The sequence below is a fragment of the Nitrincola salilacus genome (assembly GCF_046271865.1).
Taxonomy (GTDB): domain Bacteria; phylum Pseudomonadota; class Gammaproteobacteria; order Pseudomonadales; family Balneatricaceae; genus Nitrincola; species Nitrincola salilacus.
In genome coordinates this window covers 3,109,113-3,166,783 of record NZ_CP176580.1, presented here as the reverse complement: position 1 = coordinate 3,166,783, position 57,671 = coordinate 3,109,113, and the positions used below count along the sequence as shown (strand labels likewise).

Sequence of the window (57,671 nt, the reverse complement as noted above, 5' to 3'; positions counted from 1 at the left end):
GTAGCTTGATCTTGTCGCAGATCTGCTGCACGGTTTCATCGCGCAGGGTGCGTGCAGACACATGTGGGGTCAGAGTAATGGAAGGGTGTCTCCAGAAGGGGTGCTCTATCGGGAGGGGTTCCTGGCGGAACACATCCAGTACCGAATGGCGTATCAGACCTTCATCTATGGCGCGGATCATATCGTGATCAACCAGATGCTCGCCCCGGCCAACATTGATCACCACCGCATCCGGCAACAGGCTGCTAAAGGTATCGTAGTTGAGCAGGTCTCTGGTTTCGGGTGTCAGTGGCAGGGTGTTGATGAGTACGCGAGTCCGCGCAAGAAAGGATTTGAACTGTTCTTGGCCGGCAAATGATTCGACACCCTCTATCGGCTGGCCGGATCGGCTCCAGCCAGCAACGGGGTAGTCGAGTCCTGCCAGTGTGGTGGCCACCCGCTTGCCGATCTGACCCAGCCCGAGCACGCCTATCGGCCAGTCCTGACGCCTTATCGGGCGCAGCATTTTCCATACACCATCAGCCTGCTGCTCGCGATACAGGGCCATATCACGGCTTGCTTCGATAACATAATAGGCCACATATTCGGCCATCTGGGCCGACATGCCAGCATCTTCAAGGCGGTAGATCGGCAGATTGTCTGGCAGCCCTGTCAGTTTGAGCAGGGCATCAACACCGGCTCCCAGATTGAATATGGCCTTCAGCGAGTGCGTCTGTGCGAACACCTCTGCGGGTGGTTGCCAGACAATCGCATAGTCGGCATCGGTCGCTGGGTTTGCTGCATCCCAGATATGGATATCGGCCTGGGGTAACTGCTCCAATAGTGGGGCTTTCCAGCGTTCGGCTTTCGGGTCTTCGGTGGCAAAGAGAATCTTCATCAACGTGTCCATTCCATGTGCTTGCTTGGTGACCCTATGCTAACGCTCTGCACCTGAAAAATGAAAGGGCATCCGCGCAGAATACCCCCTGGTGTATATATCACTCCTTCCCGTACCTCCCTAGACTTGGATCATTACCAGAGTCTGAGAGGTACGACTGTGAAAACATTACAAGAATGGAAAACCTTGAGTGAGTCCCTGACGCTGCGGGGCGAGGCCTATATCAATGGCTGTTTTCAGCCATCGCTGAGCGGTGAAACCTTCCCCTGTGTCAATCCGTCAACCGAGCAGTTGCTGATTAATGTGGCCAGCTGCGATCAGGGCGATGTCGATCTGGCGGTGGCCAATGCGCGCGAGGTGTTCCGCTCGGGTATCTGGTCCGAAATGGCACCCAAGGCACGCAAGAGGGTGCTGTTGAGGCTGGCCGATCTGCTGGAAAAGCATCAGGATGAGTTTGCGCTGCTGGATACGCTGGATATGGGTAAATCCATCTCCGAGATGGTGAATATCGATGTGCCGGATACGATCGATTGCTTCCGCTGGACGGCCGAGAGTGTCGATAAGGTGTATGGAGAGATCGCTCCTACCGGTCATGACACGCTGGCATTGATCAGCCGTGAGCCGGTGGGCGTGGTGGCAGCGATCACTCCTTGGAACTACCCGCTGATGATGGCGACCTGGAAGCTGGCACCGGCGCTGGCAGCCGGGAACAGTGTGATACTCAAACCCTCTGAAAAATCACCTTTGAGTGCATTGCGGCTCGCTGAGCTGGCTACCGAGGCGGGCTTGCCTGATGGCGTACTGAATGTGCTGCCTGGCTTTGGTCATACTGCCGGTAAAGCACTGGCGCTGCATCGTGATGTGAATGTCCTGGCGTTTACCGGTTCCAGTCGTGTGGCGGGGATGCTGATGGAGTATGCCGGCCAGTCCAATATGAAGCGTGTCTGGCTTGAGGCGGGCGGCAAATCACCCAGCCTGATCTTTGATGATTGTGAAGATATTAAAAAGGCTGCGGCCACGGCGGCTGCGGCGATCTTTTCCAATCAGGGTGAGGTGTGTATCGCCTGTTCACGCGTCTATGTACAAAAAAGCATTAAAGAGCGCTTCCTGGCTGAGTTGATCGAGGCGGCCAGCCAGTATCAGCCTGCTGATCCGCTTGACCCGGAAACCCGCATGGGGCCAGTGGTGGATGCCGTGCAACTGGCAACGGTGGAGCGCTATATCAGCTCGGCGCTTGAAGAGGGAGGACTGTGCGTGCTGGGTGGCCTGCCGAAGCATGTACCAGGGCAGGGATATTTCGTGCAGCCGACTATCATTGATCAGGCACATAATGGCATGACCTTCGTGAAAGAGGAGATCTTTGGCCCTGTGCTCGCGGTGTGTGAGTTTGAAACTGAGGAGGAGGCCATTGCACTCGCCAATGACTCGGTTTATGGCTTGGGCGCTTCCGTATGGACCGCAAACCTGTCGCGTGCCCACCGCGTCAGCCGCAAGCTGGAAGCCGGTATGGTCTGGGTGAATACCTGGGGTGAGGGAGACAGCACGGTACCCTTTGGTGGCGTGAAGGCATCGGGTAACGGACGCGACAAGTCGCTGCATTCACTGGAGAAGTACACCGAGCTGAAAACCGTCTGGATACGCCTGTGATCGTAGGGGGCTATCTAGCCCCTTTATCCAGTCCCCTTATCCAGCCCCGTGATCGATGTCAGTGATGCTGTACCGCCACTCTGGCGGATGAGGCGGGTTCCAGCTCATTCAGATGGCTGAGGAACAGGGTGAAAAGCTCCGACTGGGTGGAGGTGTGAAAGCGGGAGTGTATATTCTTGCGATGCACCTTTACTGTTCCCAGGCTGATATGCAACCGATCCGCAATCGCCTGGGAGGAGTGTCCCCGCAGGATCAGGCCGGTGATCTCTTGCTCTCGGCGTGTCAGAATGCCACTGCCAAAGGTATTCAACGCCTGCCGTATTGCCCCTTCCGCTTTTTCATACTGCACATACTCCTGATGCTGAGATAGCCAGAACTGACGCATCAGGGAGTTGATGATCGGGTAGATATCCTGAAGTCGCTGCATTTCAGCGCGGGTAATGCTGCCGAGCAGTGCACGCCGACCGAGTGACAGGCTACAGGTGATATCGTTTTCCAGTTGAATCACCAGGTTGATTTCATCCACCAGGCCGAAGTTCTGATAGCACTTTTGATAGTACTCGGTCATCTCGAAGGAGTCCGGGGCGATGTCGCTCAGGCGGCTGACGTCGGAGATGCTGCCCGACATGATCGTGTTGTAGAGCGGGTCCAGCACGTAGGTCTGCTTTATATAGCAGTGCAGAGTCTGGCTCTGTTCGGCGGGATCGGTCGGGTGCAGAATAATCGGTTTGCAGTCCTGCTTGTAGGTCACGATCAGCAGGGTGTCGAAGTTGCATTGGGTGGCCAGAAAGGCCTCAAGGGCTTTGGGAAAGGTGCGCAGACGGGTTTGATCGATCAGTGAGGCAAGACTTTTTTGCCAGCCGCTATCTTTTTCTGATATGCGCTTCATGATGTCTCTCTGGAGGCTTACGGTTTGTCGTGATGTGTTTCATTGATGTCAGTGCAGCGAGCCGGACATTGCTGCCCGACCGTTGCACCAGGTATCGGTCAACTGACCGACTTGAGGGTCAGGTCCAGACACAGGCGTGCCTTGTCGCAGATCTCGTCCACTTCGCTGCGGCTGATCACCAGTGGCGGCGACAGCACCATGCGGCTGCCGACAGCACGCATGATCAGACCGTTGTTAAAGCAGTGGTCACGACAGATCAGACCGATATCCATATCCGACGGGAAGAGGGTCTTGCTCGCCTTGTCCTTGACCAGCGCCATGCCAGCCACCAGGCCCACCCCTTCGATATGACCGACAAGAGGGTGGTCTGCCAGTGTTTCTCTCAACTTGGCCTGGAAATAGGGGCCGATATCATCTGCCACATACTCCACCAGCTTGCGCGACTTCATCAGGCGGATGGTTGCCAGCGCTGTGGCTGCGGCAACCGGGTGGCCTGAATAGGTGAAGCCGTGGTTGAAGTCTTCATTATGTTCGATAAACGCATGTGCAATGCGGTTGCCGACGGCGACTGCTGCAATCGGCAGATAGCCGGATGACAGCCCTTTTGCCATGGAGATGATGTCCGGCTGGATGCCGAAGGTCTGGCTGCCGAACCAGTTACCGGTTCGGCCAAAGCCGCAGATCACTTCATCGGCCGCAATCAGCACATCATACTTGTTACAGATCTTCTGAATCTCCTGCCAGTAGTTGGCAGGTGGCACGATCACTCCACCGGCACCCTGCAGTGGCTCCCCGATAAAGGCTGCCACGTTTTCGGGTCCTACGGCCAGGATCTTATCTTCCAGCGCCTTGGCGCAGGCGATGCCGAACTCTTCTTCACTCATATCACCGGCTTCACCATACCAGTAAGGCTGGCGAATACGTTCAATACCGGGCAGCAGTGGCGCGCCCTGCTTGTGCATACCACTCATGCCGCCGAGGCTGGCACCACCAACAGTGCTGCCATGGTAGGCGTTTTCACGGCTGATCAGGATGTTCTTGTAGGGCTTGCCCTTGATGCACCAGTACTGACGCACCATGCGGATAATGGTGTCGACCGCCTCAGAGCCTGAGTTGGCAAAGAATATATGGTCCAGATCACCCGGTGTCACGCTGGCGATCTCTTTGGCCAGTTCGGCTGCCGGTGCGTGAGTGGTCTGAAAGAAGGTGTTATAGAAGGGCAACTGCTGCATCTGCTGATGCGCGGCATCTATCAGCTCCTGACAGTTATAGCCCAGGTTCACACACCACAAGCCTGCCATGCCGTCGATGATCTTGTTGCCTTCGCTGTCCCAAAGATAGACGCCTTCACCATGTGTGATGACACGGGCACCTTTTTTGTTCAGTGCACCGGTGTTGGTAAAGGGGTGCATATGGTGCTCGGCATCCATGCACTGAACGGCGAGGGTTTTGGCGGAGGAGGACTGGGTTTTGTTGAACATGATGTTTCTCCCGGCAGCACTGGTAATGCAGGGCTGGTATTGTCTTGTTATGTGATCATTAATGTTGAATACAGATATGGTTGATCTGATATTGACTCTATTTTGTGATCACAAAATCACAAAGTCAACACAAAAAAACATCCAGCCAAGACTCTGGATGAGTCGGCTGGGGGCTGAAAAGGAGTTAAGTGATTGAGGCGAATCCCGAAAAGACAGGAAGGAAGTTCAGGCCTGGTTGGATTGCTCGATGAAGCTCTGCAGTAGCTCAGGGGTATCGGCGAAGGCAAATCCCTCACGAATATCGGCAGCTATGGCGCGCTGCAGGGCGAAGGCGTCCCGGTCGCGGATGGCGGCCAGAGCTTCGTTGTGGCGGTCGATCACATAGTGCTCCTGCAGCTTGCTGGAGGCCAGACGCATGAAGGGGCCAAGTTGCAGCCAGAGGCTTTCGATCAGAGGGAGTGTGATCTGATGTGGGTTGGCCTTATAGAGGGCGCGATGAAAACGCTGGTTGAGAATGCTGATCTGCTCCAGATTGCCCTCTGTCTGCGCGTTATCTATCTGTCGGTCCAGTTGTTGCAGGTGCTGCAGCTGCTCTCCATCGATGTAGGGCAGGGCGCGGGCGGCTGCATGGCACTCTATTGCTATGCGGGCTTCGCAGAGTTCGGTGAACTTCATGGCCGTCATTTTTGGCACCATCACCCGGCGATTGCCCTGTATCTCCAGTGCACCCTCGGCCGAGAGCTGGCGTAGCGCCTCGCGCACCGGCATCGGACTGACATCCAGAATGCCGGCCAGCTCGCGGATGGTCAGTGCGCGACCGGGCAGTATCTGCCCCTGCATCACAGCGTCTCTGAGGGAGGTGTATACCCATTGTGTCACGGTGCCGTTGTCATCGCGCTCGGGTGGGGTGATCTGTATCGGAGATTTCTTATCCATTGTCTCGGCTGGCCAGATAGTTTCGGCTGCATTGTAGCCTGCTCGCTTATCAGCGTGAAGCGATCAGGGCAGATTGACCTTGTTTAAATTTTGTGATCAAATTGATTTGTATTTTTGTGATCACAATTTATATCAATTTTCCAAGTAAAAACCCACAAAAGCTGATCAAAAAGCTTTCGTCTCAGCTGAAAAAAGTACATCCGTACTTAAGAGAGTCTCTGTATGTCGTCTAATAACAATACTGAATTTGATCTGTTCATCACGGATCTTAATGGCAACCTGCGTGGAAAACGGATGCCCTGGAAAGCGCTCGGCAAGGTGATGGAGGAGGGTGTGAAACTGCCTCGCTCCGTGCTGGGGTTCGATTTCTGGGGCGATGACGTGCTTGAAAACGGTCTGGTCTTTGAGACAGGCGATATTGATGGTACCTGTCTGCCGGTACAGCAACCTGTGCCGGTTACCTGGTCGGAATCGCCGCGGTATCAGATTCTGGCTACCATGTTCAACCCGGATGGCACTCCTTTTGGCGCCGACCCGCGTCAGGTGTTGTCACGGATTGTGGATCGGTTCAAATCACATGGGCTGACCCCGGTGGTTGCGACTGAGCTTGAATTTTACCTGCTGGATGGCGATTCCGAGGTGAGTCAGCGTCCTCAGCCACCGATTCTGTCCGAAGGTCATGGACGTCGTCTGACCGAAACCGACTGCTACTCCATTGATGAGATGGATGGCCTGTCCTCTTTCTTTTCCGATGTGCGTGAAGCCTGTGAGCTGCAGGGTGTACCAGCAGATACGATTGTATCTGAGCTGGGGCCAGGGCAGTTCGAGATCAATCTGGTGCATGTCGCTGACCCGATGCTGGCCGGTGATCAGGCGACCATGTTCAAGCGTCTGGTCAAAGGGATTGCACGCAAGCATGGTTACGCCGCGACTTTCATGGCCAAGCCTTACACCAAAAAGAGCGGTAACGGTCTGCATGTTCATTTCAGCCTGCTGAATGAAGACGGTATTAACGTATTTGATGATGGTGGAGAAGAGGGGACCGATCTGCTGCGCTATGCTGTGGGCGGCCTGATGCGCACCATGTCAGACAGTATGCTGACCTTTGCACCGCATATGAACTCCTATCGCCGTTTCAAGGTCGGGGCGCATGCACCAACCTTTGCCAGTTGGGGCTATGAGAACCGAACCGTGGCGATCCGTATTCCAGAGAGTCCACCTGTGGCGCGTCGTATCGAGCATCGTGTAGCGGGGGCGGATGCCAACCCCTATCTGGTGCTGGCTACGGTGCTTGCAGGCGCGCTCTACGGTATCGAGAATAAACTGATGCCAATGGCAGCGATCGAGGGAGATGCTTACAACGAGGCTGAGGCTAACCACGAACTGTTGCTGCCGAACAAGTGGGATGTTGCCACCGAGGTGTTCAGCCGCAGTCAGGTGTTGAAGGAGTATCTGGGCGAAGAGTTCGTCCGTGTCTATTCGGCAGCCAAGCGCCAGGAATTGCGCAAGCTGCATGAGCGCATTTCGGATGTGGAGTACGAGTCCTATCTGGGCCTGCTCTGATCTGAAATCGGGATAAACAGAAACCTCCGGTTGTGATGATCGGAGGTTTTTTTATACCTGAATCCGCTGCTTCAACGCATATCCCGGAGACCTTAGGTGAGACGCCGTGAATACATCCCTGTAGGCTTAAATGCCGCATCCCTGCGGCATACACTCACCCAAGGTCTCCGGGATATGCCTGTACATACAAGCAGTTGTCAGTTTTTGAGGGCGGAGGAACGCGTGCCTGACAGTGGGATCAGGCACGCGAGGGATCAGCTGAACAGGTAACCCATGCCAAGCAGCAGGAAGAAGGTCAGCACCGCGCCAATCAGCGCATAGGGAATCTGGGTCAGTGCATGTTGCATCGGCGTGCAGCCGGAGCCTTGTGATGAAAGTACGGTAGAGTCGCTGAAGAAGCAGGCGTGGCTGCCAAAGGCAGAGGCAGACATAAGAGCACCGACGGTCAGCGGCATGGACATCTCCAGTGTCAGGGCCATCGGGATCACAATCGGCAGTGACACGACAAAGACACCCCAGCTCGAGCCTGTCGCAAACACCACGGCAGCCATGGACAGGAATACCAGTGCCGGCAGCATCTCTTTGGAAAGATAGGGTGACAGTGCGTCAATGATGTAGGGTGTCATGCCCAGTTGGTCGTTCACCTCTTTCAGCATGAAACCGGCGCAGACAACAGCAATGGGGTAGAGCATCACCTTGAAGCCATCCAGCATCGCATCCACCAGTTGGCTGAAATTCAGCAGTCGCTGCCAGAAATAGAGCACCATGGTGAACATGGAGGCGACCAGAGCCCCGAACAGCAGATCTATTTCATAGTAAACACTGGCGGCAACCAGCACTAACATCGGCAGCACAAAGTTCATCAGCCCCACCCAGGGGGAGGTGTGTTTGAGGTGCGAAGTGTCGAAATCAGTCACCGGGGCGTCGTCCGGAATCGGCTGGCCCGCCTGAGCACGCTTCTCTGCCTGCTTCATCGGGCCAATATCGCCGAGTATGCCCATGGCGACCAGAAACACCACCAGCAGTGCTACCCAGCCATAGATCATGTAAGGGATCGACTGAATATAGAGCAACATCCCTTGGCCCTTATCGACGGCTCCATTATCTTCCAGCAGTGCCGCAAAATAGACTGCCCAAGTGGAGATAGGGACCAGGATACAGACCGGAGCAGCGGTTGAGTCAACCAGGAAAGCCAGCTTCTCGCGCGAGATACCAAAGCGATCCGTGAGATTCTTCATTGAGGCTGACACGGCAAGAGAGTTCAGATAGTCGTCAATAAACACCATCACACCGAGGCCGCAGGTGGTCAACATGGTGCCTCGCCGTGTCTTGATCCGTCTGGCCATCAGCTTGCCAAAGCTGAGGACGCTGCCGCCACGCTCCAGCATATTGATCAGGCCCCCCATCATGCCGCACACCAGTACGATCCAGACAATGGTGTCATCCTGCACCACCTCCATGGAGAGATCTCCCAGTCCTGAAATGAGATTGGCTGGATCAAGCAGCAGCAATCCGGCAATGACGCCGGCAAAAATAGACTCCAGTGGTTTTTTGGTGATGATCGCCACGAACAGAATCAGGAGCGCAGGCAGCAGGCTGTAGAAGCCATAGTCTTCGCCTTCGGATACCTGGGTCGACAGGTAGGCAAAAGCTGCCATGATCAAGCCGTAGAAGATAAGCCAGTGGGTAGGAGGATGACTTTTTTCGGCAGCCTTGTTGACTACCAGTGAAGTGTTAAGGGAAGAGTCTAGCGAAGAGTTTAATGGAGTGGTATTGGTACTCATTAAAACACCCTGATTGGATTTATTGTAAGTGTTGGATCGGTATGGCGGGCTGGATGTGGCTTCCCGCGTGAGAAAAACCGATCCAGCTTCGATGATTAACGATACTGTCAGGGTGAACAGGAGCGATATACCTACCCGGGTATATTTTGGACTGATCCGCTATTTCAGCAGATGCTCATAGCGTTGGTCGGTGAGCGTTTTGAGAAAGGCGACCAGCGCCTGCATCCGTCTCTCATCCAATGCCGGACCTGTCTGTAACGCTTCGAGTGACAGGTTTTCGGCTATTTCCGGTGGCTCCCAGGTCAGACCTGTTTCAGGATTGACCTGTGCGCTGGCGCTGCGGCTGTTGTACTTGTTGTAGAAGCGGATAACGGTCAGCAGATCGGTGAAAACACCATTGTGCATGTAGGGTCCGGTAACGGCGATATTGCGCAGACTGGGCGTTTTGAATTTGCCTTTTTGAGTCGTGTCGTTGATATCCGGGTGTGCAAACAATCCTTCGTCTCGTGCCGTGACGCCTGTGATGGCTCGTAGTGCCCGGTTCTCGGGTACGCCTATGTTGTGAAATTCAAAATTAGTGAAAAGTTCTTCAGTGCTGCCGGGCAGGGGTTTGAGTTGATGGCATAGATTGCAGTTGGTGAACTGTTGTGAAAAAAACAGCGTCATCCCCAGTTCTTCTTCGGTGGTCAGTTCGTATTCGCCACGCAGATGGCGGTCGTACTTCGAATCGAAGGGGGCGAAGAGCATGGTCATTTCAAATTGCGCGATCGCGTCGGCCATGGCGTTGTAGGCCTGTGTCGCATCATCGAACACCGTATCACCATACAGAACAGGAAACCGGGACAGATACTCGGGATTTTCCAGCAGACGATCAAGAATAGCCTGTTCGCTGGGCATGTTCATTTCTATCGGATTGAGGGGTGGCCCCTTTGCCTGATCCAGCAGCGTATTGGCGCGTCCATCCCAGAAAAACCCTCCTGCAAAAATTCCCTTTTTATTCAGATGAAAGGGTGGTGTAAAGGCTGCGTAGGCTGCAGTCGGGGTGTTCCGGTCACCCAGAGATACGCTATCGTCTCCCAAGGAGACAGCAGCTTTTGTTCCTGTGCCACGTGAATCGATAAATCCATTGGCAGGTGAGTGACAGGTGGCACAGGACTGGGTTCTTTCCCTGGACAGATTTGTGTCAAAAAAGAGCATCTGCCCTAGAAGCGCTTTCTCGGGCTGCAACTCTTCCATCGTTTCGGCGTTGCTTGTTACTGGATGGAGCAGTGTGATCAACAGTATCAGGAGTGTCTTTTTTGGGGATCTGAATAGGAGGTGCATGGCGCTGTGTCCGTTCTTTGAATCAGGCGTTTTATGCATGATGGCTGGATTGGCGATGATGAATGTTGATCTAGATCATGTAAATAGTATTGAATGTAGTAATTGAGATGCTAATCGTTATCAATTATATTAAGTTGCTTTACACAATACTATTGGAGAATCTCTATGAGAAGGACATTATCTGCTCTGGCGCTGGGTGTTGCACTGGCATCCGGTACCTGCAATGCGTTTGCGGCTGCTCCTGCTGAGGTGCTGAAAACCTATGCCGATATTGCCGAAGCAGCCTATGCTGATTCCGCGATCGCCGCCAGAACGCTGAAGGCGAAGATAGAGGATCTCCTGGCATCACCTTCTGAGGAGACTCTGAAAGCAGCTCGCCAGTCCTGGATTGATGCACGTGTACCCTACATGCAAACCGAGGTATATCGCTTTGGCAACGGAATAGTTGATGACTGGGAGGGTAAGGTTAATGCCTGGCCGCTGGATGAGGGGCTGATCGACTATGTAGACTCTGGCAGTTACGGTGAAGAGTCGGATGAGAACCCTTTCTATGCGGCGAATATTATTGCTAATAAAACTTTGACTCTGGGTAGTCAGACGATTGATGCAACAGAGATTACCGCGCAGTTGCTGGGCGAAACGCTGCATGAGATTGATGGTGTGGAGGCGAACGTTGCCACTGGCTACCATGCCATTGAGTTTCTGCTCTGGGGGCAGGATCTGTATGGTACCGAGCCGGGAGCCGGTGAGCGTCCTGCTACCGATTTCAGCCTCGACAACTGCACCGGTGGAAACTGTGATCGTCGCAGACAGTACCTGATGGTCGTCACCGATCTTCTGATCAGTGATCTGGATGAAATGGCTGGAAACTGGATCACTGATGGTCAGGCGCGCCAGGAACTGATGGATAAAGGTGAAAAAGGAGGGCTGGCAGCGCTTCTGACTGGAATGGGCAGCTTGTCCTATGGTGAGCTGGCCGGTGAACGGACCAAGCTGGGTCTTATGTTGCATGATCCTGAAGAGGAGCATGATTGCTTTTCGGATAACACTCACTATTCACATTTCTATGACGTGAAAGGGATCCACAATGTGTATGAAGGAAAATACACGCGTATTGATGGTACCGAGGTTGCAGGCCCGTCGCTTTCTGATCTGCTGCAGCAGCATGCACCTGAAGTGAATGTTCAGCTTGGTAATGAACTCCAACAGACGCTGGCAGCAGCGCAGGCGATTGTGGATCAGGCGAAGCAGGGCAACACCTTTGATGTGCTGATCGGTGCTGGTAATACCGAAGGTAATGCACTGGTTCAGCAACTGGTGGACACACTGACCACACAGACCCGATCTATCGAGCAAGCTATCAGTGAGCTGGAGCTTGAAGGGATCGATATTGAAGGCTCCGACAGTCTGGATGATCCTGATTCAGTCGCAGTGAGCCAGTCGTAATGAGTCAGTCATAAAGCGAGGATGATTGATTCATGTTCAAAGCTTCTCTTGTCATAACAGGGGGGCTGGGCGTGGTTTTGATGGCAGCAGCTGTCAAAGCCACCTCTATTCCACCGATACAGGAATCAGAAAACTGGCCAGGTGGTGCTGCAACGCAGAAGCATTTACTTGATCTACGTGCTTTTTCTCAACGCTCAGAACTCTTACCGGATGCTGAGCGCATGAACTTTGTACTGGGCGAAAGTATTTTCGGCAAGCTATGGGTCTCATCACCTTCATCAACCACAGCCAGTGATGGATTGGGTCCTCTGTTCAATGCGCGTTCCTGCCTGAGCTGCCATGTTCGAAATGGCAGGGGAGTGGTTGATCCTGATGATCCGAATCAGGTGTCACTGCTGCTGAAACTGAGCATTCCTCCCGGCACACCCGAGCAGGTCAAGCAATTGGCGTCTGAGTCAGTAGGGTTTATTCCCGAGCCGATTTATGGCGCTCAGTTGCAGACCTTGTCAGTACAGGGATTGCCGGCAGAGGGGCGGCTGCAGGTCAGCTACGAGTCCAGAGTGGTTGAGTTTCCGGATGGCGAACGTGTGGAATTGCGGGCTCAGTCCTACTCAGTGGAAGCGCTGAGTTATGGCCCGATGCATCCTGACGCACTCTTCTCCCCGCGTATAGCACCGGCAATGATTGGTCTGGGTCTGCTGGAGGCTGTCAGCGACGAGGATATTCTGTCGCTTGAAGATCCTGACGATAGTAATGGTGATGGTATCCGAGGGCGTGCCAACCGAGTATGGGATATTGCGCGGGGTGAAACGCGTATTGGCCGGTTCGGTTGGAAAGCATCGCATCCGAATGTAAGTCAGCAGAACCTGGCAGCCTTTCATGAGGATATTGGTATCTCCACCTGGATGTTTCCCGATGGGTTTGGTGCCTGCACCGAACAACAGGTCGATTGCCGCCAGATGCCGGATGGTAACAGTGAGCATATGGATGGTGTGGAGGCATCCAATGAAATGATCAGAGTACTTGAAACCTACACACGTCATCTGGCTGTGCCGGCTAGAAGGAACGCGGCTCAACAGGAGGTGATTGATGGGCGTCGACTGTTTTACGAGGCGGGATGCCATTCATGTCATCGTCCCTCTTTCATAACCTCCATTGATGCACCAGAAGGCTTGGCTGCTGTTGAGATATGGCCCTATACGGATCTGTTACTCCACGACATGGGGGAAGGGCTGGCTGATCATCGACCGGAGTTTGAGGCAAATGGGCGTGACTGGCGAACACCGCCATTGTGGGGGATAGGTCTGACTCAGGAGGTGAGTGGGCAGACTGGATTCTTGCACGATGGCCGGGCAAGAAATCTGACTGAAGCGATCTTATGGCATGGTGGAGAGGCAGAGGCTTCACGCCAGCATTTCATGCAGATGGATAAGTCGCAACGGGCACAGCTACTGATGTTTATTGAATCACTTTGAGAGCCTGAGCTTTTGGGATATTTATGACCAGCAATCTTTTTTTACACGTAACAGCCAGAATGACCACTTGTGGGGTGTTGCTGCTTTTGCCATCACTGCAAGTCGTGGCCGCGCCTGCTGAATCCGACTGGCAGGCGCTGAACACCTTGATCGTGGAGCAGCATGTAAAACCGCGCTATCAGGCGTTTACCGAAGCATCAGAGCTGTTGGCTGTTACGACATCTCAGCTGTGCGAACAGCCAGATGAGGCTCACCTGTCTGCTGCTCATTCTGCTTACCGTGAGGCGATGAACCAATGGCAGGGGGTGCAGCATATCGGTTTTGGACCAGCCAATACGCTGATGCGCAGTTTTGAAATTCAATACTGGCCGGACAGGCGCAATACAACCTCATCGCATCTCAGGGCTGCCCTGTCAGAAACTGGTGTTGTGTACGATACCGACTTTTTTAACAGTGTAGGTGTCAGCGTCAAGGGATTCCCGGCACTCGAGCGGCTACTGTTTCATGAGAAAAGCGTATCACTTTATGAAAATATGAGTGCTCAGTGTCGCCTTGCTGCGGCCATAGCCGGTCGTATCAGAGACAATGCGGTAGCGATTCAAAATGAATGGGATGATACGGCAACGGATATTAGCTCCAGCGAAGATGGCTACGGTTCGTCTGCAGAAGTAGCCACCCTGTTCATGAAGTCGCTTGTCGAACCCCTGGCAGTAGTGAGAGAAAATAAAATCATCTCGCCACTGGGCGACGTTTATGACAAAGCGAGATGGCAGCGCAGTGAATCCTGGCGAAGCGAGCAGTCCATCCAGAATATACGCACCAATATTCAGGCACTGCATTATCTGTTCAGTGGTACTCATCCGCTCAATGTCCGAGATCTGTTGGTGAAGTCTGGAGAGGAAGGTCTGGCTGAGAAGGCTGAGCAGCTGTTCACTACCCTGCAGCAACAGTTGGATGATCTTCCAGAGGTGCAGGGCACGCAGATAAGCGAACAGCAATTCCAACAGCTCACTCAAGTGGCAGTTGAGTTGCACGCATTGCATGATGTTCTGAGCAAGGGAATGATGGCCATGAATATTCATCTGGGGTTCAACAGCCGTGATGGGGACTAGTCGCCGCCGCTTTTTAACCTGGTTGGCTGCAGGGCCATGGTTAGCGTCTGGTATGAGCGTTCATCTGCACGCCGAGCAACAGGTCATGGGTCTGAGCCGGTATGCGTCTGCGGCCAGAGGAGCAGATGGGCGCTTTTATCTTTCCTGGATCAACATGGTGGATAAACAGTTGAGCAGCTATCCGTTGCCCGGGCGTGCGCACCATGTTGTAGCACATCCTGACAAGCCTTGGCTGTTTGTTGTTGCCAGACGTCCGCAGCAGTGGATTGAGGTGATTGATACTCACACTGGAAAGTCGATTACTCAAATTCGTTGTGATGCTGATCATCAGATGTGTGGCCATGCGCAGATCACGCAGAATGGACGTTGGCTCCTGAGCACCGAGCAGGCAACAAATGCTGACGAAGGGCTTGTGGTTGTGCGTGATATCCATAATGGCTTCAAGGTGGAACAGCAATGGCCGACAGGTGGTATCGGGCCTCATGAATTGCGCCTGAGTCCGGATCAGCGCTTTCTCGCCGTGGCCAACGGCGGTATTCTCACGGAAGGGCGGGAAAAACTGAATCTCGATAGTATGTCGCCCTCTCTGGCCTATCTGGATATGATCAACGGTCAGCTTCTGGATAAGGTCGAGTTGGGGCATGCATACCATCAATCCGGCATTCGGCACCTGGATGTCGCTGCAGATGGACGGGTGATCATGGCGATGCAGTATGAAGGGGAAGCGGTGGATATCGTGCCCCTGGTCGCGACACATCGTATGGGAGAAGCTATTAACAGCCTTGCCATACCGCTGGAGATCTATGGTCAGCTGAAACAGTATTGCGGCAGCGCCTGCTTTGATATTTCGGGGCGCTATGCGGCTGTTTCTGCCCCGCGTGGTGGATTGGTCATGTTGTGGGATCTGTCGTTGGATCGGTTACAGGGGGTGGTCAACATCAACGATGGTTGTGGCTTGGCACCCACTGAATCAGCAGGAGAATTCCTGGTCAGCAGTGGTAATGGTGGCCTGTATCGTATCAATAGCGATGAGCTGGTGCGCCAGCAGATTCCGTATGAATTTGAGCAGCCCATCAACTGGGATAACCACCTGTCGATTATTTAGCATTGTTGGTGCGCGTTTACAGACAGTCTGGCGTTTTCGGCAGATTTTCTTTCAACAGCTTGATCAGTTGAGTATCAGACCAGCTACGCTTATAGATCAAACCGAAGCTGTAATGAAAGGCGGGTCGAAAGGGCTTGATGACAATGCCGCGCTGCACTGCGACCGTATCGTAGGCAGTGATCGGGTTGATCAGGCTGATGCCAACCCCATTGGCAACAAGACTGCAGATCGCTGCGATATTCGCTTCAGTTTTGCCGGAGATGCGGATCTTATTCTGTGAGATCAGTTTCAGTACCTGATCGGCGGCCAGGTTGGGCTGGTTGGGAATGACCAGATGTTGATTCTTCAGGTCAGAAATCTCGATATGATCGGCTGCCGCCAGCGGATGGTTGACTGGAATCATGCAAACGGCTTCTACCGTAAACAGCTCTTCAACAATCAGCCTTTCGCTGGTAACCGGGAGCGTGACAAACCCGGCATCGAAATGCCCTGATTCAACGGCACGCACCACATCCGGGCTGGGCATGATGTCAAAGTAGATGCTGTATTTGGGGTTGATCCTCAGGATTGAAGCGATCACCTGGGGGATATAGGCAAAGCCCAGCGCAGGGGCGGAAACCAGTCTCATTCTGGAGGCTCCGAATTCGCGCAATGCCACGATGGTGTGCTTCATCTCATCCAGATTGCCCATCAGTTCCATGATCTCCTGATAGAGCTCTTCTGCCTCCGGTAGCGCAATCAGTCGATTCTTATGACGCATAAACAGCGCCATGCCGATATTTTCCTCCAGCTGAGCCAGCGAGCGACTGACACCCGACTGGGTTATGCCAAGCTCTCTGGCAGCCCTTGTCGCAGTGCCTGATTCGAAAAGTGTCTTAAAAACTATCAGTGATTTCAGTGAGTTGAGGTGTAATTCACTCATACAAATTATCCACTTCAAAAGATGTTCAGGGTCAACAGGGTGTTGGTTTTCGACTCATATCATGACTAAAAATCATAGTATCATGAAAAAACATTATGCATTGATATTATGTGATTTTCTCATACACTCAATAGAAGTCGGATATTAAGAGACTCTGTTTAAGAGTCATGGGCTTATAAGAATGCAGATTAAACCTTTCATCAGGTTATATTGATCTGATCAAGGGGGTCTGAATACTTTGGCAGTCATCCGTTCTGCCTGGGTGGATAATTACAACATAGGATAAAATGATGAATAAAATAAAACAGCAGTTGGCTAAATCTTTGACCGCAGCTGCCTTTGTTCTGGGTGCAGCATCCATGGTATCTACACCCGCATATTCCCGTGACCTGTCTGAAATCAAAAATGATGTTTTCCAAGTCGCCAACTCGGGTGCTTATCCTCCTTTCAGTTTTGTTGATACCAGCGGTAATCTGGTTGGCTTTGATGTCGATATTGCAGAAGCCGTAGCAGAAAAAATGGGTGTTGAGGTCAATATTCAGACCTCTCCCTGGAACGGAATTATCGCTGCATTGGCCGGTGGTCGTTTTGATGCCTGTATCTGCAGCATGAGTGTGACGGAAGAGCGCCAGAAGGCGGTGGATTTTACTGATTCTTACTACAGCGCAGGTTTGTCTGTCTGGGTACAGGGTAGTACTGACGATATCAGTAGCCTGGATGATCTGGCCGGTAAACGTGTCGGCTCAACACTGGGCGAAACCGGTAACCAGTGGGCCGTTGAAAATGGTGAAGGCAAATGGCGCAACCAGACCTTCCAGGGCTTGCCGGATATGCTGTCGGGTCTGACAACAGGACGAGTCGATGCGATGATCGCGGATGATGTGCCGGTGTATGTGGCGCTGAGAGAAAACAATCCGGATATCAAAATCGTCGATGTTGGTGAGCTGCCAAGGTGGCCTGCGGCGATTTCGATTCAGAAAAACAAACCTGAACTTCTGGCGGCTCTGAATATTGCATTGCAGGAGATCAAGGACGACGGTACCTATCAGCAGATCGTTGATAAGTGGATTGGTGAAGGCGCTAATATCGAGTAAAGAGTCATTTTCATGGAAGATAATAATTGATAAGCAGGTGCTATGAGTAGGTTTGGCTTTATCTGGGCTTACTCATATCACCAATGCACTGCCCCTTGAAATATCTATAAAAACAGAAAAGGGTTAGCTCATGGATTTTAATTTAATGGCAGATGTGACGCCATTATTGATAAAAGCGGCCTGGGTGACGATCGATATTTCGGCGCGCGCCATCGTCATCGGCTTTATGGTTGCCAGTACACTTGTTTTTCTCCGCTCCCTCAAATTCAAACCCCTGCAATGGTTTGTTCGCGCCTATGTCAGTCTTGTGCGCGGCACACCATATTTTGTGCAGTTACTGCTGGTATTTTATGGCGGCCCCACGATCGGTCTGAAAATGGACCCACTCACCTGTGGTGTTGTGGTCGGGGCGTTCAATATCGGGGCCTATATGAGCGAAGCGATCCGTGGCGCACTGGAATCGGTCGATTCCGGCCAGAACGAAGCGTCACGCTCACTCGGTTTCGGTCGCTTGCAGACCCTGATCAGTATCGAACTGCCGCAGGCGGCTGGGTTGATGATTCGATCCGTCGGTGTGCTGGCGATAGTACTGGTCAAGAACTCATCGCTCGTATCCATCATCTCCGTTGTTGAGCTGACCTATCAAGCGCAGCGTTTGATCGGTTCCACCTACAAACCTCTGGAGATCTTCACACTCAGTGCATTGATGTACATCGTCATTGTTTATGCGGTGATGGGGATTGTCGAGCTGGCTTACCGACGGGCTACCCGTTATACGACCCAATAGGAGAATGCAGAGATGGAATTGGATTTCACACCGGTTTTGACCTACCTGCCGACTCTTATATCGGGTATTGGTGTCACGCTAGCGATTGCGGTGGTGGTCGGGCTTTTTTCGGTGGTCGGTGGTTTGCTGGTTGCAGTTATCTCCATCTACACCAATAAGGTGATCAGTTGGCCCCTGCGTTTTTTCATCTGGCTGTTCATGACAACCCCCTTGCTGTTGCAGTTGTACTTCCTCTACTTCGGGTTGGGGGAGTGGATATTGATCCCTGCATTGGTGGTTGGTGTGCTCGGGCTCGGGTTTCACTATATGGCCTACAACGCGGATATCTTCATTGCCACGATCAAGTCAGTCACCAATGGGCAGTATGAGGCGTCACGCTCGCTGGGCTTTGGTCATCTGAGAACGCTCTACTACATCATCGTACCTCAGGCGTTTATTCGCTCGGTGCCTCAGATTGGTAATAATCTGATTCTGATGGTCAAGGATACCTCGGTGTTGTCGGCGATCGGTGTGGCGGAGCTGGTGTATGCCTCGCAATATGCGATCAGTGTCACCTTCAGGCCGTTTGAGTTCTTCATCGTGATAGCGATCATCTACTACATCATCAATATCTTCATGGAGTTTGGCCAGTCGCGCCTTGAGCGTCTGACGGCCTATCGTCGATAAGGAGTGTCGTAATGACAGCAATCGATCTCAATACAGCGTTCGGAAAAAATCACATGGAGCAACCATGAGTACTCAGAATACGACTGAAACACCGATGGTAGAGATAAAAAATGTCCATAAGAGCTTTGGCGAACTCAAGGTGCTCAAGGGTATAGACCTGACGGTTGATAGAGGCAAAATAGTGTCCATTATCGGGTCGTCCGGGTCAGGCAAAAGCACGCTGCTGCGCTCGGTCAATCATCTGGAAGTGATCGATGAGGGCACGATTCTGCTGGATGGTGTGCAGGTCAATCGCCCGGATATGAAGGGGTTGGCGTTCGAGCGCCATATCAATCATATCCGCCAGAACATGGGGATGGTGTTTCAGCACTTTAATCTGTTTCCGCATCTGTCGACCCTCGACAACGTGACCCTCGCTCCTCGCAAACTCAAGGGAATGGACAAGAAAACCGCCCGTGAGCTGGGCATGGAGTACCTGGAGCGTGTGGGGCTGGCTGCTAAAGCGGAAGTCTTTCCATCACATCTGTCGGGTGGTCAGAAGCAGCGGGTAGCGATTGCCAGGGCCCTGGCGATGCAGCCCAAGGTGATGCTGTTTGATGAGGCGACCTCAGCGCTCGACCCGGAGTTGGTTGAGGAGGTGAACCTGGTAATGCGAAGTCTTGCCCAGGAGCATATGACCATGCTGATCGTGACCCATGAGATGGCATTTGCGCGTGATGTGTCCGACTGGGCGATGTTTATGGATGGTGGTGTTGTGGTGGAGGAGGGACCACCGGATAAATTCTTTACCAACCCGGACCATGAGCGGACACGCAGTTTTCTTAAAAAGCATCTGGACTCGAATCATTAAAGGTCGCAACAAAGTCTGCAAGTCGTGCAGTGGTTATTCGAGTGGTTATTCGAGGTGCCCTGAAGCTCTTCGGGGTCGTCTTTCACTACGTCTCATGTGAGACATGAATTCAAGTAGGTTGTATGTCCAAGAGTGCACTGTTTTATCAATCCGGTGTGGATCTGCCGCTGGTCAGTCATGGTGAAGGGATCTATCTCTGGGATACCGAGGGCAAGCGCTATATCGATGCTTGTTCGGGGGCTATCACCTGCAATATGGGGCACCAGCACCCGGCCATCACGGCTGCGATGAAGGCACAGCTGGATCAGGTGGCGTTCAGTTACCGGACGCAGTTTGAGAGTCAGGTGGCGGTAGATCTTGGGGATGAGTTGGTGGCACTGAGTTGTGGCCATCTGCAGAAGGTATTCTTTGTCGGTGGTGGCTCCGAAGCGGTCGAAAGCGCAATGAAGCTGGCAAGGCAGTATTTTTTTGAGCGGGGTGAGCCACAGCGCAAACGCTTCGTGTCACTGAGCCCCTCCTATCATGGCAGCACACTGGGTGCGCTGGGCCTGACCGGTTATGAGCCGCTGGAAAAACCGTTCAAGGATCTGGTGATGCCATCGATCAAGGTGCCATCGCCTGATTTCTATCGCTACCGAGAGGGTGATGTCGAGTCACATATCGCGGCAGTGCTGGAACAGACCGAAGCGGCGATGGCGGCAGAACCGGCTGACAGCATCATCGCCTTCGTACTGGAGCCGGTTGGCGGGGCCAGTACGGGTGGGCGGATGCTCAATCAGCAGTATCTGGAAGGGGTGCAGCGCCTGTGTCATCGTTTCGGCTGCCTACTGATCATGGATGAGGTGCTCAGTGGTATGGGGCGTACCGGCGAGTGGTTTGCCTGGCAGCACTGGGATATCCGCCCGGACATTCTGGCGCTGGCCAAGGGGATGGGGGCGGGTTATTACCCCATCGCTGCCATCATGGCACGGGATGAGCTGGTGGATACCATCCAGAGCAAGAGTGGCTTCATGCATGGGCATACCTATGCCGGTAATCCACTTGCCTGTGCCACTGGCCTGGCGGTGATCCGTGCGATGAAGGATGAGGCGGTGCTGGAGAATGTACGTAAAGAGGGTGTGTACTTGCGTGAGCAACTGGACTGGCTCAAATCCAGACATGCGTGCATCGGCGATGTGCGAGGTATCGGGTTTTTACAGGGTGTGGAGTTGGTGCAGTCGCAAAGCAGTAAAGAGCCGTTTCCGGCTGAGTTCAACGCCTTCAACAAGATCACGCAGATCGCCAAGGATAACGGACTGCTGATCTACCCCCGCCGCTGCCTGAATGGGGTGTTGGGCGATCATTTTCTGGTGACACCACCGCTGAATACGACCCATCAGCAGATTGACGAGATCATCGCGTTGCTGGATCAGTCGTTGACAGAGTTTGCACAGACACTACCGGATAAAGCGATATGAACAAAGTAACACACATAGAAGAGGCTATCGCCACGATACCTTCCGGTGCCGTGGTGATGGTGGGTGGGTTCGGCAGCCCCGGAACTCCCTTCAGCCTGATCAATGAGTTATTGCGCCAGGGGCAGAAGCATCTGACGCTGATCAAGAACGATGCCAACGAAGCGGGCATCGGTATCAGCAAGCTGATAGAGGCCGGGCGAGTGGATCGTCTGATCACCACCCATATCGGCCTGAACAAGACAGCGATTGAGTGGATGAACACGCAGCGGCTGGAGGTGGAGTTTCATCCACAGGGAATGCTGGCAGAGAAGATCCGCACCGCCGGTGCCGGCAGTTTTGGCTTCCTGACCGATATCGGGCTGGGGTGCGAAATCACCCGTGAGGATCAGTTACTTGATTGGGAGGGGGAGCGCTACAAGGTGGAGATGGCGCTGAAAGCGGATTTTGCGCTGATCCATGCGGCGCGGTCCGATCGACTGGGTAATCTGGTGTATGAAGGCAGTGCGATGAACTTCAGCCCACTGATGGCGATGGCGGCTGATCAAGTGATCGTCGAAACGCCTGAGTGCTGTGAGCCGGGAGAGATCGCCCCGAACCAGATCCATACCCCCTGTGCGTTTGTTAATTCACTGGTCCTGCTGTCCTTGCTGACGCAGGAATATGCGGTAATGGAGCATCATGTCAGACATTGAAATCATACTGAAACGCGCCGTGCATGAGGTGCATCCTGGCAGCATTCTGAATCTGGGCATCGGCCTGCCGACACAGTTGCTGGATTATCTGCCGGATGATCTGGATGTAATGATCCATTCTGAGAATGGCGTGCTGGGTGCCTGGAAGCAGGCACCACGCGAGGAGATGAGTGCGTCGCTGATCGATGCGGCCGGTGCCTATATCTCAACGGTGAAGGGCTGCAGCTTTTTCGACAGCGCCGTTTCCTTTGCGATGATCCGACGCAGCAAGATCGACCTGACCATGATCGGCGCCTTCGAGGTGGATCAGGAGGGTAATCTGGCCAACTGGAAGATTCCCGGCAAGTTTTCACCCGGCATTGGAGGCGCGATGGAGCTGGCGCAGAAAACACCGCGCATCGTGGTGCTGAGCACCCACTGCGACAAGCATGGCAAGCCGAAAATTCTGACAAAATGCCGCCTGCCGGTGACCGCATATCACTGTGTGTCGCGCATTATTACCGACAAGGCGGTGCTGGATGTGACGCCGGATGGGTTGCTGGTGACTGAAATGGCCGCCGGTATGACACCGGAATCGTTGCAGGCGATCACCGAAGCGCCGTTGATCTTCGCTGCAGATACGTTGGATCTGACGGAGGAGGTCAAGCTGTCATGAACAGTGTGGAACAGGCGATCGTCAAGAGTTGTGATGAGGTGTTCAGCGATCTGCTCTCGTTCACTCAGGATATGGTCAAGCAGTACAGCGTACTGAATCAGGAGCAGGGTGTGCTGGATGTAGTAGAGCGTCAACTGGCGGATCTGCAACTACCGGTACAGCGTGTGGCGATGAAGCATGAAGCCCTCTGCAGCCATCCACTCTATGCGCCGGTGCCCTGGAACCACGAAGAAAAATATAACCTGGTGTCGCAGATTAACCCCGGTGCCGAGGGTAAAACACTGGTATTCAACGGCCATCTGGATGTGGTCAGTGCGGCACCGGCTGATATGTGGACGCGTGCCCCGCATGATCCCTGGATCCAGGATGGCTGGCTCTACGGTCGTGGTGCCGGTGATATGCAATCCGGTGTGGCGGCGATGATCTATGCTGTGCATGCTGTCAGGCGCGCAGGTTGCAAGATCGCTTCACCGCTGACGCTTCAGACGGTGGTGGAGGAGGAGTGCTCGGGTAATGGTGCGCTGTCCTGTCTGCAGCAGGGGTTTGGTGGGGATTTCGTATTGATTCCTGAGCCCTTTGGTCCGCAGATCTATACCGGTCAGGTTGGCGTGCTCTGGTTCAAGCTGACGGTTCAGGGCAAGCCGGTGCATGTGCAGGATACGGCAGCCGGTGAGAATGCGATTGAAAAGCTGCAACGTTTTATTCCGTCACTGAAACAGCTTGAAGAGCGGCTGAACAGCGATTATCGCCAGCCCCCTTACGATACGATTGCCAGCCCGTTCAACCTCAATATTGGCACCATTCAGGGCGGTAACTGGCCCTCCAGTGTGCCGGCCTACGCCGAGATGGAGGGTCGCATCGGCTTTCCGGTGGGGATGTCTGCCAATGAGATTATGCAGAAGGTCAGTGATGTGATTGAGCAGGCCAGTCAAGCGATGAGCCTGTCGGGTGCTGGTAAACCGATCCTGCGCTTCCATGGTTTCCGCTCAGAGGGGCATCTGGTGGATCTCGGGCATGCGGGCATTGGATTGCTGGCTGGCTGTCATCGCAGCCTGGTGGGTGCGGAGCCGGAGCAGTATCTATCTACCTGTACCACAGATCTGCGCGCCTTCCACTTCTACAGCCGCACGGCTGGCACCTGTTACGGCCCGGTTGCACGCAATATTCATGGGGTGGATGAGTGTGTGGATATTGAATCGGTGCGACATACCCTTAAAACCTATGCCTTGTTCATCAGCCGCTGGTGCAAACTGGAACCCTTATGAAACCTGTCTATCTGACCCATTATCGCCGCACGGCGTTCAGTCGCGCGCATCCGGTTAAAACCGAAACCGATACCTTTTCCGATATCTCTAGCCCTGAGCTGCTGACGCGTCTGATTGATGCGATGCTCGACGAGATGGGACTCGATCCTGAGCTGGTTGATGATCTGACGCTCGGCTGTGCGCTGCCGGTAAAAGAGCAGTGGAGTTTTGGTGGGCGTTATCCGGTCATGCAAAGCCGGCTCGGGGATCAGTGTGCCTCGCGTATGATCGATCAACAGTGTGGTTCCGGTCTGGCGGCGATGAGGACAGCCGCCATGATTCTCCAGTCAGGCGCGGCTGAGATTGCGCTTGCGGGTGGGTTTGAGCATATGACCCGTGTGCCGATGGGGCCCTCCCTGTTTCAGGATGGAGTGCTGACAGTGCCAGAGGTGCAGTCACACTATGATATGCAGCGTGCAATGAATATGGGGCTGACCGCCGAGTCTCTGGCGGCACAGGCCGGCATCGGGCGCGAAGCGATGGACCGATTTGCCTGCCGCTCGCATGAGCTGGCAGCAGATGCCAGGGATCGCGGTTTTCATGCAGGTGAGATCCTGTCGATCAAGACCCCGTCAGCGGATGCCTATGCGCTTGATGCCTGTATCCGGGATACGACGACTCTGGAGACCCTGGCGGGCTTGAAGTCGGTGTTTCAGGAGGATGGCCTGATCACGGCGGGCAACAGCTCGCCGCTGACAACGGGTGCGGCGCTGTCGCTGCTGATGTCCGAATCGGCCTTGCAGCACAGCTCACTTGAACCACTGGCCAGAGTGATCGCCTGTGTGGATCGCGGTACTCGCCCCGAACTGATGGGGCAGGGGGTGGTGCCAGCGGTGGAGAAGTTGCTGCAGGTAACGGGTTTGGCAGTGGCTGATATTGATCTGTGGGAGATCAACGAAGCCTTCAGCATCGTGCCGCTCTATGCGATGCAACAACTGGGTATTGATGCTGAATGTGTGAATATCAACGGCGGTGCGCTTGCGCTGGGGCACCCGCTGGGAGCAACAGGCATTCGTCTGGCAGGAACGCTGGCCAGAGCCTTGCAGGCGCAGAAAGGTCGCTATGGGATTGCTGCGGCGTGTATCGGTGGTGGGCAGGGGATTGCTATGTTAATTGAGAGGTGTTGATTGAGCGGTGTTGTTTACCCTGCTACTGAGCTGTTCTTAAATGCGAATAATTATGAAGAAATAAAATTACCAATAGCCTCACGGCTTGTACCAAAAACTGGTACTGGAATACTGAGGGGGAGAAAATGGGCAATGCGATCACGGTGAGTGGTAGACTAGTTGGATGAATAGCCATTATTTGATATCTGGATCCGTGATTTCATAGACAACTATTTGTATGTGCAGGATATTCTGAAGGCCTTGGGTGAGACGCCGTAAATACGTCCCTGTAGGCTTGAGTGCCGCATCCCTGCGGCACACACTCACCCAAGACCTCCAGAATATACCTCGAAGTCACGGATTCAGGTGATAGTGATGTCGATGTCTGAACTATAAAGGATCAATAGCTGGATGTACGATGCTCAGCAACATTAAAGATCAGGTACTGGTGTTGATGATTGAAGCTTGCCTGATGGGCACGAGAAGAGAAGCTGCTGAGGTACTAAAGCAGCAGAACTTTGCAGGTGGTCGCCATGCCTTATAACCCTCCATACAGCATTACACCGACCATCCTTAAGCAAGTCGCTGATATCAGTGAGGCTATTGGCCGTTTAAGCGCACAGGTTGATATGAGTAATGCTTTGCGTTTGCGCCGTGCTAATCGTATTCGCACCGTACAAGGCTCATTAGCCATTGAGGGTAATACCCTCAACGAAGCTCAGATAACGGCTATTTTGGAGGGCAAGCGCGTTATAGCACCGCCCAAAGAGGTGCTGGAAGTGCAGAATGCGCTCAAGGCCTATGATAAATTAACCCATTGGCAGCCAGCAAATGAGCAACACTTGCTGCACGCACATCAGGTGTTGATGGCAGGCTTACTAGAAGACGCTGGGCATTATCGACGAGGTGGTGTGGGGGTGATGTCGGGTGATCAGGTGGTGCATATGGCACCGGGGGCTAACCAGGTGCCCAGGCTAATGACCGATCTGCTCCGCTGGCTACAGCACAGTGATGCGCCTGCGTTAGTCACTAGTTGCGTGTTTCATTACGAGTTTGAATTTATTCACCCCTTTGCTGATGGCAATGGTCGAATAGGGCGGTTGTGGCAAACCTTGATTTTAAGTCAGTGGCAACCGGTGTTTACCGACATCTCTGTTGAAAGCCTGATTCACCAGCACCAGCCTGCATACTATCAAGCGCTGCGAGACAGTACAGCTCGTTCTGATTGCTCACCCTTTATTGAATTTATGCTGGGTGTTATTACCGCAACGCTGCACGAGACGCTGGCCAATGTGTCGGAAGCCAGTGCAAAAACGCGGGTAAAAACGCAGGTGGAAACGCGGGTAAAAACCCCCGAACAGATTTTAGCCTTACTGGCGCAACACCCGGAAATGTCGTTGGTCGATGTGGCAGTACATTTGGGGCGTTCCCCCAGTACTATTGAACGTGCGGTGGCCAAGCTTAAAGAACAGCAACGCCTTGCTTTTCATGGCCCGAAGAAAGGTGGTTATTGGCAAGTGTTAGGGAACAAGTAAAGGACGGGTTATAGACAGCACCTTGCTGTGCACTTCCTTCTTCGAGGCTGATCTGTTGCTAGCTGTTGATTGAGCGGTGTTGATTGAAGGGAGGATAAATAAAGATGGTCGGAGTGGAGGGATTCGAACCCCCGACCCTCTGGTCCCAAACCAGATGCGCTACCAAACTGCGCTACACTCCGACGTTTTGCGATGATCATTTTGCATGAGCATCGCTGAACTGGCTCCTCGAGCTGGACTCGAACCAGCGACCAATAGATTAACAGTCTACTGCTCTACCAACTGAGCTATCGAGGAACTGCTCAATTCAGGCCGCGTATATTAATGATGAGTGCGGGCAGGGTCAATAGAAGAATGAGGAGATTTGAAAATTCTTTTCAAATCAAAAGGCTGGGCAGCTTCGAATTGCACAAAATTCAAGCAATGATATCGGTTGGTGATAGATCAAGATACGAGAGTTTATCTGTGTTGATTGGTGTTTGGATGATGCAGGATTTTAACAAAAAAGAGGGGAATTAATGGTCGGAGTGGAGGGATTCGAACCCCCGACCCTCTGGTCCCAAACCAGATGCGCTACCAAACTGCGCTACACTCCGACGTTTCGCGATGATCATCTTGCATGAACATCGCTGAATTGGCTCCTCGAGCTGGACTCGAACCAGCGACCAATAGATTAACAGTCTACTGCTCTACCAACTGAGCTATCGAGGAACTGCTCAACTCAGGCCGCGTATATTAATGGTCCTGATGGTGGCCGTCAACTGATTGGCAAAAATAATTTATAAACTGTCTGTCATCACACTTTTAAGTATAATCTTTGAGCAATCAATAAGATGTGGCAAGCTGTACCCTGTAACAGAGACAGGGGTTTAGGGAGACGTATCGTATGACAACCATTCTGGGTAAAGACGCACCACTTGAGGACTCCATCGCGACCATGAGCGAAGGACTCAAGCGTCTTGGCTTTGATATAGAGGAGGTCAGCTGGCTGAATCCTATCCCTAATGTCTGGTCGGTGCACATCCATGATCGCAACTGCAATCTGCTGTTTGCCAATGGCAAGGGGATGAGCCGCGAAGCTGCCCTGGCCAGTGCGCTGGGTGAGTTTTTCGAGCGTCTGAGCACTAATTATTACTTTGCCGACTACTTCTTGGGTGCGGATAATGCTGCGGCTGATTTTGTGCACTATCCTCAGGAGCGTTGGTTCAAGGTGTCAGCCAAGGGTTGGCCGGAAGGGCTGCTGGATGAGGCAACGCGTAACCATTACGACCTGCATGGGGAGCTGTCACCAGCATCGCTGATCGATATCAATTCAGGCAATGCCGAGCGCGGCATCTGCGCACTGCCCTTTGTGAAACAGCGCACCGACGAGACGGTCTGGTTTCCGGTGAATGTGATCGGCAATCTCTATGTCAGCAATGGCATGGCATCCGGTAACAGCATGTGGGAGGCGCGGGTTCATGCGCTGTCGGAGATCTTCGAACGGCATATCAAGAATACCATCATCTCATCCGGCATCAGTCTGCCCTCTATCCCGGATGCGATTATCAACCGTTATCCCCGGGTCAGGGCGGCTCTCAAATCACTGCGGAATCATGGTTTTGTGATTGAGGTGCGTGATGCGTCGCTGGGTGGCAAGTTTCCGCTGGTCAATGTCAGTCTGTTTCATCCGCAAAGTGGCGGCTGTTATGCCTCATTTGGTGCACATCCTAAGTTTCAGGTGGCGCTGGAGCGGGCTGTGACGGAGTTGTTACAGGGTCGGGCGCTGGATCAGCTGGATCAGTTCCCGATGCCGGTGTTCGATATCGAGGAAGCTGCCGAGCCGCACAACCTGGAAGCGCACTTCATCGATTCCAGTGGTGTGGTGGCCTGGGATCTCTTTTCTGCCAACACCGATTATCCCTTCACTGAGTGGAATATCGAGGGTGATACTCAGGCAGAGTTTGAAGATCTGTGTCGACGTATTCACCGTGTCGATATGGATATCTATATCGCCGATTACGAGCACCTGGGCTTTTACACCTGTCGCATTCTGGTGCCGGGCATGTCCGAGATCTATCCGGTGGATGAGCTGATCTGGAGCAATAACAATGCGGCCGCTCATCTGCGTCCGCTGCTGCTGGCTTTGCCCGATCTCGATCAGGAGCAGTATGCGGATCTGTATGATGCCCTGGATGAGGCGGGCTTTGATGAGCAGTATCAGGTCGCGGAACTGATCGGTGTTGTGGCCGATGCCGGCAGCCCTTGGGAAACTCTGCGAATCGGGGAGCTTAAATGTCTGCTGGCGCTGCAGCTCGAAGATCCGCAAGGCGCTTTCGAGATGAGTGAATGGCTGCTGGCTTTCCAGCAACTACCTGCACCACGCATGAAGCTGTTCCGCTGCCTGCATCAGGTGTTGGGTATTGAGCTGAGCGAAAGTCGTGAGCTGGACAGTTATCTGTCGGTGCTGGAGAGGATCTATACACCGGAGCTGGTCAAACGCTGTCGCGAAATGATTCAGGGGCAGGAGTTGTTCAGTGATTACGGCAGCCATGACGAGCGACTCAGACGCTTCAAACTGCACCAGCAGTTGCTTTCAGCCTGGCATCTGCTCGATCTTGCCAAACGCTCGCAGGAAAAGCGCTCACAGGAAAAACCGATAGATTCGTGACAAAGGTTAGGCACCCGCATCGATTTTCGCTAGAATCACTCAATTGAATTCACCAGGCTGAGGGGCGTTTCATACGTCCGTCGGCATCTCATTTGTGAGACCGGGTAAACGCATGCTGTTCAACAAGCTTCCAGACGATATATTTCTGCCGCTATCCGGCCAGAATCGCCAGGTTTATCAGGCTGTGCTGCTTGAACTGTCGGATCTGTTCTTTGATGAGGATCTGATCGATCCGTTCATCGCCAAGGATCTGGTGCGCTCCACCATCGAGAATGCCGTGGTCAGACTGGGTGTCCGGCGCTGGGAAGCGGAGTCCGATGAGGATTCTGAGCCTCCACGCTCAAGTGCCGATTACACCAACCGCATCTATCGCAGGCTGGTGTTGTGTGGCTGGCTCGAAGAGGAGCAGCGCATCTATCGCACCTATGTGCTGCTGACGCCCTCTATCAGTTATCTGCTGCGCTCTCTGGTGGCGATTGCCCGACACGAGAAACGCAGTTATGGCGGTGCAGTGCTGAACGTGCTCAGCTCGCTGGAGGCCGCGATCAACGATCCGATCGGGCGTGGTATCACTCTGTCTGAAGCGAGTGAAACGGCAGCGGAGTTCAGTGCACATCTGACCGATATGCTACTGGGATTGCGCGAGATGAAGATCAGCCTTGCGGCCAGCACCAATGCGCAGGATATTGTGCGCAGCTTCTTCGATCGTTTTGTCGAGCACATGCTGGTATCGGATTACAAAACGCTCAAAACACGCAATAACCCCTTCCGCTATCGTCGCAAGATCCTGGCCATGCTGCGTGATCTGCAGTTTGATCTACTGAAGATCGAGCAGCTCAGCCAGCATTATCAGTTGCAGTATGAGCTGGATTACGAGTCTGCCGAAGCGATGGTGCATCAGCATATCAACCGTATCATCCGTATTTTTGAGTCTGTGGATCAGCGCCTGGGTGCGATTGATGATTTCCGCTATCAGCTCGAAAAACGTGTCGCGGACACGGTGCGCTATATGGACAAGACGACGCCGGGTATGGCCGCTCGTCTGTCGCGGATCATCACAGCGGTAGCCAAAAAGCCTGCCGCCAGTGTGCCGAAGCTGACGTCACTGGAGTCGATTGGCTTTATCTCCCCGGCCAGTGTGCGCTCTCCGATCAGGCGCCGGGTTGAGTCCAAACCACGCATCATCACTCAGGCCACCATCGACCCCCGCGTGCTGGAGTTGCGACAGCTGTTCAAAGAGTACAAGTCGCGTCGTGAGGTCAGAGTGGATCGTATTGAGGCTTATCTGGAACGCCATTTTGATGGCCGACGAACACTGCGTGCGACCGATTTTTCCATTGATTCGGTCGAGGATTACATCTGTTTCAGTTACGTGCGCCATCTGCCGTCGCTGGGCAAGAAGGCGCGCAAGACAATGGAAAAATACCGAATTCAGTTTGATGACAGCTATGTGCAGGTCGCCGATGTGGTGGAATGCCGTGGCTTCGAGATTCACAGGGACTAATCCATGTTAGGTGATCTGCAGAAAATTCTATCCAAGACCGAGCAGGTACAGGCGGATGATTTCATCCATGCTGCCAATCTGTTGCTGGTCAATCAGTTCCTCTATGCTGATCGTCCGGTGCATCGGGACAGCTACTTCCTGGTCTCCAGCCATGTCGACTACTTCCGCAATCTGTTCGAGGCGATCGGATGGAGTCTGGTCTATCAGCCGGATGAAGCCTATCTCGGCATTCTCCCGCAAGGGGAGGAGCGCGTGATGCGGCTGCGTCTGGATGAGTCGCTGCTGATGCTGTGCATGCGTCAGATCTATGAGCAGAAGCTGGAGAATTTCGAGGTTGAGAATGGCCGTGCCTTCACGACCACCGATGAGCTGCTGCGTCTGTACGAGAATCTGACCGGTAAGGAGATTCCCAACGAGACACGTCTGAAAGAGATCGTGTCGCTGTTCAGTCGCCATGGGGTCATTGAGCGTGGCAAAGCGGATGAGACGGATCCTAAAAACTTGCCTTTGCGGATAAACCCGGTGATTCGCCAGGTGGTTGTCGAGGACTATATCGGTCAGCTCGAAGCCCTGTGTGATCTTGAACCACGTGAAGAGAGCGAACTGCTGGAGGAGAGCACTGATGAAACTGCTTAACCGCATGGTGCTGGTCAACTGGTATGTGTTGGGTGCGATTGAGATTCCGATCAAGGGCAATGTTGCGATTGTTGGCCCCAACGGCTCGGGTAAATCCTCGTTGCTGGATGCGGTCCAGACAATCCTGATGGGCGGGCATAAGCGCCATCTGAGCTTCAACGCTTCGGCGGGTGAAAAAAGTGAGCGCTCGTTGCGCACCTACTGTCTGGGTTTTCTGGATGATATGGGCAAAAAGGTTAATGCGCGTGAAGACTCTTTGACCTATATGGCGCTGAGCTTCTTCGATACCGAAACGGCAAAAGAGTCCTGTGTCGGGATCGCGATCAGTGCATCCACCGCCAGTGCCGACGAGGAGATTCTGGGTCGTTTCATCCTGCCGGACTTTTCTGTCAGTCTGGATGACTTCTCCTACAAGGAGGGCTCCGGCCGCATGCCGAGACCCTGGCAGGAGGTGCGCGAAAATCTGCTGAAGCAGAGCCCGGATATGGTGCTGGAAAAGCGTGCCAGCCGCTTCGTGCGCGAGATGGTGACGCATCTGAGCCATGATCCACAGATGCCGAACGATGATGAAAAATTCATCAAAAACTTCAAGAACGCGATCAAGTTTGTGCCGATCGACAGCCCGACCCGCTTTATCCGTGAGTTTGTACTGGATGAGAACATCGTGCATGTCGGTGCGTTCCGCAAGTCGCTGGATGAGTATCGGGCGATGGAACAGAAGACACGCGAAGTGTCTGACCGCATCGGCGAGCTGGAAAAGGTTCAGGAGCTGTGCCGTGGTATCAGCCGTAACGTCAAGAATGCGGTGGAGTATGAGTGGGTTGTTCATGAGAGCCGTTTTGAACATGCCGATCTGAAAAAAGAGGAATCAGCTGAGCGGCTGGAAAACTTCACCGAGCAGGAGGGGCAGCTGCAGGAGGAGTTGGCTGGTAACAGCGAACAACTCAACCAGACGATGCAGGATCTGGCTAACTCTCGCGCCGAACTGAACAACTCCGACTCAGCGCACAAGGTAAATGCGCTGGAGTCCACTATCCGTTCGCGTCAGCACGAACAATCGGTGGTGAAGGATAAGATCCAGCAGGTTTATAACCTGATGCGCACAAATGTCGGCTTCGCCAAGCAGTTGCAGTTGCTGCCTGAAAAATTCCGCCCTATCGTGGAGCAGTCGGCAGAACTCTGGCGCTCCGGTGAAAATCTGCTGGCCGATCAGTGGCCGCAGTCGCCGGTCGAGGTGGATAACAATCTGGCACAGTTGCGTGAACAGATTGATCCGGTCAGGCGCGCAGTGGCGCGCCGCTTCGAAGAATCGGTGATCCGCATCAATGAGCTGCGCACTCAGATTCAGAGCCAGAAAAGCGCCGTGGAGCAGCTGCAGCAGGGGCGTGCTCCGGTACGGCACAACACACGAGAGCTGATGGATCTGTTGTCTGAATACGGTATCGAATCGACTCCCATTTGTGAGCTGGTGGATATCACCGAAGACAAGTGGCGTATCGCCATTGAGTCCTTCCTCGGCGCACGCCGTGAAGCACTGGTGGTGGCACCGGATCGCGTCAAGGAAGCGATCACCCTGTATCGTCGTAAGGGTCGCCACCTCAAGGGTTGCCGTATCATCAACACCACTAAGTCAGGTGATTGGCTGAACCGCAGCAAACCTGGCACTTTGTCGCAGTTTGTCGAAACCGATAACGACCATGCACTGGCCTATATGAACCGTGCACTGGGCGGCGTGATGGCAGTTGAAACAGAAAACGAGCTGCTGCGTCATGAGCGTGCGTTGACCTATGACTGCATGCTGCAGACGGAAGGCTCCACCACCTCGATCAACGAGCTGAGCCCGATAATGGGTATCAGGCGTCGTGGCGATCAACTGGCGCTGCAGGGCAAACAGGTCGATGAGCTGATCGTCGAGTTCACCACCCTGGGGCAGCAGCATGAGACGCTGGAAAAACTGCGTGACTCGCTGATCAACATGTCCAGCGCGCTGACTCAGATCAACGAGCGTGTATTTGATCTGGTTACTCAGCGTGAGCAGCTCAACAGTGAGATAGAGGGCTATCAGCAGGCGATCGTTGATCTGCGTAACCATGATGATTCAGGTATTCAGCGCCGGATAGGCGAGCTGGCCGAGATGCAGAAGAATCTCGAAGCGCGTCAGAAATCGTTGATGGATAAACTGCAGAAAGCACGCACTGGCATGATCAAAGACAATGCCGCACTCGAAGTACTGGATCGGGAACTGTCCGAACATGCCCAGGCGCGCAGCAAATGTGAAGAGAGCCCCCATTTTGATGCTCAGTCCGCTCAGGAAAAACGCGATTATCTGGATGAGTCCTGTGATGGCGAGCTGGAGCGTGTGATCTTCGAGGCAGCGAAAAAAGCGCAGAGCGAGCTGCAGCTGCATGAGAAGAAAAAGAACGGCGTGCGCGATGCCGTGGCTCAGTACAAGGCGCGCTACCATGGTGGTGGTATGAGCCATCAGGGGCTGGATAATATCAGCCCCGATTCCAGTCACGAAGATCTGGAACGCTATGTCAACGAAACCGTTGTCGCGCTGCAGGATTCAGAGCTGGCGCTCTATACCCAGAAGGCTGAGCGCGCACGCATGGAGGCCGAAACGGCTTTCCGCTCCGACTTTGTTGCGCACCTGAATGATCAGATCAACAAGATCAAGGATCTGATCCGCGAGCTGAACAGTCATCTGAAGAATCGTCCCTTCCATAAGGAGATGTACAACTTCGAGATGATGCCCAACCCGGAATTGAAGGATATTCTCGAACTGGTCGAGGCCTACACACGTATGGATCAGGCCAATGTCGGTTCACTGTTCGATATGCAGAACACGGGTGACAACAGCCACCGTGATGCGCTGAGCAAGATCCATGACGTGCTGCGCAGTGAAGGTGAGAGCAATCTGCTGCAGGATTACCGTAACTTCTACAACTTCGAGTTGGTGGTCAAGGATCTGGACGGTAACCGCAAGACAACCCTGACCCAGCGTATCAAGACGGGCTCCGGTGGTGAGCATCAGGTGCCTTTCTATGTTGCGATGGCGGCGGCGCTGGGGGCAACCTATCGTCTGAAAGAGGGCAGTGATGGCAAGCCGGTCGGTGGTTTCAGCCTGTCACTGTTTGACGAGGCGTTCAACAAGCTCGATTCCGAAAACACCATGACCTCGCTGGCGTTCATGAGCGATCTGGGTCTGCAGACCATCATCGCCGCACCGGATGAGAAATACTCGCTGCTCAGCTCCTGCATGGATACGATTATCAACGTCTGTCGTGATGGTCGCGTCGTGGATATCGATGTTGAGTTCCCGACCGAGAAGGGTAAGGAGCTGCTGGCATCGGATCATCCCTATAAGATCATGGCGCTGGAGGAGGATGAGCTGAATGAAGTGGTCGAGGAGCAGGGCGAGCTGATCTAACTAAAATACACCGGTGCTCTGCAATCTGCGGATCGCAGGGCCCGGTTGCGGTATCAGACTGGCATAGGGCTGGTCGTCCAACAGCAGGTGCAGTTGCTGACCATCCAGTTCTATGCGCCAGCGCTGAGGTTCCTGCTGCAGTGACAACATCACCTGCTCAGGTGCATGGTGTTCGGCCAGATTCAATTGCAAGGCGCGGTATTGTCGGTTGGCGAGCAGGCGGCTCACCAGTTGATGATCCCAGCTCTCAGGATACTGAGCTACCGGATGCAGCAAGCCACTGGCAGAGGGAGCAATCATATGGCGATCCCTTGGAAAGGACTTGCGTGCCGTGAGCTCTCCCTGAAGTTGCAGCAGATGGTTGTCGCGCACATTACTGCTGAAATCCAGCTTTTTCACCCCTTCCAGCACCACCGACAGACGCCAGCCACACCCCTTTATCAGATTCCAGGCAGGTTCCATTGAACGCCGGGAGCCAAGTGTGTAGCGGACCGGGTCACTGGTCTGAGGAAAAAGGGTCAGTTGCAGGAAGGTAGTCTGAAAATCGAGCATGCATTCAGGATTTTCCACCAGGCAGTAGGGCATGTCGCGGCGCATGAAGGCCAGCCATTGCTCACGGTTTTCCAGCTCCGGAAGTACACGGATGATCATGATTTAACTTTTTATCCTTGCAGCACACGAACCGGTTGTGGGGTAAAATGACCGGCAAATAACGATCACAGTATACAGAACAGGCGGGATGATAACAGTCCTGCCGAGGACGCGAGATGAGTACAGCACAACGAATCGAACAGCTACTCACACAAACGATGCAGGTCGAGGTGTTCAACCTCGAAAACGAGAGCCATATGCACTCGGGTCCTGCCACCGAAAGTCACTTCAAACTGACCCTGGTCAGCCCCGATTTTGCGAATCTGAATAAGGTTCGCCGGCATCAGTTGATCTATGGGCACTTGTCCGACCTGATGCAGAATCCTATCCATGCCCTGACCATGCATCTGTTTACTCCCGAGGAGTGGGTTACGGCACAAGACCGGGTACCAGACTCGCCGAACTGCCGGGGTGGTTCGAAAGGGGATTGACCCATACGAGCAATCACTTCTACAGGTAACCGAACCAGTTGCATCATCTGCTCAGGCCCTTAGCTGACAGTAAAAATTGACTCTGTTCATTGCTTTCCATTTATCTTGATACTAAGATATATTTATCTTTCTTATAAGATACTTTTTATGAAGATATGATGGCTCAAGAAGATACGAATCGAAAGTTACGTATCCAAATGTGCTATCAATAATGGGAGTAGATAATGGACAAGTTGCATGCAATAGGCAGGGGTAGCCAGAGTGCAGGGCTCAAGGCGTTTGCCTGTCTGTTGCTCGTGGGGAGCTTTCTGGCGCTTTCACTGGTGGTAGCCAAACTGGCAGATTCGGCTGGTGCACCACGTCTGAGTTTTCTGATGGTGGCACTGCTGTTCACCGGCGTGGTGTTGCTCGGATTGGCAGCCTGCATGGGTAAACTGGCTGCTATCAACTATCGTGTGGTGGAGTATGCATTAGTGACCGGTGCACTGCTGGCACTGCCGAATGCACTGGGATTTATGGCGGTGCGGCATGTTGGAGCAGGGTTTCTCTCCATGAGCTTTGCCTTCCCCATTTTGCTGACCTGGTTGATGGCTGTGATACTGCGAATGGAGGTAGCCCGTGGATTGCGTTTGCTGGGCGTACTGCTCGGACTGAGTGGAGGTGTGCTGCTGGCGACGGGCAAGGCGATGGATCTGGAGGGGACAACCGGCTGGGTGATTCTGGTGCTGGCGATGCCTGTTGCATTGGCTGCAGGTAACATTTTCCGAACCCTGCGCTGGCCTGCAGGTACCTCTCCAATCTATCTGGCGGCACTGATGATGCTGGGTGCTGTGTTATCTCTTCTGCCATTTGTACTGTATTTTGAGCCGGGCAGATTGCCGGAGTTGGTGCAGAGCCCTGAAGTGATAAAGTTGCTGTTGCTGGAGATCTTTGTGTTTTCGGTTCTCTATCTCTTTTACTTTGTGCTGCAAAAAATGGCGGGGCCAGTTTATCTCAGTCAGATCGGTATAGTGGCTGCCGTGGTTGGTACATTGATAGCCATTACCGCTCTGGGTGAGGCGGCACCGTCTAATCTGGCACTGGCAGCAACACTGGTGTTGCTGGGCACTGTGATCTTTCAACTCTCTGCCCCGAAAGCACCGAGCGAAAGGTATCAGTCCTGAGTGATTACTGTGCAGGGTTGTGAATGAGCGCTTTTAAACCGCAAGTCGCTTATGTAAGGTCAGCCCTGAAACCTATCCCACCAGCCTTTTTTGGATCTGATTTAATGATGACGCAGGGTTCCTGGCGCTCCGATCTTCTGCTGGTTCTTGTCACGTTGCTGGCGGGGCTGGGTTGGGTATTTTCGCGTGAAGCATTGTTGGGAATGGCGCCACTCTTTTTTATTGGCGTTCGCTTTCTCTGTGCCAGCTTGATTCTCGCTGTACCCGGCTGGACGGGTTTGCGCCATCTGGCTGCAGAGTCGTGGCGGCGTGCTTTGCTCACTGGCGTGGTTATGGGATTGGCCATGTGCCTGTGGATCATGGGGCTGCAGCATACTGAGAACATGGGTATCGGTGCTTTTCTGACCAGCTTAGGGGTAGTGCTGATCCCAATTGTCGGCAAGGTGCTGTTTGGTGCGCCTACGGCACGCAGTACCTGGGTGGCAGTGGTGATCGCTCTGGCCGGGTTGGCTTGTCTGAGGCTTGAAGGCGGCTTTTCACTCTCGTTGTCGGATCTATACTTCCTGGGGGCGGCAGTGGTCTTCTCGCTGCATTTCAACCTCAACAGCCGTTATGCGGCACGGCTGCCGGCGTTGCCACTGACTGCTATCCAACTGGGGGTGACAGGGTTGTTGGCGCTGGCTCTGTCACTGTTGCTTGAACCCACGCCCGAAGTGCCCGGGAGCGCCGTGATTGGTTGGTTGCTGGCCAGCATCGTGATAGGTACCTGCATGCGATTTTTCATCCAGGTCAAGGCGCAGGGGATGGCGCCTGTCAGTCATGCAGCCGTGATCATGACGCTGGAGCCGGTCTGGACCAGTCTGTTGGGTGTATTCTGGTTTGCTGAAACCATGACCGTGATCCAACTGTTTGGCTGTTGTCTGATCTTTGGCGCGTTGTTGGTCAGTCGCTGGCGCTTGTTGTTGAGAAGACCTGCTATTCCCTGAAAAATTCATACCTCTTTTGACCTGCACCCCACTTTCTACCTTCCTCCTGAATAAATTATTCAGTAAAAACCGTTTTTCAAATAAAGAAATATTATTAAAACGCTTGTTTGATATAATCGGAGGACATATTTAATTATAAGATGATCATTCAAATCACCAAGGATGTAGAGCATGTCATTCAGAGTTTTGGTGAGAGGAAATGGGCAGGTAAATAGCAGCGAGTGCCTGAAGTGACAGAGGGGAGGGAGGTTTTAATTGTTGGTGCCGGGCCAGTCGGTTTAGCACTGGGTTGCCTGCTGCGGACCTATGGTATCAGTTGCAGCATAATAGAGAGGCATCAGCAACGCCTACAGCAATCCAGCGCCTTCAGTCTGCATCCTCGCACGGTAGAGCTACTGGATATTCTGGGTCTGGGTAGCTGGCTACGATCTGATGCCAGCCAAGTGGATCAGATGACCATCTATTCAGAGAAACGGCCCATTCTCAATTATGACTTCAATCATCTAAATTCTCATGGTGATCCCTGCATTTTCAGCTACCCGCAACATCGTCTGGAGCGGCTGCTTGAGCTCCGCTTTCTGGCTCTGGGAGGCAATCTAAGGTACCAAACTGAATTGCAGACGCTAAAGCAGAATGAGTGCAGTGTTTGTGCAGAACTCAGTCATCTCGGGCGAGTCAGTCAGGAGTCCTATCTATATTTGGTTGGTTGTGATGGTAAGAACAGCCACGTTCGTGCACTGATAGGCACTCCGTTTGTCGGAAAAACCGATGATAATCGCTTTCTGGTATGTGATGGTGTGCTTGACAGGACTGGGGGGGCAGCAGTCGAAGATCTGGAGCAGGGGCATACGTATCTGACGGCGAAAGGCTATATCATGCTGTTTCCGCTGCCTGGTGGCCTGCATCGGGTTGTCGTAGCTATTGGTGGGGAGGCTAATGCTGACACCCGCGAGGATCTGGAGACACTTCTTAAGCATCGATTACAGCAAGTGAATCAGGCGCATTTGCGTTTTCACGATATTCACTGGATTTCTGAAGCCTCACTGGCTGAACGAATAGCGGATGACTACTTCAAAGGCCGAGTGTTACTGGCAGGAAATGCCTGCCATATACATAGTCCGATTTGCGGACATGGGATTAATCTGGGTATTCAGGATGCGTTCAATCTCGCATGGAAGTTGTCTCTGGTATGTAAGGGACATTCGGAAGAGGTTCTCTTTCAAAGCTATCAGCAGGAGCGACGATCAATAGCAGCCAAAGTGCTGAAGCAAACAGATCAGTTGCATCGTTTTTTCACATCTTCCCACCCGGTCAAGTCACTGATCAGAGACCGAATGATTCCTTTGCTGGGGCGTCTAAAACCGGTCAACAAGGCCCAGGTGATGAACTTTTCAGGCCTGGGGCATGATTATTGCGAGGGCCGGATGCGCTGGTTTGCAGATGTCAAAGTGCGCCGCGGAAGTCGTATTGGCAACCTGACTCTGATCAACCTCGGTAAACCTGTGGGGTTGTATGAGCTTCTCGGCTCAGATAAGTTTTTGGTTGTCGGATATGGTGTTGAGGGTGCACCACCTGATATTCCACAGTTTATGCAGAGACACGTCAATTTTTTGCATGTCTGCTTAGAAGATGGCAACTGCTCTCCACACCCATCTTCACATAATTATTCATACAGATCCTCTTACTTCTTTTCCGAGTCGCGGGAAGTGCTGAAGCGTTTCCATGGAATCATCGGCCCTTGTTATCTCTTTATCAGACCAGATGGGTATATTCAGGATGTGGTCGAGATGATGCCGACCTTCGATGCGCTGTGCGAGATACGTAACTTTCTTATCAAGAATAATATTCTGATTGCTGGATGTGCTCATAGTACCCGTGGTTGATGTTGTGCCCAGTCCCGTATAAAGGACTTAAACAGTGTCATCAATTTAGTCATCGTGAGTTTCTTGTGATAGATCAGGCTGATATCCATAGTCGGTGATGTGTAGTCCGGGTAGAGTTGCACAAGTCTGCCGTCATCCAGTAGTGGCTTTATATAAATACGCGGTAGGATGGACGCACCAAGGCCAGCCAGAGTCATCGATACGATCGCGCTAAGTTGGTTAGTGCTATGACTGCTGACGATCTGCTGCGCCCGGATATTGGTATCTGGAAAAAAGTGCTTTGTAATCAGCGATAGATTTACGAAGGTTGGTACGATCAGTTGTCTGTTTTCAAGCAGAGATTCGTAAGAGTCGGTTAGCGGATACCGTCGCAGAAAATCCGGTGTGGCACAGAAAATATGCTGGATCGCAAACAGTGGTATCCCTATCAGCTGTGAGCCCTCAAGCGGACCGGAGCGAAAACAGAAATCGATATCCGAGGCGATTAGGTCCTGCATCTCATTGGATACATTCAGTTCAAAGCGTACATCGGGATATTGATCCCCGAAAGATCGGATCGCACTGAGCAGTGTTTCCGTGACCAGCATTTCCGGCAGGGCAATTCTGATCCTGCCAGCCGTGATCTGGTTCTCTTCCCGGATCAGGATCTCATTCTCGGTAACAGCGTCCAATATGCTTTTGCAGCGCAGATAAAAACGCTCTCCCAGTGGCGTGATCGACAGGTTGTGTGTGCTGCGATCCACTAGTTGGACACTCAGTTCATCCTCCAGCTTCGACAGTTTCTTGCTGATGGAGGAAGCAGAAAGGTTGAGCTGCCTTCCTGCTTTCGTGATACTCCGGTTTTCATAAATACTGACGAATGCCTGATATTCTTGTAGCTTTGGCATATCCCTGCCTCTTTCGACGTGTCAGAATTGATTGGCTTACACCTTCTATGTAAGCCTTGTCTACCTTATCGTTGTGATCTTCCCAAACAGATCAAAATACTCTGGAAAAGTCTTGCTGGTGCAGCCCGGGTCGTTGATCGTGATTGGTACATCACCGAAGGCAGCGAGTGAAAAACACATCGCCATGCGATGATCATCATAGGTATCGATGGCGGCACTCTGCAGTTGTGTCGGTGGGGTGACTTCGATGTAATCCTCGCCCTCAACTACAGTGGCACCCACTTTGCGTAACTCGGTCGCCATGGCGCTCAATCGGTCGGTTTCCTTTACCCGCCAGTTGTAGATATTACGGATGGCGGTGGGGCCTTCGGCAAACAGGGCGGTGGTGGCGATCGTCATGGCAGCATCAGGGATGTGGTTAAGATCCAGATCCACCCCTTTCAAGGAGTCGCCACGGGTCACTTCGATCCAGGTCGGGCCATAGGTCACCTGAGCGCCCATCTTGTCCAGTACTTCGGCAAACGCCTTGTCACCCTGAACACTGTCGGCACCCACACCATAGACACGCACCGTGCCGCCGGCAATCGCTGCTGCCGCGAGGAAGTAGGAAGCCGAAGAGGCATCACCCTCAACCATCACCTCGCCCGGCGAGCGGTACTGTTGCTGGCCTTTGACCACAAAGCGCTGATACTGCTGGTTATCCACCTCGACACCGAACAGGCGCATCGCATGCAGGGTGATATCGATATAGGGTTTGGATACCAGCTCACCCTCAACCTCCAGTATCAGATCGTCCTGTGCCAGAGGTGCTGCCATCAGCAGTGCGGTCAGAAACTGGCTGGAGATATTGCCGCGTACACTGACCTTGCCACCTTGAAGGCCATTGGCTTTGATACGAAGGGGAGGGAAGCCTTCATCTTTCAGATAGGTGATATCGGCACCCAAAGGCCTGAGTGAATCAACCAGATCACGAATCGGCCTTTCATACATGCGTGGCTCGCCAGTCAGGGTGAACTCGCCTTCGCCCAGACACAGCGCAGCACACAGTGGGCGCATTGCCGTGCCGGCATTGCCGAGGAACAGCTCATGTGCCTTAGTGGATGACAGAGCCTTACCCGCACCATGTACTACGCAGCTGCGACGATCTGCCGCCAGTTCATAGCGAATGCCCAGACTGGACAGCGCGTTCAACATATGGCGAATATCATCACTGTCTAGCAGATTGGTGATGCGGGTTTCGCCCTGTGCCAGCGCAGCCAACAGCAGGATACGGTTGGAGAGGCTTTTGGAGCCGGGAAGCTGAACTTCCCCATTAGCGTGTACAAGCGGTTTCAGTGTCAGGCTGTCCATTGAGCGGTCTTTTCTTTGGTGGATGCGATTGGAAGGGCATAAACTACCTTGATTCCATGCAGACGTCGAGTCTGAGATCATAAAACCTGCTGCAGTGACAGGCATCTGATTGATTCGGTTTGGCGTATGTGATTCGACACGCTTTGTAATCAGGGAGTCTTGAGTGAAAAAGAGGGAAGAAACGAGTTTTACCTGGCAATACATCTGGCAGGTGGCTCTGGAGCATCGGCGACAGTTGGTGCAGGCAAATGTGATTGCCTTTCTGGCGGCGCTGGCTTCTGTTCCCTTGCCGTTGCTGATGCCGCTGTTGGTTGATGAGGTACTGCTGGATCAACCCGGATGGATAGTGAGCAGTATTGACCGGTTCTTTCCCGAGAGCTGGCACGGGCCGGTACTCTATGTATTTGCCGTGCTTGTCCTCACGGTAGCGCTGCGCTTGATTTCGCTGGTGCTGACTGTATTGCAGGCCAGGCAATTCACGATTATCTCCAAGGATGTGATCTACCGCATGCGAGAACGTCTTTTGCAGCGGCTGGGCCGAATATCCATGGCGGAGTACGAAACACTTGGCAGTGGTAATGTCGCCTCGCATTTTGTCACGGATCTGGACACCATCGATCGTTTTGTCGGCAGCTCGATCAGTCGTCTGTTGATCTCCTGTCTGATGATTGTCGGGGCCGCAGTTATCCTTTTATTGATGCATTGGCAACTGGCGCTGTTCATTCTGGTACTGAATCCCGCGGTGATCTTTTTCACCATGACCATGGGTAAATATGTCAAGGAGCTCAAGCGCAAAGAGAATAGCGCCTATGAACTGTTTCAGTCGGCTTTGACCGAAACGCTGGATGCGATCCAGCAGATCCGTGCCAGTAACCGTGAGCGGCACTACCTGAAACGACTTGTGGATCAGGCATCCGGCGTTCGTGATCACTCCAGCCGATTCGAGTGGCAGTCGGATGCGGCCAACCGCTTCAGCTTTATGGTGTTTCTGGTCGGGTTCGATCTGTTTCGCTCACTGTCGATGCTGATGGTGGTGTTTTCGGATCTCAGTGTCGGTCAGATGATTGCGGTGTTTGGCTACCTCTGGTTCATGATGGCACCGGTGCAGGAGGTGTTGGGCATTCAGTACGCCTGGTTTGGCGCTAAAGCGGCGCTGTTGCGAGTCAATCGTCTGATGGCGCTGAAGCTCGAACCCTCCTGGGAAGCACGTATCGATCCTTTCCAAGGCAAGCGTACTGTGAGTGTCGAGCTGGATAATATCCACTTCAGCTATATAGAAGGGCAGGAGGTACTGCGCGGTATTACACTGAATATTGAGGCCGGACAGAAGATCGCCTTGGTCGGGGCTAGCGGTGGTGGTAAATCAACCCTGGTACAGGTGTTGCTGGGGCTCTACCCAGCCTCACAGGGGGAGGTGCGCTTTGATGGCGTGCCGGTGAGTCAGATAGGCCTGCCGACGGTGCGGGATAATGTCGCCACCGTGCTGCAGCAGCCGGCACTGTTCAATGGCACGATTCGGGACAATCTGACAATGGGTGAGCAGATTGAGGATGAGGTTCTGTGGCAGGCACTTGAAGTGTCGCAGCTTAAAACTTTTATCACAGATGAGTTGTCCAATGGACTTGATACGGTGGTCGGACGACAGGGTATTCGATTATCAGGTGGTCAACGACAGCGTCTTGCGATAGCGAGAATGGTTCTGGCAGATCCGAAAGTGGTGATTCTGGACGAAGCCACTTCAGCACTGGATACCGAAACGGAATTTGCACTGCACCAGGCGCTTAACCATTTTCTGGCAGGTCGCACGACAATTATTGTGGCGCACCGACTGAGCGCAGTGAGGCAGGCTGATCATGTCTATGTGTTTGAGGATGGTCAGATCAGCGAGCAGGGCAGTCATTATGATCTGATTGAACAGAAGGGCCTGTATGCGCGTCTATATGGACAACATCAGTGACTGGGAATGTTAATCTTTCATACAGGTAGCTGGCAGTACCATGGTGTCAGTAGTGAAAAATATAGTTGCTGAATTGGTAACTAAGATAGTGAGTAAGACAGAATGATTCTGTCATCAGGAGGTTATAAGGATGAAAAAATATGCAACAGCACTGGTTCTAGTGCTCAGTGCAGGGATACTGGCCGGTTGTGCTCAATCTTCTCTGACAGGTACCAGTTACAGCCGGGGCGAGGCACGCCAGACCCAGACGGTACGTTATGGCACAATTGAATCGGTCACGCCGGTTGTGATTGAAGGTCGCACAGATGGTATTGTCGGCGCAGGTACCGGTGCAGTCATCGGTGGTGTGGCCGGTAGTAATGTCGGTGGAGGCAGCGGCAGAACGCTTGCCACGGTCATCGGGGCAGTAGCAGGTGGTATTGCGGGTCAGCGAGTGGAAGAGGCGGTGTCACGTCGTCAGGGTCAGGAGCTGACCGTACGTCTGGACACAGGCACAACCATCTCGGTGGTGCAGGAACTGGATGATGGCATGATGTTCGGTGCTGGTCAGCGGGTTCGTGTACTGGGCAGCGGTACTGCCACACGCGTCACTTATTGATAGATGCCAGCGACGTGTTGAGTTGAATGTTGAGTTGAATGCTGAGCTGAAACTTAGCGAGTTTATCTCAGATAGGACCGCGCCCTGGCTGGTTCAGGCAGGGCACAGTCAGTCAGTTAGTCAGATAAGCGGAATTACTTCTCCGGTGAATGGTAGTGCAGGTACAGATCCACCAGAACATCAGGAATCTGTTCCGCCATCTCTTCACTCAGGGAACGATCCTGGCGCACTTCGATGATTTCAGGATCATCAAACAGATCAGATGACACCATGATCGGCAGCAGCAAGCCGGCAATGGTCTCTTCATCGTCACCAAACCACTCCTCTTCGCGCAGGAATACACCTTCCATAAAGGACTGCGCCCAGATAGTCAGCTCAGCAACGCCTTCCTCTTCATCAACATCCAGCGTCAGATCGCAAGGTAGTAGTATCTCTTCATCACTGTAGAGATCGGCCGCAATGGTGTGGTTCAGTTTGCGGAGCAGCGCCATAACGTCGGCTTTCTGTGCATCTGATTCCCATTTTGGTTCGCTTTCGAACAGCAGGTCGACCCACTCCTGTTCGGGTATCTTGACGGGACTGATGTTGACCGCGCAAAGCAGACCATGTGCACCGATCAGATCCAGTGCATCTTCCGATACGGCAGATGAAAACAAAAAGGCTTCAAGCTGGTCGAGTTCGGCTTCTGTGATCAGCCCGGTGGTGTCAGCGCTCATTTTACAATATCCCATGATTCTTTGAGCCGCCATTCTACGCTTTACTGGGCACTTGTGCATCCTGTTTACAGCTCAAGTGGCCGGTTGCGTGCCCCTTTTAAGCGACGGCTGTGCTAAAATCCTGCCCAATTGCTCACTTTACAGACCCCTCAATGCAGTCGCACCTGATTTTCATTACAGGGCTCGGGCATTCAATCCCGGCAGTGCAGAGGTCTCGGATAGTTTCCCGCATGACAGATAAAGCTAAACAGGTACTGGCCGAAGTGTTCGGCTTTGATCAGTTCCGTCCACCTCAGGATGAGGTGGTTCAGACGGTACTTGATGGACAGGATGTGCTGGTCGTGATGCCGACCGGTGGTGGCAAATCGCTCTGCTACCAGTTACCGGCGCTGGTACGTGAAGGCACGGGTATCGTGATATCACCGTTGATCGCGCTGATGCAGGATCAGGTGACGGCCCTGTCACAGCTCGGTATAAAAGCCGGTTGTCTGAACTCCTCTCAGACACAGGAGCAGTTGCAGTGGACCGAGCAAAACCTGCTGTCGGGTGAGCTGGACCTGCTCTATATTGCTCCCGAACGGTTGATGCAGCCGCGCACACTGGGTTTGCTCAAACGAGCCAGAATCGCGCTGTTTGCTATTGATGAAGCTCACTGTGTGTCGCAGTGGGGGCATGATTTCCGCCCTGAATATCTGCAGCTGAACTGTCTGCGTGAGATGTTCCCTCAAGTGCCGCGTATCGCACTGACCGCCACAGCAGATGCCCGGACCCGTCAGGAGATCATTGATCGCCTGGACCTGACCGACGCCCGACGCTTTATTCAGGGCTTTGATCGCCCCAATATCCGCTATCGCATCGGTCTCAAGGAGCGCGCGCGCGATCAGCTGCTGCGCTTTATCCGCAGTGAATATGAGCAGGAGGCGGGTATTGTCTACTGCATGTCGCGCAAACGTGTCGAGGAAACCGCCGCCTGGCTGTGTGAACGGGGGCTGACCGCGCTACCTTATCATGCCGGCCTCTCATCTGAATTGCGTGCACACAATCAACATCGCTTTCTGACAGAAGAGTCGATGATCATGGTGGCGACCATCGCATTCGGCATGGGGATCGACAAACCCAATGTGCGCTTTGTTGCCCATCTGGACTTGCCGCGTTCGATCGAGGCCTATTATCAGGAAACCGGCCGTGCCGGGCGTGACGGCCAACCCGCCACGGCCTGGATGGTCTACGGGTTGCAGGACGTTCTGCTGTTGCGCCAGATGCTGGAAAACTCTCAGGCTGAGGATATCTTCAAGCAGGTTGAACGACAGAAGCTGGAAGCGATGCTCGGGTTGTGCGAGATCACCAGTTGTCGTCGTCAGGCGCTGCTGACCTATTTCGGTGAGGCGGATCATCCTCCTTGTGGCAACTGTGATACCTGTCTGGACCCGGTGCCGGTCTGGGATGGCACCGAAGCGGCGCGCAAAGCACTCTCAGCAGTGTTTCGCAGCGGCCAGCGCTTTGGTGTCAATCACGTGGTCGATATCCTGCTGGGACAGAAAACTGACAAGATCCAATCCTGGGGACACGACAAACTGTCCACCTGGGGGATCGGCAAAGAGCTGGATCGTAACCAGTGGCGCTCGGTTTTCCGGCAACTGGTGGCGCGCGGCTATCTGAATGTGGATGCCGATGGGCATGGTGTGCTGCATCTGAACGATGCCTGCCGTGATCTGCTGCGCGGCGAGGAAACGCTGGAGCTGCGCCGTGACCTCAAGCCTGCTGCTGCCAAATCATCGGCCGTGCGCAAGGAGCGCCCCTCTGCCGTGGCGAGGAATCTGGATTTGGCGGAACAGCAGCTCTGGGAAGATCTGCGTACCCTGCGTAAAACACTCGCACAGGAGCAGGATGTACCGCCTTATGTGATCTTCCATGACGCGACACTGATGGAAATGGTGATCTATCGCCCACAGAATGAGGTGCAACTGCGGCGCCTCAGTGGTGTGGGTGAGCGCAAGCTGGAGCTCTACGGTGAGCCCTTCCTGGAGTTGATCGCGGAACATATCGATGCCAATCACACTTGGGTCGAGCCTGCTTGATGGGCGCAGTTTGATGGGAAATGCCTGATGGAGACTGCACTCTGGGCTCTGTTTGCCAGCGCATTTATCTCCGCCACGCTACTGCCGGGCGGTTCCGAAGCGCTGCTGGCCTGGTACGTACATCAGGGTGAGCATCCCGTTGGCTGGATGATCGCCAGCGCGACACTCGGTAATGTGCTGGGTAGCCTGGTGACCTTCGGCATGGGCGTGATGCTGCGCCGTTACTACCCACTGAAGGTGTTGGATAAGCCCGAACACCAACGCGCCCACCGCTGGATCGAGCGCTATGGTGCCGTAGCGCTGCTGATGGCCTGGCTACCGATTGTCGGCGATCCACTGTGTTTTGTTGCCGGCTGGGTCGGGGTGCGTTTTGCACCCAGTGTGATCGCCATTTTTATCGGTAAGCTGTTGCGGTATTTGATAGTGGCTGGGATTTTTTTGTAGGGCTGTGTTGGTGTTTCAGAGGAGAAACAAGCACAGCCTCCTAGTCGGTTACATGCGCGGTCGATGAAGTTTGCTGGAGATAAGCCGATTTAAGCTGACACCCGATTCTGCGGCTTCAATCGCCAGCAAGCGATGAGTTTCAGGTGGAACGCGAACCATAAACTTACCGCTGAATTGCTTTGACGCTAGAGGCTCTGGAACTGTTTCGTTGTTCTGGCGCATATCCTCAGTGCAATCATGAACCAATTGGCGAATGCCTTTCAGTGCAAGCTCTGGATCCTCAGCCAGCCAACTCAGGCTTGGAAACTCGGCACACAGTCCGACATGTTCCTGATCTTCTTCTGACCAGGTGACTCTATAGGTATAACGATCAATATCTTTTGCCACTTTGCACCTCCAACCGTTCAACAGCCTGAAGCACCTGCTTCACTTGATAGGCTTTAGACATACCCTTGGCATTCTGGATATTGACCCTCGGATCTCCTTTCCATGGGGTTCGATAAACTCGATGGCTCGAACCAGATTGGCGAGGCTCTCCAAAATAGGCATCACAGACTTTGCACAAGTCGTTAAATCTGATGCTTTGGGGATTCTCACGCATCTGGCTGAGGATATCTTGAATTTTTGCCATACATTAAATGGTATCATTATTAGTATCATTGTCAACCTGGGGTGGTATGTACATTCGCCATGCCTGGAGAGTGTAGTACATGTTCTGCGAGCGATTGATAATGGCTGACAGCCAAGGTCAGAGCTGCAGTTATGCCCAGCATTATGGCCAAGGGCATCATCCAGAGGAGCTTTAGTGGCCGGGGTGGGGCGCTTTGCCGAAACATGGGGATGAAGTTGAGCAATAACCAGGCGACCAGTACTTTGTCGTGATTGAAATAGAGATTGGTTGCAGCGCTACCGGGTTTGAGTACCACCTGCTCAGCAGCCAATAAGCCTTCGTAACCTGGCATGGCATGGACGACCAGCGCCACACTGGCCAGAAACCATAGCGCATAATGTATCCAGCGTAAGACTGTGGGTAAAGCCTGCTCCAGCATCCAGGCCGTCAGAGCAATATAGGCTATCGCGCCGGCAAAAAACATCCAACTGGAGTATCCGATGACTGCAGCAGTCAGCAGTATGAAAGCGGAGCCTCCATAGCGTAGTTGAGCGTGTTTGCTGAGGCCGAGGAGGATCAGTGCGGTTGAGTAGAACAGTCCGAAGTAGAGTATATATCCCTGAGTGCTGTTTGCAGCGTACAGTGCGGTGTCATAAAGCAGCGGCGCAATTTATATATTGTTTGTTTGCCGACAAGACATCTGCTAGCGACACCACCTTCAGGGGGAGGTGGACACAGCAGCATTAAATGACGTCATCCAGGTGTAAGCCCGACAATTCTGGGCCGGATCAGAAAACCTCAATGGTGGCCAGCGGCAGCGTACAGATGTGTATTGTTATAAATTGAACTCAAATACATGTTGCTGCTTCAGCAGTTTAAAGCCAAGGGCTTGATAGAAGTGGTGTGTCGGTTCCCTTATTGAGTTGCATCGCACGCGAAGCGCCATTTGCTCAGCTTTAGCCCATGCAGCAGACTCTTGAACTAACCTGCTCCCAACGTTCGTACGCCGATAGGCCTCATTAACAACCAGGCCGCCTATTTCTATGAAAGGTGCTGCTCCGACTCGTAGGGCTACGAACGCATGAATCCAGCCAATAATCACGCCCTCAACTTCTGCGACCCAAAGTAAGCGTTCATTCCAAGGCGTTCTGTCGCCCTGGTGAATTTGACCCTACAGTAACCTTATATTTTCCAACACGAGGTTACGCTTATGAAAAAGCATCGCACCCCAGAACAATGGCAAGCCCTTATAGACCAGCAGCGTGACAGCGGTCTGTCAGCCACCCAATTCTGTAAACAGCAGAATATCGGCTATGCCAGTTTCTGCAACTGGCGGAAGCGTTTATCGGAGAGTCCGGTTGATGACGCTATCAATTCCGACGAAACAGGCTTCCTGGATCTGTCGTCGTTGATGAGCAAGTCGCCGTCATCTGGATCGGACTGGAACATCGTCTTGAGTCTCGGCAATGGCGTCGAATTGCGGCTGAGCCAGAACGGATGATCGGGCTCGACAGTCAGGCCAAAATCTGGCTATGCACTGAGCCCACAGACATGCGCAAATCCTTTCGGGGGCTGAGTGCACTGGTCCGGAACCTGTTGAAGCTGGATCCACTGAACGGCCAGTACTTTGTGTTCATTAATCGTCGCAAGACCCAGATGAAAATGCTGTACTTCACGCCCACTGGCTACTGTTTATGGGCCAAGCGCTTAGAGCAGGGGCAATTCCGGATATCCCCAACCGCCTCGGGTCAGCGGACTCTGACACTGACGGATCTACAGCTGCTGATTGATGGCATTGAGGTACAGAAATACCGTCAGTTCAAGCGTTTCCGGGGCGCATAGAGGGAGGGCTTGCGGTATAATATTGGCCATGAATTCAATAGCTTCTACTCCCCATTCCAACACGCCTTCTTGCTCGGCTCTGGCTGAGGAGAATGTGTTATTACGCGAACAACTTCAGATCATGCAGCGGCAGTTGGACTGGTTTAAGAAGCAACTGTTCGGTCCCAAATCCGAGAAGCAGGTGTACGACTTGCCTGAACAGGACAGCCTGTTCCAATCAGCCGAAGTGCGACTACCTAAGCCGCCTGTCGAGGGTGAGCAACGTACGATTCAGGCCTATCAGCGTGGCACCGGTAAGAAACAACGGGGCGACGACTGCCTGAACGACACGGGCCTGCGTTTTACCGCCGATGTACCGGTGGAAGTGATCGAACAGTTACCGCCTGAACTGACTGGGCCGGACGCCAATCAGTATGAAGTCATCGGCAACAAAACGACCTACAGATTGGCTCAGCGTGTCTCCAGCTATGTGGTGCTTAAACTGCAGCGTCCAGTGTACCGGCGCAAAGGGACTGAGAAGCCGGTGACGACACCAGCTCCCTTCAACGTGTTGGATAATAGCCTGGCCGATGTCAGCCTGTTGGCAGGGCTACTGGTGGACAAGTTCCAGTTCCATCTGCCGCTGTATCGACAGCATCAGCGTATCCAACAAGCTGGCGTTACCCTGAGCCGTGGAACCCTGACCAACTTAGTTAAACGATCCATCGACTTGCTGAGACCCATTGTCGATGCCCAGACTGATAATGTATTGCGCAGCCGGGTGTTAGCGATGGATGAAACACCGATCAAGGCTGGCCATCAGAGCCGTCCAGGTCTGCAAAAAGGCAAGATGAAAACGGGTTGGTTCTGGCCGCTGTATGGTGATGCTGACGAAGTGGTGTTTACCTATTCGAACAGTCGAGGTCGATTGCATATTGAGCAGGTTCTGAACAAGCTGTTCACCGGTATCCTGATCAGTGATGGTTATGCAGCTTATGCTCACTATGCTGAGTCCCAAAAAGGCATGACTCACGCTCAGTGCTGGGTACATAGTCGCCGTTACTTTATCGAAGCCCAAAAGGATCATCCAGAGAAGGCCACAGAAGCCTTGCAACAGATAGCGCTGCTATACCAGCATGAAGAGGCCATCAAAACCCAAGGGCTGACGAGCGAGAAGAAACGCCAGTACCGACTTGAACACTCAAAGCCGGTCGTCAATGACTTCTTCCAGTGGTGCAGGGATCTGTTGAAAAGCGGTGGCTTACTGCCCAGTGATCCACTGACCAAAGCGCTGAACTATGTACTCAGTCGCGAAGCGAGCCTGAAGGTATTCCTGGAAGATCCAGATGTTCAGCCAGATACCAACCATCTGGAACGGGCCTTGCGGCCCATTCCAATGGGCAAGAAAAACTGGATGTTCTGCTGGACTGAGCTCGGGGCTGAACACTTAGGCATCATTCAGAGCTTGATCACTACCTGTAAACTGCATGGCATCAACCCCTACACCTATCTGGTGGATGTGCTGCAACGGATCAGTCGGCATCCAGCAAATAAAGTAGCAGACTTGACCCCTCGACTCTGGAAAACCCGATTCGCCGACACCCCGCTACCTTCCCTGATCAGCCCATGCCACCCTGATCGACTGAATAAACAGCCGGAGACCATCGTCTATGCGCATTGAAGACATGAGCATTGATCAATTACTGGAACTGAATCAGTACATCTGTAAACGCATAGATGAGCTTCAGAATCAGGAAACACTACAGGTGTTGAGCCAATTGCGAGTTGGGATGACAGTCATGTTCGACGGTCATAGTGGACCCGTGGCTGGAATCGTCACCAAGATCAACCGTAAAAGCGTCATTGTGCTGGGTGAGGGCATGAAGCAATACAAGGTGTCACCAGGCTTGCTTCGGCAGCTAAGGGATGTGAAGTAAGTCTATGACGTCCTGAAATGAACGCTTACGACCCAAATACGATGACTATCAGCTTTAAGAAGAGTAGTAAAGTGAGATCCATCGTCAGATGATGCGCTAATTATGGAGGGTGAGAGGCTGTCAGCCAGGTTCATAATTTCTGTTTCATCCTTGGGTGTTGCCAGCCTGATATTCACGTTTTCCTCGATGTATTATTTATAATGAGTTAAGGGCTGGCAGCACGCCGTCCCAGTAAATAAAATGAACGATTTTAGCCTCTTGCTAGGCGCAATAAATTACAGTTGTTTTTGTAACCAAATAGCACTAATGTATTTCCCATTTTTCATTCCGTACTCATCAAATATACCGACTTCTTTGAAGTTGAATTTGCGGTGCAAGGCAATAGAAGCATTATTAGGTAGAGCTATACCTGCAATTGCTCTGTGAAGAGAAAAAGGCTCTAGAGATGCAAATAACTCATGATACAGAGCTGTTCCAATCCCGGCTGACGTTGACTTGGGTGAAGTATATACACTGACTTCAACTGTCTTGTTATATGCAGCCTCAGGCCTATATCTTTGTGAGCAGCAAAATCCTGATATTTCATTATTATTTATCGCTACAAGCATTTGATACGGTGTTTCTTGACTGAATGTATGAAGCCATGTACTTCTATTGATTAGTGATACAGGCTCCGACTCAAAATAACGAGCATCACTATTAAGAATATAGTAATTTAGTATTTTTGTTATCTCGTTGAAATCGTTTTCGATTATATGACGAACGTTTATCATGCGATCATTCTACTGAAATTTCGAAACAAATTTATGGACAGGAATCATCACGTCATGACCTGTTTTTTTAAAGAGCTTGTATGCCGCGGTTATTCTATGGCCACCATCATCAAGCATGTGTGTTTTTCCACAACCACAGTTCAGTAATCGGATGGGTTCCTTAATGTCGGCGCCAGATTTCAGTGATTTAAAAACTGTATTGAGTCTTTCGTCATCGCCACGAACCCAGGTTATGGGAAGTTGAATAAGCTCGCTGACTGGTACTTTAGTGCACATGTGGTTATTAGCTCCTTATCTCATGTCGTTAGAGCTATCTCCTCCACTTTCCGAAAAAAGGATTACTCTCAAGCTTCGATTTTCGCCGAACATTGATGTCCAAGGAATTTTTTTAAAACATAACATCCTCTCAACTAGAGCTCTACCCATGCAGTGAAATTAATGACGTATGGTATCGTCAAACTTGCTTTACTGATGTCCGTAACTTAATTATGATCCTTTAATGTATTGTTTTAGCGAGATGTCAAGCGTAAATAATACCCATCAGGATCATATAGTCGGAAATCTCTAGCGCCCCAGGGGCGGTCCTGAAGTTCTCCAGCGATGGGGTATTTTGAATTACAGACATAATTGTAGTATTCTTCTATATTTTCAACTTCTAGTACTATTTCTGGACCAACTGGTGGCCTCCGTAGTTCCATCGAAAACTCTGCTGAAAAGTCTTTCAGAACCGCTGTTTGTGACAAGATACCAATATGCACCTTTCCATTAGTAATAGCGATGTAGGTACCTCCTTGATACGAATGCTCCTTTATTTTATTAAATCTTAATATACGAGAATAGAATTCTGTGGAAAAGTCGGGGTCTTGTACGAATATCTCTATTCTGATTGTCATCTGTTTTTCGTTCATAAACTAATTTCCTTTTGATTTGCAACATTAATTCAAGTGTTTTCTAGAAAATTATTTCTTGTGAATCAGTATAATGATAGATAAATAATATATTTGAGTAAATGAAATTTACTCCTTAAATAATCTAGAGTGCTTTGTCAATATTTTTTATAAAATTTACTTAGATACTAAATCTAAGTACGGACGGACTCTTCTTTCCCATGAATAATCAGTAGAAATTATGCGCCTTATTAACGAAAAGTAGCCCCTCGAATCATTGAGCGAATTAACAGCTACTTTTACCAACCTAACAATTTCATTAAGAGACGTATCTTTCATAACGTATCCTGTGCCTTTACCAGGATAACGTTCTTCGCTAATTACTGAGTCTTTAAGACCTCCCACTGGGCTAACGATTGGAATAGATCCATATGACATTGCATACATTTGAGTGAGACCACATGGTTCAACTAACGCTGGAAAAATAAATATATCTGACGCTAACATTAAATCCTGGGCCAAGTTATCAGAATATGCGTTAATAAACAAAAAGTTGCAATGAAATCTTGACATTATTTCATAAAATCCTTTTTCTACTTCTAATTTATTCTCACCACTTGCAAGTCCACAAGCAATTACGTTTGTGTGTTGAAATAATTCAGTAAGCTGTGCAAGATGAAATTCACTTAATGTGCCATTTTTCTCACAAAAATAAAAGACTCCTTTCTCTTCAACCAATCTGCTTAATATTAGACATAACGGCTTATTAATGTCAAGCTGATTGTATTTCTGATATAATTTAAGTTTATTCTTTTGTTTATGTGTAACAATGCTATTTATATCTTGGATCTGATTGTGATTAAGAAGTTTTGGAGCCCAGATGTCTGTATCTATCCCATTAATAATTCCTATAAATGAGCTATCCGGTATTTTCGTAAAGACTTCCATATTGCCGTGTAGTAGCGCTCTATTTTCTATTAGTTCTTGTCTGTAGCTCTCACTTACTGCTATCGTCGTATTGGAGTGCAGTACGGCATATGCTCCGATAGATATCTGGCTTCCATTTTGAAAGGTAAATTTAAGTGCTGTCTGAACAGTATCTTCAAGATGCTTTATATTTTCATTGTTAACAATACCGTGAAATCTATAGTTATGGATTACATAATGTGCCTTGCTATTTTTAAGTGTTCCATAAAACAATATTGCTGTTGAATTCCAATCATGTAATAAAAAATGATGGCAATTAATTTTTAACTTACCAATAAGTGTGTATGTGGCCTTACCAAAAAAAGCTACAATCGCAATCGAATCAGAATAAGGCAATCCATCTTCATCGTGATATATTCCGTCTCTATTGAAGAAATAATCATTTTTTATAAAAATAGTTTGGTAGTGGCTGCTAGAAGTAACTAGAGCTTTAACTGGATAAAAAACTCCATTATATGGTACTGTAAACTCTAACAGGAGTTCTAGGTTGTCTTCATCGACATTCATTTCTTTTCCATGCCATGGGGTTACTACCAAATTAGGCTGCCCTTGTTTTGCCATATATTTTGGCAAGGCACCTACAACATCACCAAGTCCCCCATGCTTAGAATATGGAGCAATCTCATAAGAGATATGTACAACTACTTCATTTTCAACGTAAGTTTTTTTTAACATCATATACTCCTTCTTTTCTTAAATTTCTGCTTTCCACTAGCTCGGATGGTGTTTTGATAATTCCTAATGGATACTTTTGATATGCTATCGATCTATTCACGATGGTTCTATTTAACTCATCAATAAGCAAAAGAATAATTAAGCCGATAGCTATCCAGTCATTAAAGTAATAGCGTGGCACGAATTCTCTAATGGATAATACTAATACAATAACAAATGCATAGGAGCATAATGATAAAATAGTGGATCGTCCTATATTATTATTCAATCTCAATATGGTTAGGGTGATTGAGTTATAACAGCGAATTATTTCTATAAGACTAAGGGGTAATACAATTGCCATTAGGATCCAAGAATAATTTATATCTAATAAATATTGATAAAATGGAGAGATAACTAGAGCCATAAAAAATAACCCTATCGCACTGTAGAAGGCAGAAATTCTACTGACCGCATCAGAAAATTCATTAGCCTTAATGTAATATCCATTCTTAATAAGTTTACTAAGTTCAACATTTGCTAAAATAGACCATGAAACCATATTGGCCGTGATAATCAAAAAAAATGGTGCTGTGGCATTCCTTATATAATAAACTGACGGAGATATATTGGCTATAAACGATAAAATGCAAAATGCCATAATATTATACGACGCAACCTCAAGGCTCGAAATTAGGCCTGATCTTAATACTGACAAAATATTCTCTATATCTTCTTTATTAAAATAAGTGAAAAATCCGAGCTCCAAATGTCTCTTTCGAACTAGAATTACTATTTGAGAAATTGAGGCTATGGATTGACATAAAAGTGTCGATAAAGATATAGCCACAACGTAGTAATACAAGTTGTCGATTAAAATAAATAAGACAAGTGTATTAATAAGTAAATTTCCCAATAAAACTCCTAGTGCTGATATCAGTGATATCAATGATATATTCATTATGGAGTTGATAGTCCTTGCAACCTGACGTAAAGATAAAAATAAAATATTTATAGAGAGGATTTTGAAATAGATAGTTGATAATTGTATTGAAGAATCGTCAATCCCTCCAGTGGATAATATCCATTCGGCATGAATGATATATATGGTAGAAAAAAACAATCCAATAATTAGAGTTATAAATACCGATCTTCCAAAGATATACTGCTTACTCTTTTTGCCCTTGTGAACTTTAGAACAAAAGAAGTCAGCGCAGGATATGTTGGCAACGATCATGCAAGATAAAATTGCTATCACGTTTGCTAGATTAAATATTGCGAAAGAATTAACGTATCCTTGTCCAGCTTTTGCCAGAAATATGGTATCAGTTATATTAACAAGAAATATGAGGATATATTCTGTAATGCTCGGAAAATATACCTTTTTGAAACTACTATCCGCCGAGAAGTCGACCTTTGCATTACGATGTATATTTATAACGTATGTATATAGAAACCCTATAAATAATATAATTTGGTTATTTCTATTAAATATATTATACATATTTTTATCTCAGAGCTGAGTAATCATATTTTTTAGAGGCGCAGACTATAAAAATGAAACTGTTGAACTATTCATAAATATTAATCTAGCTGGAAAATACATAGCCTGTCGGAATCATATCGATAATCTGTGTGAGGCCGCTCTGCGGGCGAACTAGGCTGAAAAATCCCCGATTCGCTCGTAGACTTGGCTCTCTCAGGCAGCGGTACATCCACACGATGGTGGCGTTAATTCCCGAATAGATGAATTAACCTATTTAACAGCCAAGCTAATAATTATATCTATTATTTATTCAGAGATATTATCCTTGCATCATATCAGGCGCTTCCGGAGCTTGATCATCACGTCGGCGGTAAAACTATCCTGATACAGCATGAAGCAGATCTTTCCCTGGTTGCTGATCAATGAGATTAGATTGACCCGCTCCC

At 51.6% G+C, this 57,671-nt stretch carries 53 protein-coding genes and 4 tRNA genes (1 of these 57 only partly in view); 33 read left to right on the top strand and 24 right to left on the bottom strand.

What is annotated here, in order from left to right; translation table 11 throughout:
* Positions 1-877: the 5' portion of a 2-hydroxyacid dehydrogenase gene (locus tag ACK3CJ_RS14765; protein WP_409522977.1), read on the bottom strand. 53 nt of this gene lie to the left of the window's left edge; the window shows 877 of its 930 coding nt (coding positions 1-877); it begins with the start codon at positions 875-877; the stop codon falls past the left edge of the window.
* 159 nt (positions 878-1,036) lie between these two features.
* Between ACK3CJ_RS14765 and ACK3CJ_RS14760 the strand changes: the two genes are divergently transcribed.
* Positions 1,037-2,524, top strand: coding sequence for an aldehyde dehydrogenase (locus ACK3CJ_RS14760; protein WP_409522976.1), 1,488 nt, complete (start codon positions 1,037-1,039; stop codon positions 2,522-2,524).
* A 58-nt stretch (positions 2,525-2,582) separates the two neighbouring features.
* Here the strand turns inward: ACK3CJ_RS14760 and ACK3CJ_RS14755 are convergent, their stop codons facing one another.
* The 3 genes from ACK3CJ_RS14755 to ACK3CJ_RS14745 form a co-directional block, all read right to left on the bottom strand.
* Entirely contained in the window at positions 2,583-3,413 is an 831-nt protein-coding gene (locus ACK3CJ_RS14755; RefSeq protein WP_409522975.1) for a response regulator transcription factor, read from the bottom strand.
* Positions 3,414-3,511: 98 nt separating this feature from the next.
* Positions 3,512-4,894 carry an aspartate aminotransferase family protein gene (locus tag ACK3CJ_RS14750; protein ID WP_409522974.1) on the bottom strand — a complete coding sequence of 461 codons (1,383 nt, stop codon included), beginning with the start codon at positions 4,892-4,894 and terminating at the stop codon, positions 3,512-3,514.
* Positions 4,895-5,119: 225 nt separating this feature from the next.
* The gene (locus tag ACK3CJ_RS14745) at positions 5,120-5,830 is read right to left on the bottom strand and encodes a GntR family transcriptional regulator (RefSeq protein WP_409522973.1); all 711 of its coding nucleotides are present in this window, start codon (positions 5,828-5,830) and stop codon (positions 5,120-5,122) included.
* Between the two features lie 222 nt (positions 5,831-6,052).
* Between ACK3CJ_RS14745 and ACK3CJ_RS14740 the strand changes: the two genes are divergently transcribed.
* Complete coding sequence (locus tag ACK3CJ_RS14740; protein ID WP_409522972.1) at positions 6,053-7,393, top strand: glutamine synthetase family protein; 1,341 nt, start codon at positions 6,053-6,055, stop codon at positions 7,391-7,393.
* Positions 7,394-7,647: 254 nt separating this feature from the next.
* On the opposite strand, the gene ACK3CJ_RS14735 is transcribed toward ACK3CJ_RS14740, so the two are convergent.
* Complete coding sequence (locus ACK3CJ_RS14735) at positions 7,648-9,051, bottom strand: Na+/H+ antiporter NhaC family protein (protein WP_409526596.1); 1,404 nt, start codon at positions 9,049-9,051, stop codon at positions 7,648-7,650.
* A 285-nt stretch (positions 9,052-9,336) separates the two neighbouring features.
* The gene (locus ACK3CJ_RS14730) at positions 9,337-10,455 is read right to left on the bottom strand and encodes a cytochrome-c peroxidase (RefSeq protein ID WP_409522971.1); all 1,119 of its coding nucleotides are present in this window, start codon (positions 10,453-10,455) and stop codon (positions 9,337-9,339) included.
* A gap of 210 nt (positions 10,456-10,665) precedes the next feature.
* Here ACK3CJ_RS14730 and ACK3CJ_RS14725 point away from each other — a divergent pair, with 210 nt between their 5' ends.
* Genes ACK3CJ_RS14725 through ACK3CJ_RS14710 form a run of 4 tightly spaced genes read left to right on the top strand, consistent with a single transcriptional unit; the run spans position 10,666 to position 15,638 of the window.
* Positions 10,666-11,946, top strand: coding sequence for an imelysin family protein (locus tag ACK3CJ_RS14725; RefSeq protein WP_409522970.1), 1,281 nt, complete (start codon positions 10,666-10,668; stop codon positions 11,944-11,946).
* A 32-nt stretch (positions 11,947-11,978) separates the two neighbouring features.
* Complete coding sequence (locus ACK3CJ_RS14720; RefSeq protein WP_409522969.1) at positions 11,979-13,421, top strand: di-heme oxidoredictase family protein; 1,443 nt, start codon at positions 11,979-11,981, stop codon at positions 13,419-13,421.
* Between the two features lie 23 nt (positions 13,422-13,444).
* Positions 13,445-14,533: an imelysin family protein gene (locus ACK3CJ_RS14715; protein ID WP_409522968.1), complete on the top strand. Its 1,089-nt coding sequence runs from the start codon at positions 13,445-13,447 to the stop codon at positions 14,531-14,533.
* A 52-nt stretch (positions 14,534-14,585) separates the two neighbouring features.
* Positions 14,586-15,638 (top strand): DUF1513 domain-containing protein, encoded by a 1,053-nt coding sequence (locus ACK3CJ_RS14710; protein ID WP_409522967.1) that lies wholly within the window; start codon positions 14,586-14,588, stop codon positions 15,636-15,638.
* A gap of 16 nt (positions 15,639-15,654) precedes the next feature.
* Here ACK3CJ_RS14710 and ACK3CJ_RS14705 read toward each other — a convergent pair whose 3' ends face one another.
* Complete coding sequence (locus ACK3CJ_RS14705) at positions 15,655-16,560, bottom strand: LysR family transcriptional regulator (RefSeq protein ID WP_409522966.1); 906 nt, start codon at positions 16,558-16,560, stop codon at positions 15,655-15,657.
* A gap of 290 nt (positions 16,561-16,850) precedes the next feature.
* Between ACK3CJ_RS14705 and ACK3CJ_RS14700 the strand changes: the two genes are divergently transcribed.
* The 11 genes from ACK3CJ_RS14700 to ACK3CJ_RS14650 all read left to right on the top strand — a co-directional run bounded on the left by ACK3CJ_RS14700 (position 16,851) and on the right by ACK3CJ_RS14650 (position 26,706).
* A complete protein-coding gene (locus ACK3CJ_RS14700; protein ID WP_409522965.1) occupies positions 16,851-17,654 on the top strand; it encodes a transporter substrate-binding domain-containing protein in 804 nt (267 codons plus the stop codon).
* A 130-nt stretch (positions 17,655-17,784) separates the two neighbouring features.
* Positions 17,785-18,441, top strand: coding sequence for an amino acid ABC transporter permease (locus ACK3CJ_RS14695; protein ID WP_409522964.1), 657 nt, complete (start codon positions 17,785-17,787; stop codon positions 18,439-18,441).
* Positions 18,442-18,453: 12 nt separating this feature from the next.
* A complete protein-coding gene (locus ACK3CJ_RS14690; protein WP_409522963.1) occupies positions 18,454-19,107 on the top strand; it encodes an amino acid ABC transporter permease in 654 nt (217 codons plus the stop codon).
* A gap of 94 nt (positions 19,108-19,201) precedes the next feature.
* Complete coding sequence (locus ACK3CJ_RS14685; protein ID WP_409526595.1) at positions 19,202-19,957, top strand: amino acid ABC transporter ATP-binding protein; 756 nt, start codon at positions 19,202-19,204, stop codon at positions 19,955-19,957.
* Positions 19,958-20,079: 122 nt separating this feature from the next.
* Positions 20,080-21,414, top strand: a complete 1,335-nt coding sequence (locus tag ACK3CJ_RS14680; protein ID WP_409522962.1) for an aspartate aminotransferase family protein — start codon at positions 20,080-20,082, stop codon at positions 21,412-21,414.
* Positions 21,411-22,106 carry a CoA transferase subunit A gene (locus ACK3CJ_RS14675; protein WP_409522961.1) on the top strand — a complete coding sequence of 232 codons (696 nt, stop codon included), beginning with the start codon at positions 21,411-21,413 and terminating at the stop codon, positions 22,104-22,106. The genes ACK3CJ_RS14680 and ACK3CJ_RS14675 overlap by 4 nt, the downstream gene beginning before the upstream one ends.
* Entirely contained in the window at positions 22,093-22,761 is a 669-nt protein-coding gene (locus ACK3CJ_RS14670; protein WP_240776423.1) for a 3-oxoacid CoA-transferase subunit B, read from the top strand. Before ACK3CJ_RS14675 ends, ACK3CJ_RS14670 begins: the two co-directional genes overlap by 14 nt.
* Positions 22,758-24,026, top strand: coding sequence for an ArgE/DapE family deacylase (locus ACK3CJ_RS14665; protein ID WP_409522960.1), 1,269 nt, complete (start codon positions 22,758-22,760; stop codon positions 24,024-24,026). Before ACK3CJ_RS14670 ends, ACK3CJ_RS14665 begins: the two co-directional genes overlap by 4 nt.
* Positions 24,023-25,192 (top strand): acetyl-CoA C-acyltransferase, encoded by a 1,170-nt coding sequence (locus ACK3CJ_RS14660; protein WP_409522959.1) that lies wholly within the window; start codon positions 24,023-24,025, stop codon positions 25,190-25,192. The genes ACK3CJ_RS14665 and ACK3CJ_RS14660 overlap by 4 nt, the downstream gene beginning before the upstream one ends.
* Positions 25,193-25,589: 397 nt before the next feature.
* Positions 25,590-25,715, top strand: a complete 126-nt coding sequence (locus ACK3CJ_RS14655) for a hypothetical protein (protein ID WP_409522958.1) — start codon at positions 25,590-25,592, stop codon at positions 25,713-25,715.
* Positions 25,705-26,706 (top strand): Fic family protein, encoded by a 1,002-nt coding sequence (locus ACK3CJ_RS14650; protein WP_409522957.1) that lies wholly within the window; start codon positions 25,705-25,707, stop codon positions 26,704-26,706. Before ACK3CJ_RS14655 ends, ACK3CJ_RS14650 begins: the two co-directional genes overlap by 11 nt.
* A 105-nt stretch (positions 26,707-26,811) precedes the next feature.
* Here ACK3CJ_RS14650 and ACK3CJ_RS14645 read toward each other — a convergent pair.
* The 4 genes from ACK3CJ_RS14645 to ACK3CJ_RS14630 all read right to left on the bottom strand — a co-directional run bounded on the left by ACK3CJ_RS14645 (position 26,812) and on the right by ACK3CJ_RS14630 (position 27,417).
* Positions 26,812-26,888 (bottom strand) — tRNA-Pro (locus ACK3CJ_RS14645).
* 39 nt (positions 26,889-26,927) lie between these two features.
* Positions 26,928-27,003, bottom strand: a tRNA-Asn gene (locus ACK3CJ_RS14640).
* A 222-nt stretch (positions 27,004-27,225) separates the two neighbouring features.
* Positions 27,226-27,302 (bottom strand) — tRNA-Pro (locus ACK3CJ_RS14635).
* 39 nt (positions 27,303-27,341) lie between these two features.
* A tRNA-Asn gene (locus ACK3CJ_RS14630) sits at positions 27,342-27,417 on the bottom strand.
* 175 nt (positions 27,418-27,592) lie between these two features.
* Between ACK3CJ_RS14630 and ycaO the strand changes: the two genes are divergently transcribed.
* From ycaO to ACK3CJ_RS14610, 4 genes are all read left to right on the top strand, one after another.
* A complete protein-coding gene (gene ycaO / locus ACK3CJ_RS14625; protein ID WP_409522956.1) occupies positions 27,593-29,356 on the top strand; it encodes a 30S ribosomal protein S12 methylthiotransferase accessory factor YcaO in 1,764 nt (587 codons plus the stop codon).
* 112 nt (positions 29,357-29,468) lie between these two features.
* Positions 29,469-30,860 carry a Wadjet anti-phage system protein JetA family protein gene (locus ACK3CJ_RS14620; protein WP_409522954.1) on the top strand — a complete coding sequence of 464 codons (1,392 nt, stop codon included), beginning with the start codon at positions 29,469-29,471 and terminating at the stop codon, positions 30,858-30,860.
* A gap of 3 nt (positions 30,861-30,863) precedes the next feature.
* Positions 30,864-31,496: a DUF4194 domain-containing protein gene (locus ACK3CJ_RS14615; protein WP_409522953.1), complete on the top strand. Its 633-nt coding sequence runs from the start codon at positions 30,864-30,866 to the stop codon at positions 31,494-31,496.
* Positions 31,483-34,926, top strand: a complete 3,444-nt coding sequence (locus tag ACK3CJ_RS14610) for an SbcC/MukB-like Walker B domain-containing protein (protein ID WP_409522952.1) — start codon at positions 31,483-31,485, stop codon at positions 34,924-34,926. Before ACK3CJ_RS14615 ends, ACK3CJ_RS14610 begins: the two co-directional genes overlap by 14 nt.
* Here the strand turns inward: ACK3CJ_RS14610 and ACK3CJ_RS14605 are convergent, their stop codons facing one another.
* Positions 34,927-35,577 carry a hypothetical protein gene (locus ACK3CJ_RS14605; protein ID WP_409522951.1) on the bottom strand — a complete coding sequence of 217 codons (651 nt, stop codon included), beginning with the start codon at positions 35,575-35,577 and terminating at the stop codon, positions 34,927-34,929.
* 116 nt (positions 35,578-35,693) lie between these two features.
* Between ACK3CJ_RS14605 and ACK3CJ_RS14600 the strand changes: the two genes are divergently transcribed.
* The 4 genes from ACK3CJ_RS14600 (at position 35,694) to ACK3CJ_RS14585 (ending at position 40,040) form a co-directional block, all read left to right on the top strand.
* Positions 35,694-36,008, top strand: coding sequence for a BolA family protein (locus ACK3CJ_RS14600; RefSeq protein WP_409522950.1), 315 nt, complete (start codon positions 35,694-35,696; stop codon positions 36,006-36,008).
* Between the two features lie 224 nt (positions 36,009-36,232).
* Complete coding sequence (locus ACK3CJ_RS14595) at positions 36,233-37,171, top strand: EamA/RhaT family transporter (protein ID WP_409522949.1); 939 nt, start codon at positions 36,233-36,235, stop codon at positions 37,169-37,171.
* A 104-nt stretch (positions 37,172-37,275) separates the two neighbouring features.
* Positions 37,276-38,157, top strand: a complete 882-nt coding sequence (locus ACK3CJ_RS14590; protein WP_409522948.1) for a DMT family transporter — start codon at positions 37,276-37,278, stop codon at positions 38,155-38,157.
* Between the two features lie 221 nt (positions 38,158-38,378).
* Entirely contained in the window at positions 38,379-40,040 is a 1,662-nt protein-coding gene (locus ACK3CJ_RS14585) for an FAD-dependent monooxygenase (protein ID WP_409522947.1), read from the top strand.
* Here the strand turns inward: ACK3CJ_RS14585 and ACK3CJ_RS14580 are convergent.
* Entirely contained in the window at positions 40,022-40,927 is a 906-nt protein-coding gene (locus ACK3CJ_RS14580; protein WP_409522946.1) for a LysR family transcriptional regulator, read from the bottom strand. The genes ACK3CJ_RS14585 and ACK3CJ_RS14580 overlap by 19 nt on opposite strands.
* A 60-nt stretch (positions 40,928-40,987) precedes the next feature.
* Complete coding sequence (gene aroA, locus ACK3CJ_RS14575; protein ID WP_409522945.1) at positions 40,988-42,277, bottom strand: 3-phosphoshikimate 1-carboxyvinyltransferase; 1,290 nt, start codon at positions 42,275-42,277, stop codon at positions 40,988-40,990.
* Positions 42,278-42,440: 163 nt separating this feature from the next.
* Here aroA and ACK3CJ_RS14570 point away from each other — a divergent pair, with 163 nt between their 5' ends.
* Positions 42,441-44,234, top strand: coding sequence for an ABC transporter ATP-binding protein (locus tag ACK3CJ_RS14570; protein ID WP_409522944.1), 1,794 nt, complete (start codon positions 42,441-42,443; stop codon positions 44,232-44,234).
* Positions 44,235-44,364: 130 nt separating this feature from the next.
* On the top strand, positions 44,365-44,832 hold the full coding sequence (locus tag ACK3CJ_RS14565) for a glycine zipper 2TM domain-containing protein (RefSeq protein WP_409522943.1): 468 nt from the start codon (positions 44,365-44,367) through the stop codon (positions 44,830-44,832).
* Positions 44,833-44,966: 134 nt separating this feature from the next.
* On the opposite strand, the gene ACK3CJ_RS14560 is transcribed toward ACK3CJ_RS14565, so the two are convergent.
* Complete coding sequence (locus ACK3CJ_RS14560) at positions 44,967-45,548, bottom strand: YecA family protein (RefSeq protein WP_409522942.1); 582 nt, start codon at positions 45,546-45,548, stop codon at positions 44,967-44,969.
* 230 nt (positions 45,549-45,778) lie between these two features.
* Between ACK3CJ_RS14560 and recQ the strand changes: the two genes are divergently transcribed.
* On the top strand, positions 45,779-47,626 hold the full coding sequence (gene recQ, locus ACK3CJ_RS14555; protein ID WP_409522941.1) for a DNA helicase RecQ: 1,848 nt from the start codon (positions 45,779-45,781) through the stop codon (positions 47,624-47,626).
* Positions 47,627-47,653: 27 nt separating this feature from the next.
* A complete protein-coding gene (locus ACK3CJ_RS14550; RefSeq protein WP_151705548.1) occupies positions 47,654-48,070 on the top strand; it encodes a YqaA family protein in 417 nt (138 codons plus the stop codon).
* Positions 48,071-48,118: 48 nt separating this feature from the next.
* Here the strand turns inward: ACK3CJ_RS14550 and ACK3CJ_RS14545 are convergent, their stop codons facing one another.
* The 4 genes from ACK3CJ_RS14545 to ACK3CJ_RS14530 form a co-directional block, all read right to left on the bottom strand.
* Positions 48,119-48,457 carry a type II toxin-antitoxin system HicB family antitoxin gene (locus ACK3CJ_RS14545; protein WP_409522940.1) on the bottom strand — a complete coding sequence of 113 codons (339 nt, stop codon included), beginning with the start codon at positions 48,455-48,457 and terminating at the stop codon, positions 48,119-48,121.
* Positions 48,441-48,701: a toxin HicA gene (locus ACK3CJ_RS14540; protein WP_409522939.1), complete on the bottom strand. Its 261-nt coding sequence runs from the start codon at positions 48,699-48,701 to the stop codon at positions 48,441-48,443. Before ACK3CJ_RS14540 ends, ACK3CJ_RS14545 begins: the two co-directional genes overlap by 17 nt.
* A 31-nt stretch (positions 48,702-48,732) precedes the next feature.
* Positions 48,733-49,164: a hypothetical protein gene (locus ACK3CJ_RS14535; protein ID WP_409522938.1), complete on the bottom strand. Its 432-nt coding sequence runs from the start codon at positions 49,162-49,164 to the stop codon at positions 48,733-48,735.
* A gap of 351 nt (positions 49,165-49,515) precedes the next feature.
* Complete coding sequence (locus tag ACK3CJ_RS14530; RefSeq protein ID WP_409522937.1) at positions 49,516-49,782, bottom strand: GNAT family N-acetyltransferase; 267 nt, start codon at positions 49,780-49,782, stop codon at positions 49,516-49,518.
* A 108-nt stretch (positions 49,783-49,890) separates the two neighbouring features.
* Between ACK3CJ_RS14530 and tnpA the strand changes: the two genes are divergently transcribed.
* From tnpA to ACK3CJ_RS14510, 4 genes are read left to right on the top strand one after another with little or no spacing between them, the layout of a single operon-like run.
* Positions 49,891-50,181 carry an IS66 family insertion sequence element accessory protein TnpA gene (gene tnpA, locus ACK3CJ_RS14525; RefSeq protein ID WP_409522936.1) on the top strand — a complete coding sequence of 97 codons (291 nt, stop codon included), beginning with the start codon at positions 49,891-49,893 and terminating at the stop codon, positions 50,179-50,181.
* Between the two features lie 50 nt (positions 50,182-50,231).
* Complete coding sequence (gene tnpB / locus ACK3CJ_RS14520) at positions 50,232-50,522, top strand: IS66 family insertion sequence element accessory protein TnpB (RefSeq protein ID WP_409522935.1); 291 nt, start codon at positions 50,232-50,234, stop codon at positions 50,520-50,522.
* A 28-nt stretch (positions 50,523-50,550) separates the two neighbouring features.
* Positions 50,551-52,182, top strand: coding sequence for an IS66 family transposase (tnpC, locus tag ACK3CJ_RS14515; RefSeq protein ID WP_409522934.1), 1,632 nt, complete (start codon positions 50,551-50,553; stop codon positions 52,180-52,182).
* On the top strand, positions 52,172-52,438 hold the full coding sequence (locus ACK3CJ_RS14510) for a hypothetical protein (protein WP_409522933.1): 267 nt from the start codon (positions 52,172-52,174) through the stop codon (positions 52,436-52,438). Before tnpC ends, ACK3CJ_RS14510 begins: the two co-directional genes overlap by 11 nt.
* A 275-nt stretch (positions 52,439-52,713) precedes the next feature.
* Here ACK3CJ_RS14510 and ACK3CJ_RS14505 read toward each other — a convergent pair whose 3' ends face one another.
* The 5 genes from ACK3CJ_RS14505 to ACK3CJ_RS14485 all read right to left on the bottom strand — a co-directional run bounded on the left by ACK3CJ_RS14505 (position 52,714) and on the right by ACK3CJ_RS14485 (position 57,243).
* Entirely contained in the window at positions 52,714-53,211 is a 498-nt protein-coding gene (locus ACK3CJ_RS14505; RefSeq protein ID WP_409522932.1) for a GNAT family N-acetyltransferase, read from the bottom strand.
* 9 nt (positions 53,212-53,220) lie between these two features.
* On the bottom strand, positions 53,221-53,487 hold the full coding sequence (locus ACK3CJ_RS14500; RefSeq protein WP_409522931.1) for a hypothetical protein: 267 nt from the start codon (positions 53,485-53,487) through the stop codon (positions 53,221-53,223).
* Positions 53,488-53,720: 233 nt separating this feature from the next.
* Positions 53,721-54,119: a VOC family protein gene (locus ACK3CJ_RS14495; RefSeq protein WP_409522930.1), complete on the bottom strand. Its 399-nt coding sequence runs from the start codon at positions 54,117-54,119 to the stop codon at positions 53,721-53,723.
* Between the two features lie 156 nt (positions 54,120-54,275).
* Positions 54,276-55,760, bottom strand: coding sequence for a glycogen synthase (locus tag ACK3CJ_RS14490; protein WP_409522929.1), 1,485 nt, complete (start codon positions 55,758-55,760; stop codon positions 54,276-54,278).
* On the bottom strand, positions 55,738-57,243 hold the full coding sequence (locus tag ACK3CJ_RS14485) for an MATE family efflux transporter (protein WP_409522928.1): 1,506 nt from the start codon (positions 57,241-57,243) through the stop codon (positions 55,738-55,740). Before ACK3CJ_RS14485 ends, ACK3CJ_RS14490 begins: the two co-directional genes overlap by 23 nt.
* Positions 57,244-57,671 lie beyond the last annotated feature (428 nt).

Bases quoted from the DNA above. Each gene is read 5' to 3' on its own strand.
- ACK3CJ_RS14755 (WP_409522975.1), bottom strand. From the start codon at position 3,413: ATGAAGCGCATATCAGAAAAAGATAGCGGCTGGCAAAAAAGTCTTGCC.
- ACK3CJ_RS14750 (WP_409522974.1), bottom strand. From the start codon at position 4,894: ATGTTCAACAAAACCCAGTCCTCCTCCGCCAAAACCCTCGCCGTTCAG.
- ACK3CJ_RS14745 (WP_409522973.1), bottom strand. From the start codon at position 5,830: ATGGATAAGAAATCTCCGATACAGATCACCCCACCCGAGCGCGATGAC.
- ACK3CJ_RS14740 (WP_409522972.1), top strand. From the start codon at position 6,053: ATGTCGTCTAATAACAATACTGAATTTGATCTGTTCATCACGGATCTT.
- ACK3CJ_RS14735 (WP_409526596.1), bottom strand. From the start codon at position 9,051: ATGGCAGCTTTTGCCTACCTGTCGACCCAGGTATCCGAAGGCGAAGAC.
- ACK3CJ_RS14725 (WP_409522970.1), top strand. From the start codon at position 10,666: ATGAGAAGGACATTATCTGCTCTGGCGCTGGGTGTTGCACTGGCATCC.
- ACK3CJ_RS14720 (WP_409522969.1), top strand. From the start codon at position 11,979: ATGTTCAAAGCTTCTCTTGTCATAACAGGGGGGCTGGGCGTGGTTTTG.
- ACK3CJ_RS14715 (WP_409522968.1), top strand. From the start codon at position 13,445: ATGACCAGCAATCTTTTTTTACACGTAACAGCCAGAATGACCACTTGT.
- ACK3CJ_RS14710 (WP_409522967.1), top strand. From the start codon at position 14,586: ATGAGCGTTCATCTGCACGCCGAGCAACAGGTCATGGGTCTGAGCCGG.
- ACK3CJ_RS14705 (WP_409522966.1), bottom strand. From the start codon at position 16,560: ATGAGTGAATTACACCTCAACTCACTGAAATCACTGATAGTTTTTAAG.
- ACK3CJ_RS14700 (WP_409522965.1), top strand. From the start codon at position 16,851: ATGAATAAAATAAAACAGCAGTTGGCTAAATCTTTGACCGCAGCTGCC.
- ACK3CJ_RS14695 (WP_409522964.1), top strand. From the start codon at position 17,785: ATGGATTTTAATTTAATGGCAGATGTGACGCCATTATTGATAAAAGCG.
- ACK3CJ_RS14690 (WP_409522963.1), top strand. From the start codon at position 18,454: ATGGAATTGGATTTCACACCGGTTTTGACCTACCTGCCGACTCTTATA.
- ACK3CJ_RS14685 (WP_409526595.1), top strand. From the start codon at position 19,202: ATGGTAGAGATAAAAAATGTCCATAAGAGCTTTGGCGAACTCAAGGTG.
- ACK3CJ_RS14680 (WP_409522962.1), top strand. From the start codon at position 20,080: ATGTCCAAGAGTGCACTGTTTTATCAATCCGGTGTGGATCTGCCGCTG.
- ACK3CJ_RS14675 (WP_409522961.1), top strand. From the start codon at position 21,411: ATGAACAAAGTAACACACATAGAAGAGGCTATCGCCACGATACCTTCC.
- ACK3CJ_RS14670 (WP_240776423.1), top strand. From the start codon at position 22,093: ATGTCAGACATTGAAATCATACTGAAACGCGCCGTGCATGAGGTGCAT.
- ACK3CJ_RS14665 (WP_409522960.1), top strand. From the start codon at position 22,758: ATGAACAGTGTGGAACAGGCGATCGTCAAGAGTTGTGATGAGGTGTTC.
- ACK3CJ_RS14660 (WP_409522959.1), top strand. From the start codon at position 24,023: ATGAAACCTGTCTATCTGACCCATTATCGCCGCACGGCGTTCAGTCGC.
- ACK3CJ_RS14655 (WP_409522958.1), top strand. From the start codon at position 25,590: ATGCTCAGCAACATTAAAGATCAGGTACTGGTGTTGATGATTGAAGCT.
- ACK3CJ_RS14650 (WP_409522957.1), top strand. From the start codon at position 25,705: ATGCCTTATAACCCTCCATACAGCATTACACCGACCATCCTTAAGCAA.
- ycaO (WP_409522956.1), top strand. From the start codon at position 27,593: ATGACAACCATTCTGGGTAAAGACGCACCACTTGAGGACTCCATCGCG.
- ACK3CJ_RS14620 (WP_409522954.1), top strand. From the start codon at position 29,469: ATGCTGTTCAACAAGCTTCCAGACGATATATTTCTGCCGCTATCCGGC.
- ACK3CJ_RS14615 (WP_409522953.1), top strand. From the start codon at position 30,864: ATGTTAGGTGATCTGCAGAAAATTCTATCCAAGACCGAGCAGGTACAG.
- ACK3CJ_RS14610 (WP_409522952.1), top strand. From the start codon at position 31,483: ATGAAACTGCTTAACCGCATGGTGCTGGTCAACTGGTATGTGTTGGGT.
- ACK3CJ_RS14605 (WP_409522951.1), bottom strand. From the start codon at position 35,577: ATGATCATCCGTGTACTTCCGGAGCTGGAAAACCGTGAGCAATGGCTG.
- ACK3CJ_RS14600 (WP_409522950.1), top strand. From the start codon at position 35,694: ATGAGTACAGCACAACGAATCGAACAGCTACTCACACAAACGATGCAG.
- ACK3CJ_RS14595 (WP_409522949.1), top strand. From the start codon at position 36,233: ATGGACAAGTTGCATGCAATAGGCAGGGGTAGCCAGAGTGCAGGGCTC.
- ACK3CJ_RS14590 (WP_409522948.1), top strand. From the start codon at position 37,276: ATGATGACGCAGGGTTCCTGGCGCTCCGATCTTCTGCTGGTTCTTGTC.
- ACK3CJ_RS14580 (WP_409522946.1), bottom strand. From the start codon at position 40,927: ATGCCAAAGCTACAAGAATATCAGGCATTCGTCAGTATTTATGAAAAC.
- aroA (WP_409522945.1), bottom strand. From the start codon at position 42,277: ATGGACAGCCTGACACTGAAACCGCTTGTACACGCTAATGGGGAAGTT.
- ACK3CJ_RS14565 (WP_409522943.1), top strand. From the start codon at position 44,365: ATGAAAAAATATGCAACAGCACTGGTTCTAGTGCTCAGTGCAGGGATA.
- ACK3CJ_RS14560 (WP_409522942.1), bottom strand. From the start codon at position 45,548: ATGAGCGCTGACACCACCGGGCTGATCACAGAAGCCGAACTCGACCAG.
- recQ (WP_409522941.1), top strand. From the start codon at position 45,779: ATGACAGATAAAGCTAAACAGGTACTGGCCGAAGTGTTCGGCTTTGAT.
- ACK3CJ_RS14550 (WP_151705548.1), top strand. From the start codon at position 47,654: ATGGAGACTGCACTCTGGGCTCTGTTTGCCAGCGCATTTATCTCCGCC.
- ACK3CJ_RS14540 (WP_409522939.1), bottom strand. From the start codon at position 48,701: ATGGCAAAAATTCAAGATATCCTCAGCCAGATGCGTGAGAATCCCCAA.
- ACK3CJ_RS14535 (WP_409522938.1), bottom strand. From the start codon at position 49,164: ATGTTTTTTGCCGGCGCGATAGCCTATATTGCTCTGACGGCCTGGATG.
- tnpA (WP_409522936.1), top strand. From the start codon at position 49,891: ATGAAAAAGCATCGCACCCCAGAACAATGGCAAGCCCTTATAGACCAG.
- tnpB (WP_409522935.1), top strand. From the start codon at position 50,232: ATGCGCAAATCCTTTCGGGGGCTGAGTGCACTGGTCCGGAACCTGTTG.
- tnpC (WP_409522934.1), top strand. From the start codon at position 50,551: ATGAATTCAATAGCTTCTACTCCCCATTCCAACACGCCTTCTTGCTCG.
- ACK3CJ_RS14510 (WP_409522933.1), top strand. From the start codon at position 52,172: ATGCGCATTGAAGACATGAGCATTGATCAATTACTGGAACTGAATCAG.
- ACK3CJ_RS14505 (WP_409522932.1), bottom strand. From the start codon at position 53,211: ATGATAAACGTTCGTCATATAATCGAAAACGATTTCAACGAGATAACA.
- ACK3CJ_RS14500 (WP_409522931.1), bottom strand. From the start codon at position 53,487: ATGTGCACTAAAGTACCAGTCAGCGAGCTTATTCAACTTCCCATAACC.
- ACK3CJ_RS14495 (WP_409522930.1), bottom strand. From the start codon at position 54,119: ATGAACGAAAAACAGATGACAATCAGAATAGAGATATTCGTACAAGAC.
- ACK3CJ_RS14490 (WP_409522929.1), bottom strand. From the start codon at position 55,760: ATGTTAAAAAAAACTTACGTTGAAAATGAAGTAGTTGTACATATCTCT.
- ACK3CJ_RS14485 (WP_409522928.1), bottom strand. From the start codon at position 57,243: ATGTATAATATATTTAATAGAAATAACCAAATTATATTATTTATAGGG.